Source organism: Pseudoalteromonas ardens (genome assembly GCF_030125445.1).
GTDB classification, from domain to species: domain Bacteria; phylum Pseudomonadota; class Gammaproteobacteria; order Enterobacterales; family Alteromonadaceae; genus Pseudoalteromonas; species Pseudoalteromonas ardens.
In genome coordinates this window covers 1,298,988-1,356,658 of record NZ_JASJUV010000001.1, presented here as the reverse complement: position 1 = coordinate 1,356,658, position 57,671 = coordinate 1,298,988, and the positions used below count along the sequence as shown (strand labels likewise).

35 protein-coding genes and 1 pseudogene (1 of these 36 only partly in view) are annotated in these 57,671 nt (G+C 47.3%); 17 read left to right on the top strand and 19 right to left on the bottom strand.

What is annotated here, in order from left to right; translation table 11 throughout:
- Positions 1–15 carry the beginning of an alkaline phosphatase family protein gene (locus QNM19_RS04960; protein ID WP_284026415.1) on the bottom strand. The gene continues 1,200 nt to the left of window position 1, outside the view, so 15 of the gene's 1,215 nt are visible here — the first part of the coding sequence; its start codon is at positions 13–15; the stop codon falls past the left edge of the window.
- Between the two features lie 155 nt (positions 16–170).
- Entirely contained in the window at positions 171–1,211 is a 1,041-nt protein-coding gene (locus QNM19_RS04955) for a S66 family peptidase (RefSeq protein WP_049863721.1), read from the bottom strand.
- Positions 1,212–1,380: 169 nt separating this feature from the next.
- Here QNM19_RS04955 and QNM19_RS04950 point away from each other — a divergent pair, with 169 nt between their 5' ends.
- Positions 1,381–3,567, top strand: coding sequence for a carbohydrate binding family 9 domain-containing protein (locus QNM19_RS04950; protein ID WP_049863744.1), 2,187 nt, complete (start codon positions 1,381–1,383; stop codon positions 3,565–3,567).
- A 49-nt stretch (positions 3,568–3,616) separates the two neighbouring features.
- Here QNM19_RS04950 and QNM19_RS04945 read toward each other — a convergent pair whose 3' ends face one another.
- Positions 3,617–5,665 carry a winged helix-turn-helix domain-containing protein gene (locus tag QNM19_RS04945; protein ID WP_049863720.1) on the bottom strand — a complete coding sequence of 683 codons (2,049 nt, stop codon included), beginning with the start codon at positions 5,663–5,665 and terminating at the stop codon, positions 3,617–3,619.
- Positions 5,666–6,061: 396 nt separating this feature from the next.
- Here QNM19_RS04945 and QNM19_RS04940 point away from each other — a divergent pair, with 396 nt between their 5' ends.
- Positions 6,062–9,556: a PKD domain-containing protein gene (locus tag QNM19_RS04940; RefSeq protein ID WP_284026414.1), complete on the top strand. Its 3,495-nt coding sequence runs from the start codon at positions 6,062–6,064 to the stop codon at positions 9,554–9,556.
- A gap of 50 nt (positions 9,557–9,606) precedes the next feature.
- Here the strand turns inward: QNM19_RS04940 and QNM19_RS04935 are convergent, their stop codons facing one another.
- On the bottom strand, positions 9,607–10,986 hold the full coding sequence (locus QNM19_RS04935; RefSeq protein ID WP_284026413.1) for a pyridoxal phosphate-dependent decarboxylase family protein: 1,380 nt from the start codon (positions 10,984–10,986) through the stop codon (positions 9,607–9,609).
- A gap of 86 nt (positions 10,987–11,072) precedes the next feature.
- On the opposite strand from QNM19_RS04935, the gene QNM19_RS04930 reads away from it, so the two are divergent.
- Entirely contained in the window at positions 11,073–12,503 is a 1,431-nt protein-coding gene (locus tag QNM19_RS04930) for an aminotransferase-like domain-containing protein (protein ID WP_049863715.1), read from the top strand.
- Positions 12,504–12,537: 34 nt separating this feature from the next.
- Positions 12,538–13,191: a hypothetical protein gene (locus QNM19_RS04925; protein ID WP_049863714.1), complete on the top strand. Its 654-nt coding sequence runs from the start codon at positions 12,538–12,540 to the stop codon at positions 13,189–13,191.
- A 3-nt stretch (positions 13,192–13,194) separates the two neighbouring features.
- On the opposite strand, the gene QNM19_RS04920 is transcribed toward QNM19_RS04925, so the two are convergent.
- On the bottom strand, positions 13,195–13,815 hold the full coding sequence (locus QNM19_RS04920; protein ID WP_049863713.1) for a LysE family translocator: 621 nt from the start codon (positions 13,813–13,815) through the stop codon (positions 13,195–13,197).
- A gap of 132 nt (positions 13,816–13,947) precedes the next feature.
- Positions 13,948–14,079 carry a hypothetical protein gene (locus tag QNM19_RS04915; RefSeq protein WP_284026412.1) on the bottom strand — a complete coding sequence of 44 codons (132 nt, stop codon included), beginning with the start codon at positions 14,077–14,079 and terminating at the stop codon, positions 13,948–13,950.
- Between the two features lie 212 nt (positions 14,080–14,291).
- On the opposite strand from QNM19_RS04915, the pseudogene QNM19_RS04910 reads away from it, so the two are divergent.
- Positions 14,292–14,793: pseudogene (locus QNM19_RS04910) on the top strand (transposase); the annotation flags it as partial.
- A gap of 50 nt (positions 14,794–14,843) precedes the next feature.
- On the opposite strand, the gene QNM19_RS04905 reads toward QNM19_RS04910, so the two are convergent.
- On the bottom strand, positions 14,844–15,323 hold the full coding sequence (locus tag QNM19_RS04905; RefSeq protein ID WP_049863710.1) for a DUF1203 domain-containing protein: 480 nt from the start codon (positions 15,321–15,323) through the stop codon (positions 14,844–14,846).
- Between the two features lie 694 nt (positions 15,324–16,017).
- Here QNM19_RS04905 and QNM19_RS04900 point away from each other — a divergent pair.
- The 6 genes from QNM19_RS04900 to QNM19_RS04875 all read left to right on the top strand — a co-directional run bounded on the left by QNM19_RS04900 (position 16,018) and on the right by QNM19_RS04875 (position 22,254).
- Positions 16,018–16,335 (top strand): hypothetical protein, encoded by a 318-nt coding sequence (locus tag QNM19_RS04900; protein ID WP_049863709.1) that lies wholly within the window; start codon positions 16,018–16,020, stop codon positions 16,333–16,335.
- 57 nt (positions 16,336–16,392) lie between these two features.
- Complete coding sequence (locus QNM19_RS04895; protein ID WP_049863708.1) at positions 16,393–17,103, top strand: helix-turn-helix transcriptional regulator; 711 nt, start codon at positions 16,393–16,395, stop codon at positions 17,101–17,103.
- A 259-nt stretch (positions 17,104–17,362) separates the two neighbouring features.
- Positions 17,363–19,798, top strand: a complete 2,436-nt coding sequence (locus QNM19_RS04890) for a TonB-dependent receptor (RefSeq protein WP_284026411.1) — start codon at positions 17,363–17,365, stop codon at positions 19,796–19,798.
- Positions 19,799–19,955: 157 nt separating this feature from the next.
- Positions 19,956–20,573 (top strand): hypothetical protein, encoded by a 618-nt coding sequence (locus QNM19_RS04885; protein WP_049863707.1) that lies wholly within the window; start codon positions 19,956–19,958, stop codon positions 20,571–20,573.
- A gap of 142 nt (positions 20,574–20,715) precedes the next feature.
- Complete coding sequence (locus QNM19_RS04880; protein WP_049863706.1) at positions 20,716–21,453, top strand: substrate-binding periplasmic protein; 738 nt, start codon at positions 20,716–20,718, stop codon at positions 21,451–21,453.
- An 18-nt stretch (positions 21,454–21,471) separates the two neighbouring features.
- Positions 21,472–22,254 (top strand): substrate-binding periplasmic protein, encoded by a 783-nt coding sequence (locus tag QNM19_RS04875; protein ID WP_284026410.1) that lies wholly within the window; start codon positions 21,472–21,474, stop codon positions 22,252–22,254.
- A gap of 19 nt (positions 22,255–22,273) precedes the next feature.
- Here QNM19_RS04875 and QNM19_RS04870 read toward each other — a convergent pair whose 3' ends face one another.
- Positions 22,274–22,768, bottom strand: a complete 495-nt coding sequence (locus QNM19_RS04870; protein ID WP_284026409.1) for a GAF domain-containing protein — start codon at positions 22,766–22,768, stop codon at positions 22,274–22,276.
- Between the two features lie 141 nt (positions 22,769–22,909).
- Between QNM19_RS04870 and QNM19_RS04865 the strand changes: the two genes are divergently transcribed.
- The 3 genes from QNM19_RS04865 (at position 22,910) to QNM19_RS04855 (ending at position 26,889) form a co-directional block, all read left to right on the top strand.
- Positions 22,910–24,130: a response regulator gene (locus QNM19_RS04865; RefSeq protein ID WP_049864493.1), complete on the top strand. Its 1,221-nt coding sequence runs from the start codon at positions 22,910–22,912 to the stop codon at positions 24,128–24,130.
- 62 nt (positions 24,131–24,192) lie between these two features.
- The gene (locus tag QNM19_RS04860) at positions 24,193–26,367 is read left to right on the top strand and encodes a DUF6351 family protein (RefSeq protein ID WP_284026408.1); all 2,175 of its coding nucleotides are present in this window, start codon (positions 24,193–24,195) and stop codon (positions 26,365–26,367) included.
- 165 nt (positions 26,368–26,532) lie between these two features.
- Positions 26,533–26,889, top strand: coding sequence for a gamma-glutamylcyclotransferase family protein (locus QNM19_RS04855; protein ID WP_049864492.1), 357 nt, complete (start codon positions 26,533–26,535; stop codon positions 26,887–26,889).
- Positions 26,890–26,919: 30 nt separating this feature from the next.
- Here the strand turns inward: QNM19_RS04855 and QNM19_RS04850 are convergent, their stop codons facing one another.
- The 6 genes from QNM19_RS04850 to QNM19_RS04825 form a co-directional block, all read right to left on the bottom strand.
- Positions 26,920–27,978: a hypothetical protein gene (locus QNM19_RS04850; RefSeq protein WP_049864491.1), complete on the bottom strand. Its 1,059-nt coding sequence runs from the start codon at positions 27,976–27,978 to the stop codon at positions 26,920–26,922.
- Positions 27,979–28,337: 359 nt separating this feature from the next.
- Positions 28,338–30,566 (bottom strand): M14 family zinc carboxypeptidase, encoded by a 2,229-nt coding sequence (locus tag QNM19_RS04845; protein ID WP_284026407.1) that lies wholly within the window; start codon positions 30,564–30,566, stop codon positions 28,338–28,340.
- A gap of 340 nt (positions 30,567–30,906) precedes the next feature.
- Entirely contained in the window at positions 30,907–32,922 is a 2,016-nt protein-coding gene (locus QNM19_RS04840; protein WP_049864488.1) for a tetratricopeptide repeat-containing sensor histidine kinase, read from the bottom strand.
- Positions 32,923–33,218: 296 nt separating this feature from the next.
- Positions 33,219–33,443 carry a DNA polymerase beta superfamily protein gene (locus tag QNM19_RS04835; protein ID WP_049864487.1) on the bottom strand — a complete coding sequence of 75 codons (225 nt, stop codon included), beginning with the start codon at positions 33,441–33,443 and terminating at the stop codon, positions 33,219–33,221.
- 3 nt (positions 33,444–33,446) lie between these two features.
- Positions 33,447–34,493, bottom strand: coding sequence for an RNA 3'-terminal phosphate cyclase (rtcA, locus tag QNM19_RS04830; protein ID WP_049864486.1), 1,047 nt, complete (start codon positions 34,491–34,493; stop codon positions 33,447–33,449).
- Positions 34,494–34,505: 12 nt separating this feature from the next.
- On the bottom strand, positions 34,506–35,732 hold the full coding sequence (locus tag QNM19_RS04825; RefSeq protein WP_049864485.1) for an RtcB family protein: 1,227 nt from the start codon (positions 35,730–35,732) through the stop codon (positions 34,506–34,508).
- 315 nt (positions 35,733–36,047) lie between these two features.
- Between QNM19_RS04825 and rtcR the strand changes: the two genes are divergently transcribed.
- The 3 genes from rtcR (at position 36,048) to QNM19_RS04810 (ending at position 39,471) form a co-directional block, all read left to right on the top strand.
- On the top strand, positions 36,048–37,643 hold the full coding sequence (gene rtcR, locus QNM19_RS04820; protein ID WP_284026406.1) for an RNA repair transcriptional activator RtcR: 1,596 nt from the start codon (positions 36,048–36,050) through the stop codon (positions 37,641–37,643).
- Positions 37,644–37,820: 177 nt separating this feature from the next.
- A complete protein-coding gene (locus tag QNM19_RS04815) occupies positions 37,821–38,582 on the top strand; it encodes a hypothetical protein (protein WP_049864484.1) in 762 nt (253 codons plus the stop codon).
- Positions 38,583–38,727: 145 nt separating this feature from the next.
- Positions 38,728–39,471 carry a substrate-binding periplasmic protein gene (locus QNM19_RS04810; protein WP_082225430.1) on the top strand — a complete coding sequence of 248 codons (744 nt, stop codon included), beginning with the start codon at positions 38,728–38,730 and terminating at the stop codon, positions 39,469–39,471.
- Here the strand turns inward: QNM19_RS04810 and QNM19_RS04805 are convergent.
- The 5 genes from QNM19_RS04805 to QNM19_RS04785 all read right to left on the bottom strand — a co-directional run bounded on the left by QNM19_RS04805 (position 39,468) and on the right by QNM19_RS04785 (position 57,615).
- Positions 39,468–40,403, bottom strand: a complete 936-nt coding sequence (locus QNM19_RS04805) for a class I SAM-dependent methyltransferase (protein ID WP_284026405.1) — start codon at positions 40,401–40,403, stop codon at positions 39,468–39,470. The two genes, QNM19_RS04810 and QNM19_RS04805, sit on opposite strands and share 4 nt — an antisense overlap.
- A 119-nt stretch (positions 40,404–40,522) precedes the next feature.
- Positions 40,523–44,974, bottom strand: a complete 4,452-nt coding sequence (locus QNM19_RS04800; protein WP_284026404.1) for a hypothetical protein — start codon at positions 44,972–44,974, stop codon at positions 40,523–40,525.
- Positions 44,975–44,989: 15 nt separating this feature from the next.
- On the bottom strand, positions 44,990–45,301 hold the full coding sequence (locus QNM19_RS04795; protein ID WP_049864482.1) for a hypothetical protein: 312 nt from the start codon (positions 45,299–45,301) through the stop codon (positions 44,990–44,992).
- Positions 45,302–45,457: 156 nt separating this feature from the next.
- Positions 45,458–47,116, bottom strand: a complete 1,659-nt coding sequence (locus tag QNM19_RS04790) for an O-antigen ligase family protein (RefSeq protein WP_284026403.1) — start codon at positions 47,114–47,116, stop codon at positions 45,458–45,460.
- 263 nt (positions 47,117–47,379) lie between these two features.
- Positions 47,380–57,615: an Ig-like domain-containing protein gene (locus tag QNM19_RS04785; RefSeq protein WP_465250995.1), complete on the bottom strand. Its 10,236-nt coding sequence runs from the start codon at positions 57,613–57,615 to the stop codon at positions 47,380–47,382.
- Between the last annotated feature and the right edge of the window lie 56 nt (positions 57,616–57,671).

The following is a 57,671-nucleotide window of genomic DNA, read 5'->3' as shown; positions in this document are numbered from 1 at the left end:
CGCGTGTTTAATCATGATACCCTTTTGTTCCTGAAACAATAAATCAGCGTGGGCACCATAAAACTAAAATATGAATGAAATGAAGGACCTTTTACCGAAAAAAGAGGGATTTACGACCAGCAACATATTTTCGGGACGAGCCACACTCGCCCCGGACTGACACTGTCTGTTTAACGCAAATGCTGAACCAGGGTCCACTGTTCATCATCACGACTCACCTCTGCCAGTGCCCCATTGATCAGCACCATGTTAGGCGCAACATGGGAGACATCAACACCCGTAATAACAGGCACAGACAGGTCTCCCAAGGCCATTTTCACCGCAGTATCCCCATCAAATGCCTTACCAGCATTGTCCGTTACCGCATTGCGACCAATGAGGATACCCGCAGCATGATCAAATGCACCGCGCAACTTCAGGCTCTGCAAAGCCCGATAGTAGGCTGTAGGAGACTGTTCGGCGTTTTCAAAGTAAAAGATCAGTTTGTCATCAGGATGCCTCTCGAGCAGCGCCTGAGGATCAAAATACTCTGATCCAAACATCAACATATGTGTATCCAGGCATCCTCCGATCAGACGCCCCTGAAACGACACAGGCCCGGTATGATGCGCTTTATCATTCAGTACTTGCCAACGGCTTGGCTCAGCCAGATTAAAAACCGCCTCACTGTCTTGCGCATAGTTGCTGTAACCTAATTCATAGAAAGGCGCGCTACGCTGTGTAAATGTCCCACCCGTTGACGTTTGCAGATGCGTGAAAGTATCTGCCGTCAATGCATCCGTTTGTGCCAAAGACAACTGCATCAGGTTAGTGCAATGACAAGTTGCCCAACCCAGTTTGCTGGAAAACGCGCTGAGCACAGTGCTGATATCTGAAAACCCCATCAACCATTTAGGTCGAGCCGGTTGCAGGGCCTGCCAGTCCAGCAAAGGCAAGAGGTCCATCGCAATCTCTCCGCCCCAGGGTGCCATAATCGCATCCACCTGGTCGTCCAGTAAAAACCGCATCAGCTCATCCACACGTCTCTCCACCGGCGCGCTCACATGTAACTTATCTTCACGTAAGCAGTGCCCTTCGAGTACCTTGAAACCACGCAGTGCCAGATCACTTAAGACAAGGTCAAGTCGGGGATGCAAAGGTGTCGCAACACCGCTGGAAAATGCGGTAACCGCAATGGTACTTCCTGAGATAAGAGGAGCTGGATAGTGCATAAGCTGTCCTTTTTACATACTTAAAATTTAAAACCATTTAATTCATAACGTTAGGCAGGTATTTGTCACATAATTTCCTCACTTTGTCACCTTATTTCGCGCCTTTCTCACGCTTTTTGTTTTCGCCTCAACAACAATGGAGCCAGCTTTTTACGAAACGGATAAAACAATGAACAAGTTGAACGCACTAAGCTTAGCCCTTTGCTCTCTATACGCAGCTTGCAGTAACGCACAACAATCGCCCCAGACTATTCGTCCCTGGCAGCAATTTACGCAAAACGACACCACAATCCCACGCCTCAGTGTGGCACCTGATATAGACGGTGAACTGACTGCCACAGAATGGCAAAATGCGCGAGTAGTCACAGATTTTGTTGAATTCCGTCCCACGGTTGGCGGCACCCCAAGGTACCCGATCACGGCATATGTGGCTTATGATGAACACTTCTTTTACGTTGCCGCTAAAATTACGCAGCCCTTTGACACGATCACGGACAGAGTGCTTACCCAGGGGGAGCGAGTCTGGAACGAAGACTATTTTGGCCTGATCCTCGACACCAACCATGATAAATCCGATGGCTATTTGTTTCATGTTACCCCTTCGGGCGTACGAGAAGATGGCCTGGTTAATGGCACTGAATATATCGCAGAATGGAAAACTCTGTGGTACGCCAAAACCCAACAGCAGGACGATGGCTGGACGGTAGAAATTGCCATTCCCATGCAGTCATTGTCTTTCGACCCGGATGCTCCAAACTGGGGGTTACAATTGCGCCATAAACTCTCCAGTCCCTATGTGCAATCATACTGGAACCTAAATAACCCCAATTCATCAGGCTGGCATGCATCACAAACCGCGCCGATTTCCGGACTGCGCGAACTAGATCAGGGCAAAGGCATTGAAGTAAAACCCGGCCTTGCATACAAAGACTCACTGGAGGAGAGCAGTTTTGAGCCTTCGCTGGATGCCACTTACCGGTTTACCCCCAGCCTGACCGGTCAGTTAACACTCAATACCGACTTCTCCGGCACAGATGTCGACGAAATAGAAATGAACATGACCCGCTTTGGCCAGTACTACAGTGAAAAGCGCGACTTCTTTTTACAGGACAGTCAGATATTTCGTTTTGGTGGAATGGACGATAACGATTTTAACGGTATGCCATTTTATTCTCGCCGTATTGGTCAGGGCCCACAGTCGGGTGTACTGGATATTAACTGGGGCACAAAACTCACAGGCCGAATTGGCAATACCGATCTGGGCGTATTGAGCGTCAACCAGGAACGCGACGGTAACATAGCAGAAACCACTCAACTCAGTGTCGCCAGAGCCAAACAACACATTGGCGAACGCCATCAACTGGGTGCCATTTTCACCCATGGCACTGCCGATGACAGCGCCGGTCAAACACTCAGTGGGATGGATTATCGCTTTGAAGATATCATATTTGGTGAAGAGCAATTGATTGCCAACGCCTTTTACCAGTCTATTGATCTGCCAAATGACCTCCCCGACAGTGACAGTAAAGCGTATGGTTTGGCGTTCAAAATGCCGAATGACCGATTTTATCTGGACGCCAAGTATCGTTATATCGGTAAGGACTTTAACCCGGCACTGGGATTTGTGAATCGCACAGACCTGAAATACTATCACCTTACCAGTCACTACCGGGTGCGCCCGCAAACAGGCTGGCTGGGTGACAACCTCAACCTTTATCAGTTCAGAACCTATTATAAACGCTGGGAAAATACTGATGGCGAAAAGAAAGGTCAGCAGTTGTTTTTACAACCTTTGATAATACAAACCAAATCTCATGATTATTTTCACATCAGCTACGACATGTACAACAAAGTGCTCAAAGACCCGTTCAAGTTTCGTGACAACATTCAGTTTGCCCAGGGTGAGTATGATTACAATCAATGGACAGTGTTTTATGAAACAGCAAGCGATCGGCCGGTCTTTGCCAGTGGTCGAATTGTCAAAGGCGACTTTTTTGATGCGGACCTGACACGCTATAGCATGACACTGAACGCCCGGCCGAATAAACACTTATATGTGCAACTTGGCCGCCATATGTACTACTACGAACGCGCTGGCGAGAAGAGCAACATGTACAATACTCGGCTAAAAGTGAATATTGCCTTTAACAGCGAGTGGTCCTGGAACTCACTATTACAGCATAATACTCAGTCGGACAGTTTCTCACTCTTTAGCCGACTACGCTATGAACCAGCGCCAGATGAGTTGTATCAGTTGAGTATTAACAAAGGCTATGACTTAGAAGATGGCTGGCACGATAAAAAGGCCGTATTTTCTGAAACGGCCGTGAAACTGAACTACACCTATAGATGGTAAACATAAGTCGCAAAGCGCGTTGCACAGCTTCTGGCAACGCGCTTTGCTGTTAACGTGCTACCGTCTTGTAAACATCACTTCTGAAAGCCGCTTTACGACCATAGATCACTTGCCCGTCACGCACATCAAACCCCATATAGGAGCCGATGTCCTGGCGAGACAAAGGGTGTAACCCTTCATCGCTCAGTTTATATCGGGCCAGCTCGTGCCACTCTTTGGTCATCAAATACACTATGCCATTTTCTATTTCCAAATTTGAGAAAGGCTCCAGTTCCCCTATTTTTTCTCCCTGCGCCTGATCAATGCCATTCAAAATACTGGCAAACGCAAAGCGATACAGGACATGTTCCATGTCTGTCAGATACACATACTCGGGCGTTGCAGGATCGGTAAATGCCGTTATCCAACCCTGTGGCAGCTGCGCAACTTGCTGCATCTGGCGATTGTAAATTTGCACGCGTTTTAGCTCATTTTGCTTCACAGACAACGCAAACAAGCTATTACTCAGCCAGCTTTGCTGATAAATATAGCCATCAAAAAATAAGGTATTACCTTGCTGTGCCTCATTGGTGGGTATCAGCCACATAGCATGGTTGTCGTGATTGATCAGCAAAAACTCATCATCAGGTGACAAAGCCATATCCCTCAGACGCGCGTGATCGGGTAGTCTGGGAAGCGGTCTGGCCTGCTCCTGTGGCTTCTGATAATACACCTGTGAGCTGCCAGAACGGTCAGAAATAAAATACACACCGGTGTCGGTATGCGCTAAACGAGGCGAACGGTCCAGCCCGTTACTATTATCCAGCACAAAGCCCGTTTCCAGCCACTGGAGCTCAATGTCTTTGTCATAAGTTGTGAAGATATAGTCTTTACCATTACTGTGACGAGCAATATTACAGCAGATTTTATCGCTGAGGCTACTGAGCAAAGTCGGCTGGCTATCTGTGAAAGACTGATGATACATCTGAGTTCGCGGACTAGACGAGGAGAATACAATCCCACTGTGGTTGTGGTCCCAAATCGCGCCGTGCATCAGACCGGTTCGGGCAATCTGTAGGGCTTGCTCTGCCGTTCCTGGATCATAAGTGATCACTCTGCTGTTTCCGTCATTGGTGTGTGCTGTCAGCAACAGCTCACTTGTGTCCGGGTGGGCATCCAGGTAGGCCAGTCGCCATGTCGATTCCAGCTCGGTTGGCAATTTACTGATATCCCCGGAGAAATTAAAGGTATATAAATCGTTTTTATGCTCGAAACGACGTTCATGAGCCAGTGAATATATGCGGTCTTCGCCTGCAACATAAATGCTGTCATGATAAATAAGATCACAGTTATACAAAGCTTCTGACGGGGGAACAAGTTGCTGTGCTGCCAGGTCCAGCCTGGCTTTAAACCAACCACACTGCTGCTGATAGTAGCCTTTAAAAACCAAATACTCACCCTGACTACCGAGCAATTGTTGGAAATGATAACCCGGGGCATCAACAGACCGTGGTAAAGCTCGATTGTCACGCTCGTAATCGGCCACCCACAAACTACGCCCTTGATCCGCCGTGACATTTAAAAAAGCAACATGAGACTGGGATGCCAGCACAATAGGAAACATCTTGCCGCCACTAACCCGGCTCAGCGCCTGACTCTCCCCATATTGTAATGACGGTGAACGACCATAAATCCAGGCAAGACTACTCAGCAATCCAGCCAGCACCACTATGCCTAACAACAGATAACGCGATAAAGCAGGTTTTTGCGCTACGGAGTGTACCGACGAAGCTGAAATGTCCTCCACACCTGAATTGATGGGCGCAATAAAGCGATAACCTTGTTTAGGCACGGTTTGGATGTATTGAGGCGCCTTAGGGTCATCACAAAACACTTTTCTCAGATTGGCGACTAACTTGTTGATGGCATTATCCGTTACGATAGAGCCTTGCCAGATTGCGTTTTGCAATTCATCCCGCCCGATAATTCGATTGGGATTGTTGATAAAAAAGGTCAGTAATGAGAGCTGCCGCGGATCCAGTGTAATGCGGCGCTCATCATTAATCAGCTCATTGGTGTGTTGGTAGAGGCGAAACTCGCCAATTTGTATAAAATCCATGGATTTCTCATCAATCCTCTGCCATGTCACTACCCGGTAGGTAGCTCAAAGCTGGCAAATTTGGGCTCGTTATTATTCTTTTGCTATTACGTCTTTGTACTCGCCGACAGCGAGGGAAACCATGACGAAACACGTTAGGGTTTAGTCTATGATCATCTCATTGCTTTGCAACCCGCCAGTGAAAAATCATTGCAAAAACCCACCTCATCTGAACAAAATTCGGTCAAAGCTCAATCCCTTTGAAGAAAATTGCATACAATAGCCTGTATCACTGGTATTGCTGAGATTTCCGGCCATTTAAAGTTCACTTTTTCGACTTATAAACTATGCTTACCCTGCTCACTAAATAACCAAAGGAAAGGCGAGTTCATTTCGCTAAATAAAACAGGTGTGTTTATGAAAAGTCTCAAATTATTACTAATAGCCTCTGGCCTGACAGCCATATTGGCTGGGTGCGGTGGCTCATCAGATAGCGGCCCATCACCCAACCCTAACCCGGATCCTAACCCAGACCCTGGTGTACAAAACCAAGCGCCCTCGGTCAGTATTACTGGCGATAGCGAAGCACTTGAGCGAACGGCAGTGTCGCTTAAAGCCAATGCGACAGACAGCGATGGCGAAATCGCCAGCTACAGCTGGAGTATCACATCAGGCCCGACAACGACATTAAACAACAGCACCACCAGCGATGTCAGCTTCACTACGCCCGAAGTAACCACAGATACCGCCATGACTATTGCGGTGACCGTAACAGATGACGATGGTGCAACTTCCACAGCCACGAAAAGCTTCACCGTTAAACGTTTGGTGAGATCAGTCACACTTAACGGTATCGTGACCGATGCACCGGTCGCGAATGCCTCTTTGATGGTCTACGTAGGCGATGAATCCTTCCCGGCGACCGCAGGTAACGATGGTACTTACACCATCCAACTTGATGTTGATGATTCCGCCGTTAACCGACTCATCCGCATTCAGGCCAATGGTGGAACCAACCAGGAGAATGTCGAGTTCTATTCACAACTGGAGAGTTTTGCAACTGTCGCGACTCAGGCCGGAGATGACGGCATAGTTAATAGCAGCGAAAACTTTGGTGTGAACATCACCAATGTCACAACCGCAGAGTATGCGCTGGTTACACGCTCAGTAGGCGGTGTACCGCAAACCACGGACGAGCTGAACAATGCCCTGGTCGGTGTTGATGCCAACGAAAAACTGACCTTATCAGCACTGATAAAATTGGTTGTCGATGGCAGCGGCGATACCAAATTCTCATTGCCCACGGGGGTAAACAATACCTTCGAACTGGTTTCAAACCAAGGTGCTATTGATGAGCTAACGAATACAATCAATGACTCCGATCCAACGTTAATTGAGACAACCAAAGAGTCGATCAAAAACGACGACAAGCTCGTTGATAATGGTGAAGGATCCATCGTTGGTTCCTACCTGATTGGTTCAACACGATACTTCCGCAGCCACTTTACGGAAATGACCTTGAACGAAGACGGGACTGGTACTTTCACCGACCATACAAGCGGAGCCATCACCTGGACACAGGCGACTGACGGAGCAGTGAGTATTGTTTTTGGTGACGGTATTTTCTCACCCAGGCACAGTTGTAAAAATGCCGAAGGCATGAACTATACCTGCTACTCACGGTACAAAACGGCAACTTTTAGCATTTACGATGACAATGACTTTGCCAAAGCAATCAGCCTGACTGGCGTGCGAGATGAGATCAAAGCCGATGATGATACTGTTTTAAATGCGGATGTATCTGACACTGAAGACTTTACTATGGTTGTGCGTGGCAACACTATTACCCCCACTGCTGGGCAAATGCAGGGAGTGTGGCACTTTGACCAAATGTACTACCTGATGGCGGGTGAAACCGGCAACGAGTACTATCTACCGCAAACAGGCAAGATGATGTTCAACCAGGATGGCACCGGTAAATCAACCTTACCAGATGGCACCGAGCGTGATTTCAGCTGGCAAGTGAGTGCCAATAACCTGGTTGTGATGCTTGCCAAAACTGACACTATGGAAGCACAAACGCTCACCTACTGGTTATTAAAGTCACTGCAAAGTGGTTTTCAGTTCTGGGCAATCACCGATGATGCTGTGGCCACCGAGCCAGACAAAATGGCGTCAATGACGCACCGTCATCGCACTGGCATCATGATGCCTGAGCAAAATGTCACCCTGAACGATGCGATGGCACAAGGACGCTTTGTTCCTTACTTTGGGGCAAACCTGCCGCAAAACTATTTCTTCGACAACTTTGTCAATGGTGTCAGCTATACACAGCTGAACAAGTACACTCAGGTTTGGGAAATTGATGGCCGCACCTTGTCGCTCAATACCTACTATGACAGCATGAATCAGCGTAATGTCCATCAGTGCCCTGAGGGCGCAACACCCGAGAGCTGCTCAGTCAATGCCAGTAATCACTATGAGGTTATCTCTATGGATAACACTAGCTGGTACGTACGCCATAGCTTTACTAATTCATTTGACCCAGGCCCTGGTTCCAGCTACATGCTCAAGTACATGAAAACCGGTACGACCTTTACCCAATTTGACTATATGTGGATGGATAACCGTATTTTCCACATCCTGAACGGCGGTTTTCAGGCCGAGCTAAAATACTACTTCCTGAATTACAGCGACGATGACACCTTTACCCGGGTGATTCGTGACAGCAACTTTAGTGAAATTGGCACTTACTCCGTTAAATCAGGCAAGCTACATTCTGATGAGTCTGGGTCGGTCACAGTGAGTGACCTGAAGGGCTTTGATCGCGACTATATTAAGGTCTGCAATTACCCATTAGATACCAACTGCGACCAGGGTGAGGAAATGACCTACTACCTTAATGGTCAGGCAGCAAGTAAAGCCAATATGATAACTTCCCCAGTGCCGGTTTACTCAACCGATCCGCTGAACGGCGCCTGGTATGACCCTAACGAGCCCGATTTTGTAGTGGTTATCCGGGACGGTAAATGGGTGCATATGGAACTTAAATCGGATGATACACCTGATGCGATGGCAGGTCTGGAAGTCGGTTATGCCAGCTGGAATGACAGCACAGGTGAGTTCATGGTCGATAAAGTATTTGACGCGAATGGCTCGTATGGCTTTGATTCTGCACTCAAACACACCATGATGATCGATGGTAATACTCTGACGGTCGATGTTGAGGGTGAGCCCTCGTTCACTTTCACTCGACTGGTAGACGCAAATAACCCCTTAGTGGGTGCCTACGTGGAGTATCCGCTCGATCAGAACCGGATCTGGGTGTCGGTATTTATGCCTGGTAACAAGTTCTTTGAAGCGGACTTCGAAAGTGAAAATCCAGCCATGGCAGGAATCAACTATGGCAGTTTTAGCTATGATGCCAGCACCGGCCAAACTGAGCTAACGTTTGAACTGAACCAGCTCGCAGACAGCGATAATCGGTTTGCTATGTTCCTGAACGGCGATGTGATCCAATGGAAAGACGGTAATGACCTGGGCATAGTACAGCGTGTTAAACCTATGTCTGGTCAACCTATGTTTGATAGCCACACTCTGATGTATGAGCGCTATGCACTTATTAATGGCGATCAGACTATGTATGTGGAGTTCCATAGCGGGAACTTAGCAGAGATGGTCACTGAGGGTAAAACACGCGCCTTTACCTGGTCTGTGAATCAGGGGCAACTGATGCTGATGGCAAACACCCCAACTTCCGGGCTTGGTGCTGAAGGTTATGTCATTTCGCCAAGCTCAATGCTCGATGATGGCTGGAAAGTATCAGTACTGAAAATGATGGAACCGGACCCAGCCACTGAAAACGACCCAACCAGCTCATATATGCGATTTGATGCAGATATGCGCCGCTAAGTAGTAATCATGCGCGATCCCTTCACACCTGAAGGGGTCGCCATTTCCCCTTAGTTTGCTAACCTGGATAGCTCAGAGATTGCTAACTCGACATCCCGTTGTTCAGTACGCCAGTTACTAAATGCGCACCGTATCACAGGGCTCCCCTGCCACCTGCCCGGCGTCATAAACACCTGACCTGACTCGTTTAACTGTGCCAACAAAGCCTCCGTATCATGGGCATGTGCTGCGCTGGCCGAGAACACAACCACATTCAGCTCACAGGCTTTTACCAGTTCATATGCTGGTGAGGCGTCAATCCAGTTAGCCAAAGTCGCGGCCTGTGTCACATTACGTTGGATCTGCGCCTTGATACCTTGTTTGCCATACGCGAGCAAAGTAGCCCAGACAGGCAACGCTCTGAAGCGTCTTGAGTTTTCAATCCCCAAAGACATAAAAGGAAACGCCTCTTCACTGTTTGCCAAATAAGGTGCATCCACATTGCAGGTTGCAAACAAAGTATGCGGATGGCGAGTTAAAAAGACGCCACAGTCATAGGGCACATTTAACCATTTGTGGCAGTCCAGTGTTATGCTGTCAGCCAGTTCAATCCCCTGTGTTTTGCCATTTGGGCCCGTAAGCAGTCGCTCGAAAATACCAAATGCGCCATCCACATGTAACCAGGCCTTATGCTGGCGGCATAATTGCGCTACCAAGACAAGGTCGTCATAATCTGTTCCGGTCACCGTTGCGGCGCTGGCGATCACGATTTTTCCCGGACTATAACACTCACTCAGCTTTCGGGCTAGATCGCGCGTGTCCATGGCTTCGGTGCCGGGTTCTCGGGCAATCTGGACCCAGGTTTCCTGGCCTAACCCTGCCAGCCCGAGTGCTTTAACCATACTGGCATGAGGCGTCGCGGCAAACACTGTACAGTCCAAATCTTTGCACCCGACTTTCGCAACATCTATCCCTTGCCTTAGTCCAGCCTCCTGCCTGGCTGTCATTGCGCCCAACACATTGGCGGCTGTCGCACCTGTGGTCATCACCCCCTCAAACATCGCGGGAAGCTCAAATAGCTCAGTTAACCACTTGATAGCCTGACGTTCTACCTGGCTTGCAACCGAATCTCCCCCTTTCGATACATTTTGGTTATACAAGGTGACCAGCCAGTCGGCATAAGTCGCAACAGGATTGGCACCCCCAGTGACAAAGCCCCAGTAACGCCCGCCGTTACTTGCTGAAAGCTGTGGTGCGATTTCATCGTTAAAAATCTGGCTGAATGCCTCGAATCCCGCAGGCTGATCGCCGAGCGTTCGAGCTTCCAGACAAACGTTTGGATTGCTTACCCTGCGGGTATCAAGCGAGTCCCTAAACTCATTGCATGCTTGCTCCAGCGCAGCAAGCAACTGCGTATAGGTTGGTAACGGCTGAGAAAATAATGAATGCATGATGGCTCCTTTTAACTTTACGCTCTCACTGTAACGTGATAGAAAAAAGGTAACAGATACAAAAAATATGATTTTTTAGATAACAGATGAGCAAGCAGGCAAAATACAAAGTGTTAGCAGCGCAGTTTATCTGCGCCATGAACGATGGGGAATACCCACAAGATCAGCCATTACCTTCATTACGTCAGCTAAGTGCCCTGCATCAGGTCAGTATGACCACGGCACTGGCGTGTTATAGGTATCTTGAGTCTCTCGGCTACATTCGCGCAGATCCCAAACGCGGCTTTTTTCCCTGCTCAGAACATACTCCAGTACCACTCACTGAACACGCACAATTTGATGCCCAAATCAGTACGTTACCGAAAAGCCCACCACGACGACTCAGGTCGGGGTTTGCCACCGCACAACTCGACGCCAACCTGATAGATACGCAACAACTACGTGCCTCACTGAACCGGACGATGCGGGGCAACCTCAGCATGTTTAACTATGGCGACCCACTCGGTGAGCCAACATTGAGACGAGCCCTGTCAGAGCACCTCCAAATGCAAGGCTTTATGTTGCAGGAACAGGCGTTGATCATCACACAGGGCTGTCTGGATGCGGTCAAAACAGCGCTGGAGATCACGACCAAAGAACAAGATGTGATAGCAGTACCCTCACCATGCTACACGGGCTTGCTGGATACACTGAGCGCAATGGGCAGACAAGTGCTGGAAGTCCCAAGTAACCACAATGGCATAGATCTGGTCCAGTTAGAAAACGCCATGGCCGGACAAAAAATTGCGGCCTGTCTGATCAGCGCTAACTTTCAAAACCCAACTGGCCACAGCCTCAGCACACAGCAAAAACAGTCTCTCGCATGGATGGCAAAGCAATACCAAATCCCGGTGATCGAAGACGATGTCTATCGGGAACTCAGCCACACGGGCACAACGCCGTTGCCTGTTAAGCATTTTGATGAAGACGGCTGGGTAATATGGTGCAGCAGTATTTCCAAGACACTGGCGCCGGGATTCAGGCTTGGCTGGTGTGCACCCGGACGTTTTCACCAAACCTATAGCGACCTGATCCGGGTTCGCTCTTTGGGGTGTAATCGACCGCTCCAGCTGGCACTGGCAGATTATATCAACCGGGGACATTACGCCCGCTATCTGAAAAAGCTCAACCAGGCGCTTGCCTTACAATGCAACCGATACATCCAGATTTTGGCACAATTGCTGCCGGCTAACATCAGACTAAGCCGTCCGCAGGGTGGGCTGGTATTGTGGTTTGAGTTGCCGCAGGTCGATACTCAGCAACTTCAGGCACAACTGCGTGATGAGCAGATTTATATCCTCTGTGGCGATGCGTTTTCGACAACCGACCTCTACCACAACTATGTCCGGCTTAACTTTGGTCAATGCCTGAGCTCAGAAATTGAATCACAGCTTGTTCGTTTTACTCAGCTCGCCATCCAGATTAGGTGTCAAAAATCAGTCAAAGATGAAACTAAAACTGGTACAAAACCTGCTTAATTTTTAAACTACGAATTATGCGGTAATGACTATCATGGATCTGACACAGGATGAGCTGGACTATATTCACCTGGTGGTGGAAACCTCTCAGCTCGATTTATTTCAGGCACACGCCAATTTGTGTAATGAGCTAAAGGCTTTTACCAGTGACCTGCTTGAAGAACTGGCCCAGCATGAGGCCAGTTACGCCCAAACTGAGCGTCTGCTCGATTCACATCTGCAAACAGCCAATATCGTTGACTTTCCAACTCAGCCAATGAGCCCTGCGTTTAGCCAAAATAGCAGTCAGTGGCATCCGGATCACCAAACGCTGCTGTCCATTATTGATGACCTGCCGCATATCGTAGAAGGGCATGGCATGCCGCGCAGCTGGCGATTCACCCCCTATCCGTCTGTACGGTTATTGCTGAACTTCCCCCGGGCATCTTTTCATGTCGATTCTTTGTCACTCACTGGTGCCCGCATCTGTACTTTCCCGCTCAACGCTTCCCAGTATGAAGACATGTTTACTGTGCGCGGCGCAAGTCTGATGCTACCAAACGGACAATGTATCCATGTGGATATCGCATCAGTGGCCAGCCGGGGGTCACATCAACTGGCACTGAAATTCGATCATTACACCGTGGCAAGCCCAACGTTAAAAGTCTTTGTGGTCAGTAATTATGTCCGGTTGCATGACTGGCACTAAGCGCTAGATGGTTTGATAAACAACCCGGGCAGCCAGCAACAAAAACGTACAGCCGAGTACCTTATCGATGACAGCCTGCTTTGCCGTCAAGTCAAATCGGTCTCGGGCTGATGCTGTCACAACGGAAACAAAGAAATACCACAGCGCGTCAATCACCAACACAGTCATACACATAATCACTGCGGTCTTAAGAGTGAGCGCTTCGGGATCGATAAATTGTGAAAACAACGCCAGGAAAAAAATTGCCAATTTAGGATTTAAGAAGGCAATGGCGAAGCCATCTTTTGCCGCTGCAACATAGCTCTTTGCATCATGCTCAGTAGCGACCTCAATACCACTACTTTTGCTGGTAAGGATCTTATAACCCATATAGGCGAGATAGGCAGCACCGGCATATACTAGGCCCTGATACACCAACGGAAATTGCTCAATCAAACTAGCTAAACCCAGTAGAGATAAACTCGCATAGATGCCCACTCCCAAACCATGAGACAAACTCGCGACAATACCATGTTGAGCGCTATGATACAGGCTGTAACGCAACACAACGGCCAAACTTGGCCCCGGAGACATAGCTCCCACACAACATATAAACGCCAGACTCAACCAAGCCGTTAATTCCATCACATTATCCCGTACATCAAAAAGCGCATAGTCTAACCGAGCTCATAGTCTGGGCCAATGTTTTAATGCTCCTAAACAACGAAACTCTACACTTGTCTATTCTTTCGTGCAGTGCGTATGTCCAATCCTGGGTCAATCATCACCGCCTGTAACCAAAATATAGACCAGCCAAATGATGCCACTAAAGGCAAATAGTGTAGCAACTGCAATAGCGACCCACTTTACCAGCACATCAACGGGGTTATTGTTCTTATCAGTTTTCATGTCCTCTCTCCCTGACTGAATATATTTCAGTACTTTAGCGACATCACATTCCCTAAATCCACCCCAAAAGTGTGACCGAGAGTTCATACCAATCATTTTATGCAGAGAAATAAATGCTTGTGAACACGACAACTGCCAACCACCGTGTAGTGGTCTAAATTTATCTGCTCATTTTTGCCAAAATGAAACTGACAAAGAAAAGTGAACCACACGCTATCAAGCTGCCTCCATCGAAGCTAAAGCCCGAATCTATGCGGTTTGTCAGCGATTTAACCGCAAGAAAAAACCAACAGCGTGTGATGCATATCATGGAGAAAAACAGGCTACATATTTTGCCCAAAGAATTGGCGATGACAATAAAACCGATCCTAACCGCCGTCAAAATCAGATCCAAAAAATTGAAAAAAGAATCATCAATCTGATCGAGTCATGCCCTGAATATCAGGCAAAAAACTCTCTATTACAAAGTATGAAAGGGATCGGGGAAATCGCCACAGCCTCTATCATCAGTAACTTGCCTGAACTCGGTTACATGACCAACAAACAAGCCTCTGTACTGGTTGGTGTCGCGCCTGTTAATCGCAAAAGCGTCCGCTTCAAAGCACAACATGAAAGGCTGAACACCTCAGGAAAACCGAAAAAATTGCCCTAATTGCCAGTGATAGAAAGATGGTCGTTAGCTTGAGCTCGATGCTTAGAGACGGAACATTGTGAGAAGCGCCAAATGCTAAAATTTAGTTATTGACGCCATAGTCTCCTGTTAGCTACGCCGCACGTTCAACTCTGAAACTGTAACAACCATAAGCAGCATATCTTGCAATTACAAAGCTTACCTTTTCATTGGTTAAAAACTCTTGAAGGTCTGACTCTGCTTGTTCTGGTGATGTCAATTTCGCGTCTAATATATGCTCGTTTTCACAGTATGCTCTTAATACAAATGTGTGACCCAAATAATCGGTTGCTGATCCATCTGGCAATGGCAGTTTGTTAACATCAAATTCCTGACTCTTTGAGTTAGCCAACACAAAAATGGGACCATACTCTTTATACGGGCCTGCTTTAGTGAAAGGACAATAACTGGCCAATATTATTTCTTCACCCGCCTTTGCGCCACGAAGTACATCTCGACATGGTTCACCACCTTTAGCTTGCAATACTTCTACAGGTTGGTTTTGATCGTCTATACCTACATTTCTAACTTTATCTAAGAAATCCGATCTCAAAGGTACTATTTTATATTTCATATGACTCCCTCAATAGCTAACAGATTATTGGTAAGACATTGCAAGGTCCGCTACCTTGTAAGGTGCTGATACGCTGCCTAGTAAGGTGAGATGTGACCTCTGTATAGACAAACCAATAAAGCTCCAAAAATTATCGTAAATCATACACTAATAAAAATAATGTTACATCTCAACCGACGATAACTTGGTAAAGACTCTGGTTATACCTGATTTAAGAAGAATGCTCGAAATTACTGATTACGACAATGGACAACCAATTACTCATAAGCTTGAACTGCATAAAACTGACCGCATTGGGTAGAGCAATATTTTGGCGAGAATCAGAAAAGCACTTCCCAGATTTGCTCGTCTGTTGCTCACTCATCACGGCCAGTCAAGTCTAAACCTTTCCAGCTTGCAGATATGGGCTACTACACATTAAGGGCAACCACCTCACCACAACCATAAGAACAATCCAAAAAAAGTCCGCCACACTATACAGTACTATTTTTCAGGGGTGACTTATTAATCGATTGGTTTATTTATACTCTTACTAATGTGATTTTGCTTTTTCCAGCCATTTGCAGGACTACCCATGCTAAATATGAAATTCAACAGATTGATAGCAAAGTAGTTAGTCCAAAAAGAACCTACTGACACTCCCTGACAAAGCTGCGTGTTTTACTGTCACCAACTTAAACAAGGAGACAAAAACATGAGCACAAATATCGTAGAAATCGCCACCTTCAAATTGGCTAACGGCGTCACTGAAGCAGACTTTCTGATTCAAAATGAACACTTTATGGCTTACGTTAAAACACAACCGGGACTGCTGTACCGCTCTGTGTCAAAGCATGCTGAAACCGGTGTCTACACTGACATTGTATACTGGAATACCCTTGAAGATGCCAAACGCGTGCAGGAAGCATTTGAGCACGAGCAGGTATGCCAGCAATTTGCGGCAGTAATTGACAAAGAGAGCCTGTCACTCACATTAACTGAGGTGGTTGCGCAAACCCCTTGCAGTGAGTAACCTGACTCAGCCTATCAATGCCGGGATAAATTCCCGGCTTTTCCACGGAGTAACATAGTGCATAAATCTGAGCGCTTATTTCAGCTGGTTAACCTGCTTAAAGGACGACGCCTGGCCATTACGGCTAAGCAACTGGCCGAACGGCTGAACGTGTCTGAGCGCACTATCTACCGCGACATCCAACATCTTCAAAGCTCTGGCGTGCCTATCGAAGGCGAAGCTGGCATTGGTTACCTGATAGCACAGTGTGACTTACCACCCATGATGTTTACCGTTGCGGAGTTACAGTCTTTATTGTTAGGCACCCGCATGGCCAGCGCCTGGACTGATCCTGTGTTGTCGGAACATGCCAGCAGTGCAATGGCTAAAATTGAAGCGGCGCTTCCTGACCACCTTAAACAACAACTGGACGACTTTCCCTATGTTGCCGCCAGCTTTGGTCACACCGAAGATCATCAGAGGTTCAGTAGTACATTACGTGAAGCCGTGGTTCAGAAACGCCAGGTCAGATTACACTACAAAGATGCCAAAGAGGCATATAGCGAACGCGACATAGAGCCACTCGGGCTGGTCTACTGGGGTGGTAAATGGACCATTATCGGTCATTGTCTTCTTCGCAATGATTACCGTGAGTTTCGACTCGACCGGGTCTGTGACATCTCCCTGCTGACGCACCCGTTTGAACTCACTAAAGAAAAGAACCTGCAGCACTATATCGCCCTAGTTAAGGCCAAATATGCTCATGACCCGGTTCAGACGGACCTCTAACCCCAGATGACCATCCAATCCAGTTTAAGTAGCAAACAAGTGTAAATACTCATCTGATCTGTGTGCTTTTTTTACTCGATTGTTTTTATTTAATAAATTATCAATAATTCATTCTCAGCCAGTCAACCAGATCAAATAATTCGCCACACAAGCAACATTTATTAAACGCAAATGAGAGTTGTTATCATTTAAAATCGCTGTTAGTATGCGCTCCCTCTGCAGTCCCGAAGCCGGGTTCCTTAGTTGTATGGAGTGTAAAATGCAATTCTCTCGCTCAAAGAAGTCACCAAATCTATTGGCCAATGCCGTTAAAGTCGCCCTGTTAGGTGCCGCGGTTAACAGCACAATCGTTGTTGCTCAAAACGATGACGAAAACATCGAAAAAATTAGTGTGTACGGCAAACACAACAAACTAATTCTAGAATCAGGCACAGCCACCAAATCTAACATGGCGTTAATGCAAACGCCGGCGGCCATTGTGGTTGTTGATAAAGAGTTGCTCAAAGCACAAAATGCAACGACTTTGCAAGAAGCACTACGCAACGTCAGTGGTCTGGGACAGGCAGGCAACAACTACGGCATTGGTGATAATCTAACTGTCCGTGGTCTGGGTGTGAATTACACTTATGATGGCATGTACGGCGGTGCTGATTTGGGTAACAGCTTTAACCCAACCCGCTCAATGACCAATGTTGAAAGTATTGAAGTATTAAAGGGTCCGGCAACCGGCTTATATGGCATAGGTGCAGCCGGTGGTGTAATCAACTTAGTTGAGAAAAAGCCACAACAACAAGACGCGTTAGAGATCAGCGCCAAAGCTGGCAGCTGGAACAGCTATGGCATTGGTTTTGATGCAACTGGTGGCCTGAATGATCAATGGGCGTACCGCCTTGTCACTAATCATGAGCGCAGCGACGGCTATCGCGACCTGCAATCAGACAGAGACGAAATTTATGCCAGCCTGAGCTTCGACGTAAATGACAGTCACAAACTACTACTTTCAACTGCTTATATTGATGATGCTTTGCAAATTGATTCGATTGGTGACCCTGTTCGCATCATGAACTGGGACAGCACCTCTGGTACACCAGGTATGATCAGTGCAGCAGACTTACCAAACGATGCTCAAATGGACGAAGAAGGCAAAAACTACTTAGGCGTTCAACTGACTGCACAGCAACGCGAACAGCTTGCAACTTCAATCCTGGCTACCGATGGCCTAAGACCTTACGATTTGGGCGATGGTAACTTGATCTCTCCACTTTCTAAACCTAATGAAGGTGAAGAGCTGAGAGTCAAGCTTCGCCACGACTGGCATATCAATAACGATTCAACCCTGACGCAACAAGTTTTATGGCGCAGCTATGATTCAGAGTTTGCCCGTCAGACAGGCGCATATAACTATGTTTACTGGGATCGCCGTGGTGTTATTAACGCCGACCCTCGCGCACCTTTAGTCGTTGATGGTGAGCTACACCCCTTCGCCGCGCGTCGTCAGGAATATCGTCGTCAGGTTGCAGAGGAACAAACCTGGCAATACTTTGCCGACCTGCAACTGGGCTGGAGCCTGGGTGGCATTATGGGTGAACACCTGGTCAGCGTTAACTATGAAAACCGTGAAATGGCACTAAAGAGCTGGTCGGTTTATGATGCCGACAGCGCCAAAGGCGACAATGCAATCCCGTATATTTTGGATATTCGCAACCCGAACTGGGCAACCGGCGATATCATGGATTATGACCCGTCATTGCGCAGCAACTATGACAAGTCTTTGGATGCTTATGGGATCAGCTTCCAGGAAGTCTTGTATCTGACGGAGCAATTAACTGTACGTGCAGGCCTTGCCTACTCTGCCATTGAGCAGGCGTATCAGCATAAGGGCAGCGACCGTGCGCCAGAAGCCAGTAAAGAGCTGGACTCAGATGACTCAGGCATGACTTATAACTTTGGCGTTAACTACCAGGTGCACCCTCAACTATCAGCATTTGTAAATGTTGCTAAAGGTCGCACAGCCTACAGTATTCTTGGCGCTTTGTCTGATGAAACTGCTTCACCAAATCGCCCGGATTCTGAGTCGGAATCACTGGACTTAGGTATCCGTTTCACCGCGCTGGACGAAGACTTACTGGGTTCAATTGTGTGGTTTGAAACCAGTCGTACTAACCTGCGTTACACCAACCCGTTATATAACGATGATCCGAAAGATCCTGAGTATAACGTCAGTGTCGCACAATACTTCTATGACGACGAAGACGAATCAGAAGGCGTAGAAATCGATCTGAACCTGGCGCTGGCAGAGTCGGTTGACTTAAACCTGAATGCTACCTGGCAGGATGCAATCGAGATCCGTGCGCAAGAGCGCTCTGAGCAGAAAAAAGGTGTACCTGAGAAAATGGCCAGTGCGTGGGTGAACTATCAACTACCTGCAACTGTGATTAATAACCTGACTGTCAGCCTGGGTGTCAACTATGTGGATGAGCGTACTGTAAACTCAGCATCATTCGGTCTGCCTACCGCTATTATTGACAGCTATACACGCTGGGATGCTGCGGCACGCTATCAGGGTGACAAGTATCAGATCCAGCTGAATATTGAAAACCTGACAGACGAGCGCTATTACAGCAAAGCCCTGTTCCTGGGTGGCTTACCAGGTAACGAGCGTAACGTTAAGTTATCTGTCAACTACCAGTTCTAACACTCCGGGCCATGTGCCCGATACACAGTAAGATCACAAAGCGAAATGGGCCTGCTCATTTCGCTTTTTCAATTTCAACTTTGATAATCCCGTTAGAAAAACAAATTTAGGTACAGTCTTTGCTTTGTTATTCTCACCATTGCAAAGGAATAACTGAATGAAGATTAACCCTCAAACTGCCTTCTCGGCCAATCAGTACACATCACAGCATGAGGCACAGTTAAACAAACAGGCGCACTTCACACAGCAACTGAACAGTGCCCTGAATGCAACCGAGCGAACACAGCCGGACAACGATATTGCGGCTTCCGTTGGGGTTGATTATGAAGGTATTTCTGAACAGGCAAGAAACTACTATCAGACTGCCAAAGACAACGCCTACAAACGCGTTGATTTAAGCCAGCCAGAAAAGCAGCAGCAAATCCAGTTCTATCAGGAAACCATGAACGAAATCATGGCGATGCCAATCGAGGTCACAGTCGAACCCCACGAAGTCAACGAAGCCTTGCTGTTCAATAACCTCGGCATTGACTTTCTGGCCTACAAAGAACTCACAGTCCGTATTGACATGCTTAACCTGACAGAGCAAGAAATACACGACAACAAAGCACTTCCGGACTATGAAAAAGACAAACTGAAAGACAAAATCGATGAGCTCAAAGCCAAACTGGAAGCGGCTATCGACAACCTGCTTGGAGACAGTCAGAACAAGCCATTGGAAACCGACCCAAGCGGAAGCGCCAGTGATGTGTTTTCACTATATCAACCAACTTAAATCATGCGTGGCATTGCAGTCAATTTGTACAACACAAGGCCAACAAGCCATGCAATTGCGCTCAACGTACTATACTGAAATCATGTAGATTTGCAGATCTCTGCTGAAATTCAGCATCAGCCTGACAATGAGGTGAGTTGCAATGCATCAGTTAGTACTTTTACTGGCTCTATTTCCACTGCTAAGCTTCGGCGCAACCTATGATACGCCCGATCTGGACTGGGTAACTGAAGATTACCCACCTTTTAATTATCATATCAATGGTGAAATAGAAGGCTTATCAATACGCATTCTGGATGGCATTTACCGGGAACTAGGCTGGACTCTGGACAAAAGAGACATCATGCTGGTGCCCTGGCCAAGAGCCTACCGCATGACCATGACCTCACCTAAAACCTGTATTTTTTCTATTACTTACACTCAGGAGCGGGCCAAAATATTCCAGTTTATCGGCCCATCGATCGACAATCAGGTGGCCATGATTGGTCACAAAGAAAGCGACTACGAGGTGTCAAATCTCTCAGATCTAAAAAGCTATAAAATTGGCGTCGTAAAGAACGACATTGGCCACCAGCTACTGCGCCAGTCTGGTGTCAATAACGATAACCTTGTTTTTCTGGCCTCAGGCTTTGAATTGGTGCAAATGCTCAAGCTTAAACGAATTGACTTAATTGCTTATGGCGATATTATCGCCCGCTTTCAGTTTAAACGGGCTGGTATCGATCCGTCACACTACAGAGTCGTCCTCCCATTAGCTCGTTCCTACCTGGGGTTTGCCTGTAACAAGCAAGTAAATGCTCAGTGGGTTCAAAGTATGAATCAGGCACTGCGACGTTTACGTCGGGATGCACCTTCACTGTTTTTGCCGCAATCATATTAACGCTTTCCAGAGGAGCCAATGACACGCTTTAAATCAATACTGATTACGTCTTTTATGATCACCCTATTTGGGTTATCAATGAGTAGTACCGCCAGGACATTACAACCTGAACGTGACATTCACCCGATACCAATCACCGTCTGCTTTGAACGCTGGCGCCCCTTTAGTTTTATCGATCAAAATGGTGTTGCCCGTGGTATGGAAGTTGACCTGCTCAAAGCTGCGGCTAAATCCATAAACCGTAGCGTCGAATTCACTGAGCTTCCATTCAAACGCTGTATCGCCAATGTTAAATTTGGCAGTACCGACTTTTCGCTGCATGTTGACAAAACCGACGGGCTGGAAACGTTTTCAGACTCAGCAACATCATGGCAACTGAGTCTGGCTGTATCCGCTGACAGATTAAAAAATACAAATGATTTCAATCGTATTGATACACCCAGGATCATGCTGGCAACAGAATACCCTTATCCCAAAGCCGTATATCGAAAATTAGAAGCACTCAATGCCCGGTTAGTCAGACGTTCCTACTATGAAGAAAACGACGAGCATGCAAAAACCTTTTTTAGCATACTGGCAACAGCACGCGTCGACGCCATATTGGTCGATAAGCAATGGGCGCAGCATATGATTAAGAAGTTTAACTTGCCAGTACTGATACTGGCGCAGGACTTTCACTCAGAACCCCAGTACATAGGTTATCGGCATAGTAATGCTCGTCTTGCCAGTCAGCTTGAGGCAGCCATGGCTGCACTGCCCGATACCCTGATCCAGTCTATTAAGGGTCAATATCAATATTAATAACACATCCTTTTATGCGCTATTCGCGGCTTAATTTGATCAGTCGCTCAACCACATCAGCAGCAACCTGAGCCAAAATTGAGGCATCATGCTCGTTAAATTCCCGAGGCTCAAAATCTATCAGACACAAAGTTCCTACCTGACAGCCATTGGGATGCTTGAGTGGACAGCCTACGTAAAAGCGAATACTCAGCTCTCCTGCTACCAAAGGGTTATCAAAAAAACGCTCATCCTGCAGTGCATTATCAGCAACGAACACACCATCCTGACAGATTGCGTGGCCACAAAATGAAATATCTCGGTGTGTTTGCTCGGCATCCAGCCCAACTCTGGATTTAAACCACTGCCTGTCGCTATCCACCAGACTGATCAAAGCAATTGGTACATTGAATACGTGTGCAACAAATTCGGTGAGTCTGTCCAGCTCTGCATCGGGAAGGGTATCAAGCGCCTTTAGGTCATACAGGGTTTGCAGTCGCAGAGTTTCGTTTTCCTGAAGTGGTGGATTTTTCATCCAATTTACCAATTAACATGTGGTTTCTAAACTATAATCAAACTGCATTAAGCACACGTGCAATAGCAACTACGAACACTTGTCAGCCCAACAACAGATTAAACTCAGAGTAGCCCGAATGTGCCTAGGATGCCGAACACAATGACAGCTAATAGCCCCAACCACGCCCAGCGTCGACCTCAGGTCGTTGTTATGTGCGACAAAACAGATGAGCTGACAGGCGTAATTGAAATTGTTGAGGCGCATACGGAAGCCTACCGAATTGTGTTTCACTGGGAAGAAACAGCAGAACTCATTGTGGAAGCCAACCCTGCCATCATCATCATGGCAAAAAATGATGTCACCAGTAGTATAGAAACCTATACCGAGTTATCAAAACAAGGCTTACTCAATTATCCTCATAAAAATATACTACTGTGCGAAAACAAAGAGTCAGGCATAGCCTTTAAATGTTGTATGAAGGACATCTTTAGCGACTACTTTGTGCATAAACCTATGTATGAGAATTATCGCTTCAGAATGATTTTGCATAACGCATTGAATGAAGTGTCAGGCAGTAATAAAAATGCCCAGTTGCAGGAAGCACATTTTGGCAAAATTGATGATAAATTGCGGGGGCTTATCGATGAGGTGGCACAACATCGGGCTACATCCGCAGAAAACTTTGCCCAAACTCGCGATCAAATTGCCCAACAACAGGGACATAATGACGTGCAAAAACAAATGTTTGACCAGCTCAAAGAGCAACATATTAATCCGCTAATGGAACAGCTGGAGCATCAGCTTACCGCCAGTGTCGAGCTCCTTAAATCTCAACTAAAAGACAAGCAAGTGTCTCTCGCAGAACTATCGGCCTTGCTGACTGAAAAGCGAGTCCCTCGCAGTGTAGTGGCAGCTCAGACACAATCGGATAAACCCACTTTGGACGCGCATGAGCCCGCGTCACCCCTTTCGCAGCCCCCTGAACAGGAAACAACCAGAAAAATGCGCATTCTGGTGGTCGAAGACAATGAAATTTACCGAGAAATGCTGCTAAAAATACTTCGCGAGGAAGACCACGTTACCGAATACGCAACAACCGGCCTTGAGGCCATTAAACTTCTGAGGAAAAAGAAATTTGATATGGTGTTTATGGACCTGTTTATGCCTGAACTGGACGGCTACAACACCACCAGAAACATACGCACTTTTAAGCATTGCAAAAAACTACCGATTATTGCTTTGTCTACCAACCGCAACAAAGAGCTCATTCGTAAATGGGCAAGTCTGGGCTTAACAGGGTATATCACCAAACCCTCAACCAAGTTGGCCATTCTTAAAGCCATCGATAAAGTTCAGAGCAGTAACAACCCTGTCCACTGAAATAACAAATAAACAACAATGCCTCTGGTGCTTTCGCCCTACACTTAATACTATGAGCAGCAATGATCACAGCAGAGGTAGTTATGGGCAAAAAAACGGGCTTCATTTTTCTGATCACCTTGATCCTTGGCGCAATCCTTGTTGCAGTCTTTCGATATTATCCACACCATGATGAAGCAAGCACCCGACAAATTAACGCTATCGCGCAGCCGAATGCAAATACGCTGCTAAACTTTACGCCCCATGTGTCTAATGTGCCCAGGCCTGCAGAGTCATTTGAGTTTCCTATAGCGCTGGGCGAAACGGGCCCCATGACCAACCTCTACTCAGGTCCCAATCAATACCCTTTTTTTTGTATGACGCAAGAGTCAGAACTTGGCCAACCTCTGGTAGACAATCAGCAGGGCCTGGGGATCCCAGTCTATAGTGGCGAGCAGGTTATCGGGTACAGCAAAGACTGTTCCCTGCCGTCTCAGTTGTTTTATTTCACCCTCATTGAACAAGGTGGCAGCTTCTCTGCCGTCAGGCTTAATGAAGAGACAGCCCGCTCTCACCACTCGTCGCCTCTGTTCAGAGTAGAACAAGGCACTATCAATCGTTTTATTTACACGCTGGTCATGCCCATTTCCCGTCAGGAAGTTGGCAACAGGCAAGGTCAGTCTCAGTGGAACAAAAAATTAATTTATCAATTTAATGGCGGCTCAGGCATAGGTTATCGACAAGGCCGGCAAAAGGCCACCCGAGTGATGACCCGTCAGGCACAGCAATTACTGGATGGCTATGCAGTGATCAGCTCCAGTGGCAATAAAACCAGTTATACCTACAACATGCTGCTGGCAGAAGACACCGCCAGGCGCGTTAAACGGCAGTTTGTCAGCCTCTACGGCGAGCCACTTTATACCGTGGGCATTGGAGGCTCAGGAGGTGGGTTAGCACAATACCTGATTGGTCAAAATAGCCAGGGTATTTTAGATGGGCTAATCCCTCTTTATAGCTACCCAGACATGATCACTCAGACCACCTATGCGTTGGATTGCGATCTGCTCAATAACTACTTTACCTTTCGCGCAGACAACCCGAAAGCCTGGCGAGACTGGGAGCGAAGAAGACTAATAGAAGGTCTTAACGCGATAAATGAGTTCCCGCAAAAAGCCGGTTTTTTACAACCCCTCAATCAGCTGATGGCGGGCTTTGCGCCCTCATTCCCGGATGGTAATAGTGAATGCATCAATGGCTACTTTGGCCTGTCTGCATTTATCAATAATCCCAGACAAGGCTTTTTACGCCCTTTTTTCTCTGACGAAGTGATTGCACAAACACGCTGGAGTTACTGGCAGGATCTTAAACACATTTTTGGTACCGACGAACAAGGGTTTGGTAAAAGTACCTGGGACAATGTCGGCGTACAGTATGGACTAAATGCTTTGCGCGAGGGCCATATCAGCTTTGACGAATTTATCCACATCAACCACCACATTGGTGGCTGGAAGCCTCAGTCAGAAATGCGCCAGGAAGAAATTGCCCTGCCGCTGGGCACTCGCATACCGATATGGCTCACTTTATGGGGCAATCATAATATCACCAAGGCATCAGACGGCCCGGCATCAAGGCATAGTGGTTCAATTCCCGCTATGGAACAAGCCTATCGCTCCGGGCAAGTCTTCATCGGTAAAGTCGACTTACCGATTATTGATGCCCGCCACTATCTGGAAAACGAGCTGGACATGCATCACATGTCGGCTTCATTTTACAGCCGCGTTCGAATCGCTCAGCACAAGGGACACAGCGACAATCATGTTATCTGGGTTGCACATAAAGATCATAACCCAACAACGGCAGCCTTTGCCGCCATGGATACCTGGTTGCTCACAATGAAGCAAAATCCGCAGCTCAGTGCTGCCGCAGCCAAACCAGTGTCTTTACAGGATACCTGCTTCAACGAGGACGGCAGTATCTATGCCGCAGGCTCAAGCGTATTTGACGGACAGTGGAATAACAAACCTCAAGGTCAGTGCCAGAGCCGCTTTCCCATGTTTAGCACAAGCCGCATTCAGGCCGGTGGAGGCTGGGCAGGCGACCTATTCAAATGCGCCCTCGTAAGTGTTGAGACCGCCATCGAGAAAGGCTGGTACTTGCCTTTTAATGCGCGTGCACACCTAGATATACTTAAAAAGACTTTTCCTGAAGGGGTGTGTGACTATACCGGCCGAGACGTTGGCAGACCCAGTGATCTGTAATCGGTAAATTGATCTGCTCATCACCACACAGCGATGGTGCTATAAAGCGATGGTGCTATAAAATACGGGCCCTCATTTGGGCCTTTCCACCACGCCAGAGTACTCAGGTACTTTACAGTACCAATGGATTTAATTAAGGTACAAACAAAAACGCAAGGACTCCTAATGGAAGCACTTTTTTCATACGGGACATTACAACAGTCTCAGGTTCAGTTAGATAATTTTGGCCGGCTACTCGATGGTGAGGCAGATTATCTGGTTGGTTACCGGCTGGGGCAAGTCAGAATTACAGATCCTGAGGTGCTGAAAAGTAGCGGTAAAGCCCTCCATCCAATCTTGATCTATACTGCCAATCCTGACGACCAGGTAGCTGGTTCCGTCTTTTTTATTACCCAGCAGGAGCTGGCACGCGCTGACAGCTATGAAGTTGCAGATTATGTCAGGCAGGAAGCTAAGCTAAAGTCTGGAAAAACCTGTTGGATCTATACCGCCAGTGACAGTGCTAATATACTCAAAGAGTAACAGGCTCAGCCTGTTACTCCATACATAACATTACTCGCAAGCCTTACCACAGTTGCCAATTGTCACCTGTTTCTGGGCAAGGTAACTTGGCACACCATAGACTCGGTTGTAAGCAATAGCACCGATAAACTGATTGTTATACAACACACCCGGTGTCCAGCTGCTGCTGCTCCACGTTCCGCTAAGTGCATATTTGCTGATACGGTTCGCACCTGGTGCACTGGCATTAAATTGTCCACCCCAGCTGGGTGTAATTGTCGGTGCACTCTGGTACACGCCGATGTGCGCCTGGTGCTTGTTATAACCGTTAGCGTCTCTGTTTAGGCTAACATTCAGGTTCATACCAGTTACAAGATTGCCAATGATATTGTTGATATCAATACCCAGATAACGCTCTGCTGCGTCAACGTTACCGCGTACCCGACTATCCGCTAGAATTTCCTGCATACCAAATAGCGCACCAGGTCTTTCCAGTGAAGCGAATTGTCTTAGATTTGCCTTAATCAAATCATCCGCCTTAGCGGTTGCATAATTAGAAGCAAAGTAATTAACAAACTGGCTAACACCAGGTAAAGACAATATGCCACCAGAACAACTGACATCTACATCGCGGCCATAGCTAACATCAATGTTTTCCAACGCACCGGTATAGTAGTTGTAAGTAACTGTAGGTCTCAGATTTTCAAGACGAACGGCAACTTTGACACTTGGGCAAAATACGCCAACACCATCAAACTTCACTTTTGTATAAAAACCCAGGTTACCTACTGTCAGGCGGATCTTATAGTTATCTGTACCCGTGAAGGTTGCTGAGATATTTTTTGCATCAAGATCGACACTATAAATGTATTTTACAGCGCTCATGTTATTCAGATCGCGACGAATATCCGCTTCAGTTTCTAATTCAAGCTGTCTCATGTCTGAGAACAAGCTATCTGCCACTGAGCCCAGATTCACAGTGCGCACTTTTTGAGGTGAATTAGGGTTACCTGAAGGTTTAGTCAGTTTAAGCGTTGTTTCGCCCGCATTGGCCGATTGAGCAGCCAGGCCAGCGGCCACGCAAAGTGCTAATTTATAGTTTTGTTTCATCTACTTTTTCCTTGTTTTTTTGGTTATTAGCGCAGGCAAAAGTAGTATATGAAAACAACAATCTAACGACACTTTTGTTAAGTTTATGTTTAATTTAAAACTATAACTTTATACCGAGTAATTAAATGATAGGTCAATTTAAACTGTCTCTGCCCAATGGAGTGCCTCTGGGTAAGTAAAATAGACGGGACAGTTCAATGATAATATTTACCTTGTTTAGCAATACCATCACCAATACCGTCAAATGAAACCTTGCTGGACAGAACCGCATGAACTGGTGTTTTCCTCAGCGCAATAGGCACTTTGGCGCTAACACGGAATGTTAAAGAGCGCGCTGGCGCGCGCTCTTAGTATTTCAGTTATTCATTGCTGGTTACCTGAATAGTCTGCGCTACCTGACTGAATTGACCATCATTGTCTATCGCGACAAACACCACAATGTATTCACCCGCTGCAGGGAAAGTATGCACAGCCGTCTCGGCGCCCGATATGTAAGGCTCATTCCCCATACGCCACAAACGCTCTACGATTTCGCCATCAGGATCGTATGAAGCAGAGGAATTAAACTCACAGGTCAAACCCGTACACTGATAGTCAAATTGGACAACAGGCGGCGTCACTCCATCCAGTTCAAGCTGAACGACTTTCACATCACGATTACCATGGCTATCATCAACCTGCAGCGTCAGTTGGTAATCGCCAGCCAGGGTGTACTCAATCTCAACCTGCTCGCCATGAAATACCCTAAAGAACTGGCCGCCTTGCAACACCCAGGTGTATGTCAGTGAATCGCGATCGTCCTGCGTTGCAGAGCCATCAAAACCACAAATACCTTTTCGACAATCAGCAATAAAATCAGCCACAGGCGACTGAGTACCTGGCATAGCCTCGTTGTCTATTGTCAGGAATTTCGCATATTTAGGCCCCCACTGACCAGACGCATCCTGGGCTCGAAGGGTCAATGTATAGCGACCTTTGCGCCAACGATGTGTGTCCAGCGTATAATTGAGTGATTCACTCACAGTATCAAATGCCCCATCGGCTGCAGGCAATAGAATGCGTTTCCTGCCACGTTTGCCCTTTTTCTTGATGGTCAATTCGACTTTGCTGATTGCCTGGCTGGGTGGTAGCTGACCTGTCAGCGAAGGACCAAAAAGATCATCTGCAACAGTGGCAATTATCTCCACAGGCGTACCAGCAGGCACCGCTTCTTCTCCAGCCCCCTGCAAGCGCAAATCAAAAAATTGCGGGCCGGCAGGTAGTTTATAAGGTCGTTTTGCAACTTTAGCCGCGTAAATCAGTGCATTCAGGTTGTTTGGAAAGATCTCTCCTTCAAAGTTGGCGCAACTTTCAAAGAACTCATTGCCTAATTCAAAAGTAAAGGATGCAATACCAAGCTGCCCATATGCATATCCATCAGCACTGCCTCCGGCTTTAAATACCTCCTGAGTCTGAAACGCCCAGTATCCGTTATAAGCCGCCATTCTATGACCCATCATAGACAATTGATCCGCGTTAGGGCTCGGCGTTAGCTCACTCGACCAGGGCCACATCACAAAACGGCTGAAGCTATGCAGATCCAAAAAGACTCCCTGAGTATTGAGTGGTGCAGGATCGGTCAATTGATCGCCGCGGCGGTCTTTAAACAGCTCATGGATATAGGCTTGAATTGCCTGTGTTTCAGGCTCAGATGCGGGACTCGGCCCATGAAAGGTAGCTGCACATTGGTCATCTGTCGAGCCGCCAATGGGGGAAGCCCAGGCAAAATCGAAGTTACGATTAAGGTCAACACCACGTAATGTCTCATCCAGTGCGCAATATGCTGTATTGGTGTTCTTGCGCCAGAATTGCCCTTGCTCCGCAAGCACCCGACCGTCTGGATTTGCAATGAGCAGGATGTGGATTTCGCGTTGATCCAGGATCCAGTTAACGTCGGCATTAGTCTCACGGTTTTCAAGTAAGTACTGGGCGAATTTCAATGTGGTTGCCCCGGGTGTGTATTCACGGGCATGCAAAGCGCCCTGCATGTACAACGCCGGACGCTTACGCCACTTGTTTTTCTTTTTGTTTTTCAATACCAGGACGGTCAAGTCATGACCTCCAAGCCCCTGACTTTTCTCCCAGGATGGTCCGATATGCTTCAATTCGACAAAATCGGGATAAGTTTGCGCCAGTGTCTGTGCCATTTGTTGTGTTTCAGCCAAAGTGGGGTAACACGAGAAGTTCGGAATCCCGGACTCCTGCACGGCGCTTTGCGCACGGCTTATCGCCCCCTGCACTGCGGCTTCTGGCAGATTGCTTTCGCCTGGCTTTGAAAAAATAAGTGCACCTGCACTATGTAACTCAGCAAACTCCTGCTGAGTGAGAGAAAGCACCAGATAATTATTTGCCACCTGCAGAACAGCAGTATGAAACCGGGATAGATATTCCGCTTTTTGGGCTTCGCTGGAAAAGGCGAGCTGATAAGTTGATAAAGTGTGATTATCGGCCGGAGATGCCTGGAATTTTGCTACGTGTGGGTCGCTATGTGCCGTGGCCGCTACGCTTATTGTGCTCAGCAGAAGCATACCCAATAAGTTCTTTTTCATAGTGTTTCCTTCAGTTGTTTATGAGTGTTTAAAATCTCGCTCAAACATTTATTCCTTGTTAATTAATTTGAGGCAACTCCCCAAGTGTAAACATACAGAAATATAAAAATGCTCATTTATTATTCTTGTAGACTTAAACTAATAATCCAGATGGGTTTGTGTGAACACTAAAGATCGTTGTGGTATCGAATTAAGCCACTGGCAAACTTCGACAACCCTGCGGAGATGAATTAGCCGGACATCACCATCGTCCGGATGAAGAATGACTGCCCGACGAGGAAGCGCATGGGCGTGTTTTTTGGCAATACATGCAGCTAAACGCCGTCGCCTGACTGATCATTTAAGCATGCGCTTTTGGGATTAAAATGACAAATTTGGCACCACCACTTTGGTGTACATAGCTTATTTCGCCTTTTAGCACCTGTACCACGGAGTTATACACAATATTCAACCCAAGGCCCAGCTTACCTTGCCCAAGCTGGCTGGTATAAAATGGGTCGAACATTTGCTGCTGATCAGTTTCACTGATCCCCACCCCATTATCCTGATAAACCAATTTAATGACTTCACCTTCGTCTATAATTTCTATCGAAATGTTACCACTGGCCTGGTTAATAAACCCATGTGAGCAGGAATTATTTACTAGCTGAGACACCACTTTGAGCAGAGTTTCAGGATGAGAATATAACTGAACAGACTCACCAAATACATCCAACTCTGTTGGCTTGTCAAGGCTCTGAACTATCAACTCAGCGCGCTGCTTAAGGTATTCCAGCACGTCGAAGTGTACCGCTTCACTCGCATCGAGCGTTGCAGCAACCATTTTAAAACGCGCTATCAGTTCCGCTGCCCGACTGGAGTTGTTTGCCGTCAAAGTGAGCATCTCAGAGGCTTCTTCCAGAAATGCTTTCAACTGCCCGGCACTGAGCTTTTGATCGCTCAGTAAAGAACTGATTTCTTTTAGCTTATCTTCAAGGCAAGATGCAGAAGTAACCACCAGCCCCAGTGGCGTATTCAACTGATGCGCCATCCCGGACACCAGTGTTGTCATCGCTGACATTTTTTCGGATTCCAGTAACTGCTTTTGGGTTGCTTTCAGATTTTGCAGGGTTTCTGTTAATGCCTGATTTTTAGCCTTTATTCTGCGCATAAAGTACAAGATCAACACAACAATGATTATCGCGGCTATCAGTACTAAAACCAGTTGGTCTTTCGCCGCCTGAGTATGAAGCTGATACACCGCATTTTCTTGCGTCAGCTTTGCAATATCTCGCTCTTTCATCGCCAGGTTCATTTGAGCTGCGTAAAATGCCACACCGGTTTCAGCCTGTCTTTGCAGGAAATCAAATTTGCTCTGCATGTATAAATCCGCTGCCTGTAACGCGTTTTTCCAATCCTGAATCTGCTGATAGTAGTCAACCAGCAGCTGGTATGCGTCGACTTTTTCCTGAAATCGCTCATACTTATCACTCAATGCGATGACGTCATTAAGCAAAGGAACCAGATCTTCTTTTGCACCTTGCGCAATTTTCAATCTGACAAGTTCAATCTGAGGACCAATGCTGTCTGCCTCAGCGTTGCTCTGTTTACGCAGTTCAACCGCTGCAATCAGGTGCTGCTTTGCCAGCTCCGGTTTATCCAACGCCAAGTACGTTTTGCCTAAATTATGATGAGACCAGGAGCTGTGATAAGTCAGGTTGTGTTCTTCCCTGAGAGCCAGGCTTTTGGTATGCAATTCAAGAGCTTTATCAAACTCTCCCAGACCAAAGTAAGCCTCTCCGAGGTTATTTAGTCCGACGCCCATTTGTTGCGGTAACTCTCTGTCTCTGGCGTCCTCATAAAAACGCTCGAAGTAGACCCTGGCATCCGTAAAACGGCCCAGCTTTAGATACACATTGCCAATGTTGTTTTCGGTTTGTCTGAGATACAGTTCGGTGTCCATCAGGCCGGCCAGCCGGTAACTTTCAAGGTAGTTTTCCAGCGCCCGCTCATACATGCTCATCCGAGTAAGCGCACCGGCTGTCAAACTGTAATAACTAAACAAAATGGTGGGGTCTGACACTTCTGCGCTCATTTTTTTGCACTGAGACAGCGTCACAATGGCTTCTTCTATGTTGTCGGTTTGGATCTGAAACCAAGCTTTGCCATACAGTAGCCTGATTTTTTGTCTGGTTGAAAGTTGCTTATCGTGCCTGGTAAGCATTTCATCTGTAACTTTGATCGCAACCAACGGTGACTGCGCTGATGTGGTGCGGATCTCAGCTCTTATCTGTTCAAACTCCGCTTCTGTAAATGATGCAGCCAATACCGCATTGCTAACCAATAACCCTACCCAGATCACACACCGTATCAGCATCAAACATCCGCTCCCGCAACTGCCCTAACTTTCAAAGCATAGCAGGAAAACCCGGTGCAACACCCCACATGCTACACACGACACCCAGTCTCAAGTAAAAAATACCAGCTGAAGTTATCAGAACTAAATATGGGTTCACTATACGTCATCGGTATTCGAGCCTGTTAAAAGTTGCGCGCAACAACTCGTTCAACGCATCGGAATTCACTTCACGCTTTCTATTTTCGCCGAAAAGGTTTCGTGACGAGCCAACTCCGATTCGATGAACCTGTTGATTACAGGTATTGCCGGCCCCATCACTTTTTCTTATGCGCGTATATAAAGCGTACGTCATAATCACTGTTTGGGCTCGCAACCACCCATGCCCGGCTCCCGGATTCAACGGAGAATAACACTTTGACATCGTGTTCTAGTTCCGCTGCGGCAATACAGCGCATGATCTCGGCGTTGATATCCGCATTTATTGCTGTTGTAACCAGATGTTGTTCACTGCTGTTTTTATCGATTCTGCTTACTGTCATTCATCAAAGGGATTTGGCCCCAACCACAATCTTCCAGCGAGTCTCTGTCTCTTGTTGTACATCTATATCAATGTCCAGAAATTGCCTGATCACAGTAATATTGGTTCTGGTGTGCAAACTTGGCTCTGTGGTGGTAAATTCTCCTCCACCCGCTAACGCCATTGGCACTAAGAGCTGATCCGCCAGATAGGCATCAACTGCCGCACCGGATCTTAAAAACTGCTTAACTCTGCCTGCACAACGCTTGGCTACCCGCTCTGCTGAAACCCCCAGTTCACCTGTTTGCTCGAACACACAAGTATTGCGGTCACCTTTGATTTTGATCTGAAAGCTATTACCCCGACCATTTGTTTGATGTTGCTCAACGTTACTTTCAGCATCTTGCCAACCCAGCGCTTTTCGTGCCGCCGCAATTTCCTTCTGACCGATAGAGTCTGGTAAATCACTCATAAGTGCCTTAAAGCCACAGCGCTCCTGACGCAACTCAACCTGGCCGTCCACGCTCGTTAATGCCATAGGCTTAAAAGCCGCTGCAGGCTCAATCGTCAATTGCCAGTGGCCACCACCAGCTGGGTAAAAGCCAAGAGTGCGGGTTTGCGTCTGAGTGGTTACCCCCATCTCCCTCAAGACCGGCAGGTAAGACTCTTTAAAAAAACACAAAGAGGGTGACATACCATTGTGCGTTCCTCCTTCAAAGGTGACACTTGAGGGCTTATCCGCCAGGGCCAATACTGGTAAAATGGTCTGGCATACCAACACCGTACTGCCAGCGGTCCCTATCGCAAAATGATAAACTCCTGCTTTTACTTTTCCTGGTGTAAATCGGATCCGGCTCGCCCCTAGTTCAACCCCTTCTGTCGTAGCATCACAAATTTGCTGTGCAGCCTTCACAGAAGTAAGATGCTGACGCAACAGCCCCGGCCTGTTTCTATTTGCTCTGATGTTGTTGAGCTCAATTGGTGTATTAGTCAGTATCGACAAAGAAAGCGCGGTTCGTAACACTTGCCCACCGCCCTCTCCCTGTGCGCCATCAATCTCTAAAAATTGCATTTTCTCTCCTGCTTACCCTTTCACACAAACGACTTGCTTCAGGGTATAAACCACTTCAACCAGATCTTTTTGCGCGTCCATTACTTTTTCTATATCTTTATAGGCGTGCGGTATCTCATCAATGACCGCTTCGTCCTTACGACACTCTACGCCCTGAGTCGCTTCAATTTGATCTTTTACGCTGTACACTTTTTTTGCTTTAGTTCGGGACATTACTCTGCCGGCACCATGACTACAGCTATTAAAACTCTCTGGATTACCCAGTCCTCTGACAATAAAAGAACGTGCCCCCATACTTCCCGGTATAATACCCATCTCTCCTTTTTCAGCCCTCACAGCCCCTTTGCGAGTCACGAAACACGCTTTACCAAAATGTTCTTCTCGAGAGATGTAGTTGTGGTGGCAATTAACGGCCAACTCAGCGGTAGAAAACTCAACCGGAATTGCTTTGCGCAGCGCGGCAATCGCATTAAGCATCATGATCTCGCGATTTTTCCTGGCAAAATCCTGCGCCCATTCCACTGCTTCCACATAATCATCAAAATATTCGCTACCTTCGGATAAGTAAGCTAAATCCATATCTGGCAGATTGACCTGATGCCGTTCCATCTCTTTTTTAGCCAGTTCGATGAAATAAGTGCCGATACGGTTTCCTACTCCACGACTTCCTGAGTGGAGCATAATCCACACGGCGTTGTTTTCATCCAGACACAACTCCAGGAAGTGATTGCCAGTGCCCATTGTACCTAAGTGATTTACATGATTACTCCGACGTATAGCCGGATGCTTTTCACAGATCCGCTCAAACCTTGCTTCAAGCGTTTTCCATTGCGCAGCAACGACTTCAGGGATTGCATGCCAGGCTCCCCTATCTCTTTGCCTGCGCTTGTTGCCCGTTCTACCATGGGGTATTGCGGCCTCAAAGGCATGACGAATACCTGATAAATTATCCGGAAGTTGACTGGCTGTCAGTGTGGTTTTTGTTGCCACCATGCCGCACCCAATATCCACGCCAACCGCAGCCGGGATCACGGCATCAACCGACGGTATCACACTCCCTATTGTTGCTCCCTTGCCCATATGCACATCGGGCATCACCGCAATGTGCGAATGCACCATTGGCATACTGGCTATATTTTTTAATTGTTGTTGTGCTTGCTCTTCAAACGGCACCCCTTTAGTCCATGCCTTAATGGTGGCCATGCCCTCATTTTCTATTACGTTGTAATTTCTACTCATGTTATTTTCCTGATATCTGTCATACGTTTTAGCGTCAGTGCACTAGAGCATCAACGACATAAGCGAGTTTGTCGTCCGGATATATCTCTTCGAAGCTCAGCGACCAGTGTGATATGTAAATCACCGCCATTAAACATTGAACCTATACATATCAAGCTATGTGCCAATGCATCGCATCGCAAAGAAAAAATCATAAACCATTGTTTTTAAATCACTTAAAACTCAACTAACGACTCAACCCATTATCACAGTGGTACTTATTGAGAATAAAAAGTAGAATTTAAGATATAAAAATATCTATATAGATACATCAATATGAGCAAAAAGACGATTGCTGTTAGCCTGATTGGTTCACAACTGGACTTTGTTGGTAAGCGAGTTGACCGATGGTCCAAGTGGCGACCCAACATAAGCTTGTGTAGCCAGGAACATCTCGTTATCGATGAACTACACCTGTTACATGACAACCACTCTGAGCGTTTAGCAATTAATGTTGCGGTAGACATAGAAAGTATCTCTCCGGAAACCCAGGTCCAGTTGTATAACATTAACTTTATTGACCCCTGGGACTTTGAAGAGGTCTATGCCAAACTATATGACTGGTGCCAGCAACAGACGTACGATACAGACAATAACGAGTATCTGTTCCACATCACAACAGGTACGCACGTTGTGCAGATCTGTAGTTTCCTGCTAACCGAAAGCCGTCACTTTCCGGGCCGCTTGATCCAGACTTCGCCGGACAAGGCGAATCACAACAAGTCAATCGGGCGTATTCAGATCATTGACTTAGATCTCTCCAAATATGATCAGCTTGCTACCCGGTTCGACCATGAACACCTTGAAGGTAAAGAATTTCTCAAAGGGGGCATTCAGACTAAGAACAAGGGCTTCAACCAACTCATTACGCAAATAGAGAAAGTTGCTATTCGTTCCTGTGACCCCATGTTATTGACCGGGCCAACCGGAGCAGGTAAAAGCCAGCTGGCCACTCGGATCTTTCAGCTCAAGAAGCGAAGGTCGAAATTAAAAGGCGATTTGATCTCAGTAAACTGCGCGACATTGAAAGGTGAAAATGCCATGGCTGCCCTATTTGGCCACACCAAGGGGGCATTTACAGGTGCGCAAAAAGAACGCAGCGGCTATCTGCTCAGTGCCGATCAGGGCATGTTGTTTTTAGACGAAATTGGCGAGCTGGGTTTAGAAGAGCAAGCCATGTTGCTTCATGCGATTGAAAATAAGTCCTTTCACCCTGTTGGCAGTGACAGCACAGTCAACAGTGACTTCCAGTTAATCGCGGGCACCAACAAAGATTTGAGGCTTGAAGTCGCGAAAGGCCGCTTCAGGGAAGATCTGCTGGCACGTATCAACCTTTGGACCTTTAAGTTGCCGGCACTGCGCGAGCGCCTGGAGGATATTCCGGCTAATATTGATTATGAACTTGACATATATGCTCAGAAAAACACACAACGAGTACAATTTAACAAAGAAGCCAGACTGGCATTTGAACAGTTTGCAATGTCACATGAAGCACTTTGGTCTGCTAATTTTCGGGATCTGAGCTCTGCAATTACCCGCTTGTGTACCCTGGCCGATTCTTCCCGTATTTCAATCAATGATGTGAATGGAGAAATTCACAGGCTCGCAAGTGCATGGCAAAACACCGAAGAGAGAGCTGGCCCGAACTTACTATCCAACTACCTCTCTGAGGAACAAATCTCATCACTTGATAACTTTGATATTCAACAACTTAATCACGTACTTTCGGTTTGCAAACGTCACGCTAGTATGGCGTCTGCCGGTCGAGAACTGTTTAATGTAAGCCGAACTAAAAAATCACAGGCGAATGATTCGACCCGATTACAGAAATACTTAATCAAGTTTGGGTTAACCTGGTCTCAGTTACACTAAATTAGAGCATTACGCTGGTGTGGAGCATAATATTGCGCCATTCAATGGCACGAGTCCACACCCAGCAATGTGTTCAAAAATTCACGTTGTTTGTTTTAAAATGTAAAACACCATGTTTTCTTTTGCAGTTCGTGATTAGAATGAAGCCAGTAATGACTCAAACCTGTAAGGGACAACATGAATTCTTTTAAATTTTCTATCCTGGCGTTGGCGTGCTCGACACTGCTGGCGTGCTCAACAGAAACGACCAACTCAGAGAACGTAAAAACAGAGGCCATCTGGTCTAAAATTTATGTCACAACAACAGGTGAAACGTCTCGGGTTATCGCAGAGCTTAATATTGATGGTCCAAACGGTAACAATATCAGACTGACTGCAAATGATAAGCTGGTAGCAAGAGCGGCCAATATCAGTCAGGTTATGAGCGAAGAAGACGAGCTCTTTGACGTGGACTACCGCGCAATTTTTGATGTGACGTCAGGTGGCACTCAGTTTACAGTCGACTTTACCAGAGGGTCAGAAAACAAAACGCTGACCACAACCATGAACTTACCTCGCCCGTTTAACATCATTACCCCGCAAAAAAACCAGTCTTTTTCGCTGAATGACGAACTCACACTGACCTGGACGCCAGGTACAGAAGATGACACAAAATTTGAAAGTAAACTCACAATTGAATGTAAGAAAAACGATGGCGACAGTATTTTTGTTTACGTCAATAACGAGCAGCTCACTGACGATGGTACGCTGGTGATTGACCTCAATGCAATCGAAGAGTTAAAGGATACCGCTATCAATACCCGCCAGGAATGCAGTGCAGAGTTTTACCTTGCCCGCACCCGGGCAGGTACAGTGGACTCAAGCTATGCCAGCGGCAGTTCTGCGAAAGCCGTTCAGGAACGTTACTCTGATAAATTTGAAATTCGCCTGAGAAACTAAACCTCGCAGGGCTGACCACTGAAAGCCGTGCCCTGCTCTACTCAGCATTTCGAGCGTACCCTTATCAGGTGGTCTGAGGTGCTGAGCTAGATTTTTGCTCAGAAACACGGCAAACTGCTGGTTTTAGGCTGTATGTAGTGTGTCTATGCGTTTTACGTTTTTATTCGTTTTTATTGTTGCTCTGATACCCTTATCCGGCCATACCACAACCATTCGTTTTGTCGCAGAGGACCTCCCTCCATATCATTATCTGGACCCAACAGGTAAGCCCACAGGTGCCTTAGTTGAGGTTGCCAGACAATTGCTCGCACATACCGGATTGCAAGGCCAAATAGAGATCATGCCAATGGCACGTGCGCTGCATGAAATGCGGGCAAAAGACAATACCCTGCTGTTGTCCTGGTTAAAGACCCCGGAACGTGCTCAAAACTATCGATTTCTGGGTGTCATGTGCCACGCTCAGGCCTACTTAATTGGCCTCAAAGACCGCTCCTTTTCTCTTCAGGATTTAAACAGTGCCAGGCAGCATCGCGTTAGCACCATTCGCGGGTATTACAGTGAACGATTTTTACGCGCTGCTGGCTACTCAGAAGATCACGAGTTAGTCCTGGTCTCACACTACCAGACCTTGTGGCACATGCTGTTCAAAGGGCGCACTGATTTGGTACTGACCAACGCACAAACCATCAACAAAGAGCTCAGTGCACTGGGGTTGCCAGCTGAGCAGGTTGAACGAAAGTTGGCTGTGCCTGCTTTTCCTTCGGAGCTACACCTGGCAACCAGTCTGGACTTTAACCAGCAACAGGCCGACCAGCTGATGAGCGCACTGGCAAGCCTGAAAGACTCCGGAAAATATCAACAAATTCTTTCCCAGTGGCAGCTCAATTAAACGCTTTTGGCATTAAAAACCAGGCATTTTAGACTGCTGTCCTCATTGATGTCTGGAAATTCTGGCGGATTTGGCAACCTTGATTCAAATTGCATCTGTGGTGCTTCCCTGGCCATTTCGTCTATTAAAAACTGAGCACTCACATCAGGAGAATTGACGCATGCCAGCACACTCCCCTGCTCAGTCAGTAAATCACCCAGACGTCTTAAAATCCGTTGATAATCTTTTGTCAGCGCAAAACTGCCCTTCTGAAAGCTAGGAGGATCAATGATGATTAAATCATAGGGGCCCAGTTTTTTCACTTTGCCCCAGGATTTAAACAATTCGTGACCAAGAAACGACACCTTACTTATATCATGACCATTTAGCTGGTGGTTTACTTTGCCCTGTTTCAGTGCAGCTTTCGACATGTCGAGATTCACAACATGCTCAGCATTTCCTTCCAACGCGGCAACTGAGAAGCCACAAGTGTAAGAAAACAAATTCAGCACTCGCTTGCCGTCAGACTGTTCTTTCACCCACTGGCGTCCCAGTCGCATGTCTAAGAACAACCCCATATTTTGCTTGGCCCCCAGAGACAAGCCAAACTTCAGGCCTTGTTCGTTTACAACAGGCATGGCTAAAAGCTCACCATATACCAGATCAACAGGCGCACCACTGGCATACCGGTGTTGCAGTATCACGGCTGACACCCGCTCAGCCCATGGCTGAGACTCAACCAGCTTCAGTAATTCAGATCTAAGCGCATCAAGCCATTGCTGATCATGTTGTTTAAATAATGAGATCAGGAGTTGCCCCTGAAGCCAATCTACCGTGATTTGTTCCAGCCCTGGATAACAACGACCGCGGCCATGAAAAAGACGACACACTTCATTGGGTAATGTCTGTTGAGAAAGGTGGTGCAATAAGGTGGAAAGTGGTGTGGCTGTCATTTACTTTGCGTATTTTTCAATATTGACCCTTATTTTACTTGGGTTTCTTTGCCTGATGCAAATAACAAAAAAGCCCGGCTCAAATCGGCCGGGCTTTTACTACTAAAGTTGTTCAAATACTACTGTTTAACACAATATAGACGCGCTTTAGATGAGCAACTCATGTTACTTTGCGATACCCAGTCAGAAGAGAGTGAGCCAGCAATGCCTGTCATAGCGCCCTCAAATGAGTAGAGATCAAAAGACGACTCACTAGTCCAGCCATTGCATACATCCCAATGCACTGTAGTGCCCAGAGCAGTCATATTGGTCCATACGCGTGATCCGGATACATCGTTGCCTTTTTCATCATAGACAATTCCAGACAGCAATGGCACCGAACGGGTATTCCATAAATCTGCACCGGAGTTTGCAATTAAATCTCCATTAATGCTATAGACACTAAGAGAGCTGTTAACTTTGGAACTTGCAGAACTCAATAGCGCTTTGTATGTTCCCGCTGGCACCTTAGAATCAACCCCATTGGCCAAATTGTTACAGATGTTATCTGCCCCTGTGACGCCTCCCATAGCTGCTGTGTGCTCTGTACTTGTTACAAACATAACATTTTTAACACTCGGTGCATCGCCTTTGAGTAATAAGGACCAACGCTGTGTATCCAGAATTGGCGATTTAGCAGAGCTTGTTGCTGCAATGCTCTGAGTTGCAACATAAAGGCTGTTGTTAAATTCTACACGTGCAACCTCTCCGGTTTGGTAAGCATGCTCAGAAGACCAAGCTAGCTTGGTTGGTGTGAACTTAAGCGTCGATGCAAGAGCCGTCAACATATCAGCCTGATTTGCCTTAGCGGCCATTGCTGTATCAACATCAGTTTGGTTCGCCTTCGCAGCCAGTGCAGTATCCACATCGCTCTGATTTGCCTTCGCAGCCAGTGCTGTGTTTACATCACTCAGGTTTGCCTTCGCAGCCAGTGCAGTATCCACATCGCTCTGGTTTGCCTTCGCAGCCAGTGCTGTGTTTACATCACTCTGGTTTGCTTTCGCAGCCAATGCAGTATCTACATCGCCCTGATTCGCCTTTGCAGCCAATGCTGTATTTACATCACTTTGATTCGCCTTAGCCGCCAGTGCTGTGTCTACATCACTTTTATTCGCTTTGCTTGCCAGCGCTGTGTTTACATCGCTTTGGTTCGCTTTGCTCGCCAGTGCTGTGTCTACATCACTTTGATTCGCTTTGCTCGCCAGCGCGGTATCTACATCACTTTGGTTCGCCTTAGCCGCCAATGCTGTGTTTACATCACTTTGATTCGCTTTGCTCGCCAGCGCGGTATCTACATCACTTTGGTTCGCCTTAGCCGCCAATGCTGTGTTTACATCACTTTGGTTCGCTTTGCTCGCCAGCGCGGTATCTACATCACTTTGATTTGCCTTTGTAGTCAAGGCCTGAGTTAGTTGAGTTGCGGTCGCATAGCTGGACAGCATTTGCGTTACGTCAGAGTTTAGCGCAAAGGTCTCGAAATTTGGTAGTTCAGCACGTTTAACCAGCTGTTCTTCGTCATAATCTACGCCTTTAGCCAGAATAGACCACGGCTGCTGAATATTACCTTGAGAATCCATAGGCGGAACACCTATGACTTCCTGAGTCGCTATGAATGCACTGCCCATGTAGCTGATCACGTCTCCCGCTACATACTCTGTGGTTAGCAAGTACCCAGACGCAATAAAGTTAATGCCCGTTGACCCCTTAGCAACTAACAGATGCCAGCTTTGTACATCCTCAACAGGTGACATATTAGTACCATCGGTCGCTGCCACTGCGACAGACGCTATATACGCACTGCCCTGGAATGTAACGACATCATCAATGTCATAGCCAGACTGAGCACTCCATACGCCTTTTACTTGCAACCCTTTCTCGCCAGGAGCACCATCCTTACCAGGGGCACCATCTTCACCGTCTTTACCTGGGGCACCATCTTCACCGTCTTTACCTGGAGCGCCATCTTCACCGTCTTTACCCGGGGCGCCGTCAACACCATCTTTACCTGGTGCACCGTCTTTACCAGGAGCACCATCTGCGCCCGGCGCACCATCGCTGCCATCAACGCCATCTTTACCCGGCGCACCGTCTTTACCATCTAAACCGTCTTTACCCGGCATGCCAGAGCCAATGCCAGCAAACAGAGACAGCCAGTCATTAGAAAGTGCTGGGGCAGGGTTAACCGTACCAGATTCTTCGGTTGCTAATATATCGACTCGCGCAATATAGGCTTGTCCTTCGTGTACAACCACGTCATCCGTACTGTAGGCCGATTCTGCTGACCAATCACCTTTGATAGTCAGACCTCGATCACCTTTTTCACCTTTTTCACCCTGGTCACCTTTTTCACCTTGGTCACCTTTCTCACCGCGTTCGCCCTGTTCACCCTGGTCACCTTTATCACCCTTATCTCCTTTATCGCCCGGGTCACCTTTTTCGCCACGCTCACCTTGCTCGCCACGGTCACCTTTGTCGCCCTGCTCTCCTTTATCTCCCGGGTCACCTTTTTCGCCGCGTTCACCTTGTTCGCCCTGCTCTCCTTTGTCGCCCTTATCTCCTTTATCACCAGGGTCGCCTTTTTCGCCGCGCTCACCATTCTGACCATTTACGCCATCCTGACCAGGTAGACCATCTTTACCGTCTTGGCCATCCAGGCCATCTTTACCTGGCATGCCAGAACCGACTCCCGCGAATAGAGATAACCAGTTATTAGAAGTTGCAGGCGCCTCGTTAATTGAACCCGATTCCTGCGTCGCGATGATATCTACCCGAGCGATATATGCTTGTCCTTCATGAACAACAACATCATTTGCGCTATACCCGGATTCCGAAGACCAATCGCCTTTAACAGTCAGGCCACGATCACCTTTTTCGCCTTTCTCACCTTGCTCGCCTCGGTCTCCCTTCTCGCCTTGATCGCCTTTTTCACCCTGATCGCCTTTCTCACCGCGATCGCCTTTTTCACCTTGATCACCTTTAGCACCCTGGTCACCTTTCGCGCCCGGGTCACCTTTCTCACCGCGGTCGCCTTTTTCGCCTTGTTCACCTTTGGCACCCTGGTCGCCTTTCGCACCCGGGTCACCTTTCTCACCGCGTTCACCCTGCTCGCCTTGGTCACCTTTGGCACCTGGCTCACCTTTTTCGCCCGGGTCACCTTTTTCACCGCGTTCGCCTTGCTCCCCTTTAGCACCCGGGTCGCCTTGTTCACCATTGGCACCCTGTTCACCTTTCGCGACGAGTAACAACCAGCTATCTGTTGCTATTTCCGGAGACAAGTTAATACTGCCAGCCTCTTCTGCTGACGGGATATTCGCTATCGCAACGTATGCGCTGCCATTGTAAAGCGCAACATCATCAGTGGCATAAGCATCCTGTTGCGACCAAACGCCGCGGATCTGAAGCCCTTTATCACCTTTTTCACCCGGGTCACCTTTTTCACCAGGCTCACCCTTTTGACCCGGTTCACCTTGGTCACCTTGGTCACCTTGCTCACCTTTCTCGCCCTGCTCTCCTTTCAGACCAGGCTCACCTTGCTCACCTTTTTCACCCGGGTCACCTTTCTCACCTTGTTCGCCTTTTTCACCCGGGTCACCTTTTTCACCCTGGTCACCTTTCTCTCCATTGGCGCCATCAATGCCATCTTTTCCATCAACGCCAGCTTCGCCTTGCTCACCTTTAGCAACCAACTGTAACCATTGAGCTGCAACATCCGGCGAAGGGTTTGCTTCACCGCCTTCTTCTACTGCTGCAACATCAGCAATGGCAATATAAGCACTTCCATTAAAGCTAACTAAATCGTCCACAACGTAGGCAGCAAGCTCTGTCCAGGCACCTTTAACCTGAAGGCCTTTGTCACCTTTTTCGCCCTGCTCCCCTTGTTCACCTTGGTCGCCCTTCTCGCCCTGGACGCCTTGCTCACCCTTTTCACCTTGATCACCTTTCTCACCTTTGGCTCCATCAAGACCGTTGGCACCCGGCGCACCATCCTGGCCATCAGCACCATCTTTACCGTCAGCGCCATCTGCACCATCAATACCGTCACGACCATCGGCACCAGGTTCACCTTTTAAACCAACGGTAGAACCAACCCACTCGCCGTTCTCATTAATCACAGGGATCCCTGCAACTGAAACTTGCGTCGCATCAACAGAACCTTTTACTGATCCAGATACATCGGCGTAGTATGCGCTAGGCACAGCATCAATTCGCAAACGAGGAGACATTTCAATATCGTCTCCAACCTTAATGCCCAGCTCGAGTTCTGTATTTTGGAAAATAGCAGCATCAATGTCATTGTTCTCACCGAGGCGAACACTGTATTGGCCATCTACAACCTGAACTTCCCTGACTTCCTGCCAGAGATTTTGATCGTTTGCATAAAGCGTAAATGTGATGGTCAGTGTATCGTTAACTACTTCTTGAGTATTTGAGTTGGTCAACGTACCCTGGTGGTTTAATTGAGCTGAAATTGCAGGCATAGAAATAGCACTGGCAGCAGCAATCATCGCGGCTAACGCGTTAACTTTAAACATAATATCCCTTAAAAGTTAGTCTAGAGCAGTTTGAGCATTGTCTAATTGGAAATTGTTGGAACTCGCTTTCTGAATCACGATAACCGTTGAAGCTTTTAAATCATGACGTCCTGATGAAGCGTTTTGAATAACAGGCTGGGCTTGTGCCGTTTGGGATACAGTATGTATCGCCTTTCCTGGAGTAGGGTTTGGTTTGGGATCAGGTTTTACAACACCAGTGTCTTTTCCATCTAGCGGTGCCGTATCTTTACTGTCTCCTGACCCACAAGCTGAAAGCGATGCAACCATTATCACCGCCAACAACAATGAAGGTAAATCCTTAGTCATTTTCTTCTTCCTGAAATTAGTATTATTTTTAAATTTGGAACTATTGTCGGTCCATAGATCAAACGCAGTCTATCAATACACTTTATAACAAACAACATTTTTTTCTTTTTTTACAGAACCTTAATGGGAATAAAACTCCCCATAGAGAAAAGCCTGTCAAAGTGAAGCTGGCTGCCCCAACTGTTTTTGTGCAATAGCTTTCATTTCGTGAGCACGCGTTAGATCAGGATAAAATGTTAAAAGAAAATCCAGTTTGTTCATTGCTCCTGCATAGTCATGACGCTGTATCATAAGTTCAGCGCTCGCAAGAAGCCCACCTGTATGATAAGGATACAATGGCAAAAAACGTTCTAGTGCGCTTAGCGCTTTCTCATTATCTTTGTAAAAATGTCTCTGAAGAACATAGTAGTCAAATAACGCTTTGCTATCGTAAGGGTTTAGTTCAAAGCTTCGTTGCATGTATACTTGATTGCCCGACACATACCCAGTGTGGGCATAGTAATTTGCCAAATGATTGGTTGAAAAAAAGCCTGCATATATAATCAATAAAACAGGTAAAAAGTTAAAGCTAATAAACTGCATGCTAGCAGTCTTTTCACCAACTAATGCCTTATTTCTATACAGCACAAATGAGAACAAGAGTGTTGCGAAAAACAGGCTTCCGGGCGTCAAAAAGAGTGCAGTAAACAGTGAGTGAAACAAAGTTGATACCACGGCAACAAGTAGCCACCTATCACTTTGATTACCATAATAGGCATTAACCATAGATTTAAACAATATCAATGCGAGTATCGCGGAGAACACCACCCCTCCGAGCCAACCGGTTTCACTATAAAACTTCAGAAGTATATTATGTGGCGTTTTTAGTACCATTTTTTCACCAACCATAGGCGATTTTTCTTCAGTACCTAGCTTCGCGTATTTCGGGTGAATATATTCAAAATTATTGACCCCAACCCCAAGCGGTTTATCCAGGATCATATCAAACGTATTGGCAAATAACTCTGTTCGCCCTGTTTCAAGGTTTTTAATACTTTGTAATTTCTCATTCATCCCGTCACTTAAATGACTGTATGCAACACCTCCGACAATTAAGCTGGCAGTGATAACAAGATAGGTAAATGCCTGGCGTTTTAACTTATTTAGTACCAGTAAAAATAAAATTGCTTCCCCTAAGAACAAGCCTAGAATAGTACCGCGAGTACCTGACTCAAGTAACGCAGAAATACAGACAATAAAAGATAAGGTGCCCAAGACTGAGCGCGCATTTAATTTCCCCTGGTACAATATCGCTGCAACAAGAACGGGCAACCAAATATTGAGGACCTGACCCAGATTATTAACGAAACCGAATGAAGAAAATGCAGTTACATGAATCAATTCGTAGTGATTTATTCGGGATTCAATGTAGAACAACGAGAAGATTATTGATGAAAAAATGACGATATCGAAAAGCAATTCTACGCCATATCTATGCCATACATTTTTTAGCAAATAATAAGAGAGCAACACGCTTCCTACATATCTAAGGATGAACGCGGCCCCTTCATAGTGGTTAACGGCATGCAATAACGACACAAACATCAGGAGCAATAAAGCAATACACAGCCAACCTAAGCGGCTTATTTCAATATCAACCTTTTTAATATAGGCGTAAGCCAGAGAGGCGCAGATAAATAAATCGAACACTATCCATTTTGGTACATCAAACTTGTAAAAAAAGGCATCCGAGGAAACTATGGATATCAACACCGAAACAAGAATAATCAGTACACCAGTCCAGGGGACGCCAGCGCTCATTCCGTTACTACGCAAAATTACTCTCCATTACTACAACTGACTACACCCTGAAAACCCTAATTGCTTGCTTAATCGTAGGCTATACAGGTACTTGCTATGCGGACTCTAGCATACTCGCTGCATGAAATGTATGTATATGTACGCTGGAATCAAATTTTTTGATGGCGTGGGGTGGGTATTTTAATATTTACCACAGCGCAAAAAATCGCTGTCGTATTTTTATGCAGGAAAAACAACCCAGGATTGTTATAAACAACCCCGGGTTAGATAAAACGCAATCAGAATTTCAGACTAACGCCAGCAGATATCTCACTGACGGCATTTTCACTGATATTGTAGTAACTATAACTCACATTGATTGCCGTATTTTCCAAGACATCATAGCCCAGAGTGATACCACCATAGGCGCTGGTCCCTTCTTTCTCATATTGCAGCAGATGCTTATTGTTACGTGTACTATCAAGCTGATATTTCCAGTCGAAAGCACCCAGGAACAATGCAGCACTGAAGCGTTCATGACGAAGCAGCTCATACCCGGTTTGCAATGCAAAACCCTCAGGCAATACCGGCGTAGCTCGTGCCACCAACTCATGTGCAGTATCCGGAGTTAAAGACTGGCCAGTTAAGGCAAGACGCCCCTGGCCCAAATCTATATAACGGATCCCAACTTCCCATTTTGGCATTAGCTCATAATAAGCTCCAGCTGACCAGGACTCACTACTATCATCAACCGTACCTACGGTTAATCCGCCAACAGACGTCGGGGCGTGATAGTCCGCTTCAGCCTTTCCAATCATGGCTTCTGCGCGCCATTGCTCTGCCAACGCGGGATCTGCCAGTAAGCAGCTCGTTGTAAGCAGGGTATAAGCTGGCAGCTTGCTATTTCTGCGACGACGTAAAATTAATGCCGACATCATTATCACTAATAGTCCTCCCAGACCACCTGAAGATTTATTTTCTACATTCACAGTTTGATATCCAGAGACTGTCACTTTAACTATCCCCTTACTCACTGCATCTTTGCTATCTCTCACCTGATACACAATGATGTCTTCCCCTGAGAAGCCCACTTTAGGCTCATAGGTCAGTGTACCATCGATATTGATTGTTGCCTTGCCATGCGTTGCAACCGCACTAATCAGGAATAACTCATCCCCATCTGCATCACTATCATTGGCAAGTACATCGATAACCAGGCTTGTTCTGTCATCTGTTGACGCGACATCCAGCATTGCGGTCGGCGCGCTGTTAACGGTCAGATTAACAATAGCCTGACTGTTAGACGTACCACCCTGTCCATCAGAAATGCTGTACTCGATCGTTGCAACGCCAACAAAAGTTGCCGGAGGCGTATAGACCAGTTTGTTATCCACGATACTAACTGCACCAAAATCGACCGTAGCTCCCGTTATGGTTAAGGTGTTGCCATCTGCATCAGTGTCATTTTCCAATACATCAATCGTAATTTGTTGACCTGAAGCAATGGTGACTTCATCAGCCGTGGCGACAGGTAAGGTATTGTTGGTTTTTGGTACAGCGATACCACCCGGATCAACTACGCTGCGGTTGGCCATCCCATCATCATCATTTGGACCACCATCAACAATTTGTAGTTGCACACACCAGTCACCTTCTGCTAATCCCTCAGTCCACTCATTGCTGCCTGGAGGCGGACAGTATCCAGGTTCGCCAGCCGCGGACAAGATAGCGTTGCCACCGGAAACAACAAAGTCCACCCACTCATCATTTTTGAGTTTACGATAGACTGCATTCGCCGGAATAGGTCTGCGCTGAGGAATTACAATGGTGTATGTATCGCCAGCCTGTGGTAAACCTGTTGCAATGAAGTCAAACAATCCGCCAATGTTAATCGCATCCCCATCTCCCGGTAGCTCATCTTCAAGCAACTGAACACCACCCGTAGAGTTTTGCGCGACGGTAGCACCTTTACGCAGACAGACACCCGGTTCACCTTCAACCAGATACTGAGCCGACTCAGCAGCTTGTTCCTGCATAACGTTACACTCTGTAATGGCATCCTGGAAGTCAGGGATACCATCTCCATCCGAATCCGCATAGCCTTCCTCATCATCAGGGATGAGGTCACCATCGGTGTCAACCTGAGTTAATACCTGAAGTTCAGCAACAACCTCCAGATAAATGTCGCTTACCGATGAAAGACTAGGCTGAGCATCATCCGTTGCAGTTACGGTCAGTTGATAAATGCCTTCCGCTAGCCCTGAAGTACTAAAGACAAACGTATTTTCCTCTGTGCCCAGGTTAATTAGCGCATCATCAATAGAATTCCAGGTCAGCGTTACATTGTCTTGCGGATTTGCATCTCTGGCAGTGGCTGTTACCATCACCAATTCGTCGTTAACTGTCAACAGAGAACGCGTTTCACCCGCCTGAGTGACGCTGGTAGAGATAGTTGGCGCTACGTTCTCTTCTACTATGGTTACGGTTGAGGATGATTTTGCCCCTCTATTGAGTGAGTCAGCCAAAGTAATAACGATACTTTCATTACCTTCCACGACTCCATCCCCAAACACATTGAAGCTAATTTGCGCAGAAGTGCCTGATTCAATCACCACCTGACCATCGACCAAATCATGATCCGCAGCGTCTGCAGTGCCCGAAATTGTATATGGAATAGTCACAGGGTAGCTCGGTGCAGGGCCATTCAGGAATACGTTTACTGTATGGCTTTGCTCCTCTGCCACCGTGGTGTCTTTTTCCAATGAAATAAGTGGATTAACAAACACATTTTGCGTCGCGATGGATTGCAGCCCCTGGCTATCTGTAGCCTGCCAATACACAAAGTGCGTGCCTGGCGCAAACAGGGTTGTACCATCAACCAAAGATACTGCGATGGTGTTCCCATTACCATCAACAGCCGTAGCCGTACCCAATGACACTTTAGTAAATAATCCCGTCGCATTGGTGGTTATGTCTGTTGGCACAGTGATAACTGGTAGCGTATTCGCCGGCGCTGAGTTAATTTGCAGCTGAGCGGTCGCTTTACTGCGCGCTTTTTGACTATCCTCTATCAGATAATCAATGACAATTAAGCCCTGAGTGTCTGCCTGTGCCTGATAAGACAATGCACCATCAGCAATGGATACACTTCCTACAGATGCTTTGGCACCGACAATACTGAGTACATCTCCTGCATCAGCGTCCGTATCGTTAGCCAGCACATCGAGCGTATAAGTATTGTTAGCCTGCGGCTCAAAAACAAAGCTGTCGTTAACAGCCAACGGCAAATCATTCACTGAGTTAATGGTGATCTTCACTTCACCGGCAGCTGAATCCAGGCTACCGTCGTTAGCAATGTAACTGAAACTGTCCAGTCCATTGAAGTTTCCAAACGGTGTATAGGTGAAGGTATTGCCCTGGAGTACCAGAAGGCCACTCACTGGCTGACGATCAATGGATACTGTAACGGTATCGCCATCTTCATCAGATGTGTCGGCCACAAAGCTGGTCGTGCCATCCTCATTCACCGCAATATCCATGTTGTTGGCAATCGGCTGATTATTGACAAACTGAACATCAATCTCAAATGCACTCAAGGCAACCTGCTCAGTACCATCGGTCACACTGATCACAATATTACTGTAAACACCTTCGTCATCCCTGCTCGGCGTACCCGACAGAGTACCGGTTGCAGTATCAAATTGAGCCCACACTGGCTGATTGGTTATCGCAAATGTCAGTGCGTCTCCATCGACATCTGACGCCTGTGGTGTAAAGCTGTATGGTGTGTTGTGCACAACCGAAGTATCAGGTGTGCCTGAAATAACCGGAGCATCGTTCACAGAATTAACAGTAAGCGTCACCGTCGCCGTATTCGAATCTAGTGCCCCGTCATTAGCCATAAAGCTAAAGCTGTCAGAGCCATTAAAGTCTGCATTCGGTGTGTACAGCCAGGTTGTGTCAGATTGCTGTTGCAATACGCCCGACGACACGCCTGAAACAATGCTGTATATCAACGTATCTGCGTCCGGATCAGTACCACTTAGCGTAACTAGCAACGTTTCATCTTCATTGAGCGACAACGCTTGCCCTTCAACAACTGGCGCATCATTTATCGGCGTAACACTCAGAGAAACGGTGGCCTCATTTGATACCGCGCCGGCCTCATCTCTCACCGTGTAGGTAAAGCTATCATCCCCAAAGTAGTTGGTGTTCGCAGTATAAATAATAGTGCCTTGTGCTGTGACTGTTGTCTGGCCATTTTGCGGCGCATTTACCACAGTAACACTGCTTAAATCGAAGCTATCGCCCTCATCTACATCAAAGTCATTGCCCAGCACGTTAACTTCGAAAGCACCTTCTTCCTGGAGTTCAACACTGTTGTCAACGGCTACTGGCGCATCGTTAACCGGTGTTAAAGTAACAGTTACCGTCGCAGGTAATGAAGCAAGGCCTTCGCTGTCAGTAAGTGTATAGGTGAAGCTGAATGTGCCCGTTTCGTCTTGCTTAGGTGCAATTTCCAGGGTGCCATCGGCCAAAATGGTGACATCGGCTTTGGCATAACTGCCGGCACCATTACCCTGATCTTCCAGGGTGACATTGGCACCGTTAAAGCCCTGATCTTCAACATCTGAATCGTTGGCAAGAATATCCAGAACAACCGTTACATCTTCGTCTGTGGTTACCGCATCGTCACCGACCACAGGACGGTCATTGATAGCACCAATATTGACTGTAATGTTTGCCGATGAAGACACCAAGCCTTCGCTGTCCGCAATGGTATAAGTAAAGGTCTCTTCACCCACCTCATTGGTGTTAGGTGTATACACCAAAGTACCGGCATCCTGGTCAAGCGACACAACACCCAGACTCGGCGTGCTGGTCAGTGTCACAACACCTGAAGGTACGCCATCTTCAATATCTGTTGCTGCTGCACGCACAGCTAGCGCAGCAGAAGGGGTATCCTCATCTGTGCTGAGCGTTAAATTAGCTGCGACAGGCATATCATTCACTGGTGTAATTGTCACCACCACCGTAGCCTGTTCAGACGTATTGAGAGCAGTATCTGCGACCGTGTAAGTAAAGCTATCCTGACCGTTTTCGTTACTCGCTGGCGTATAAGTGGCAATACCATTAACAATGGAGACCGCTCCTTTGCTCGGCGCAGTTACAACAACAGCTGAAGCTGCATTCATATTGCCCTCTGGGTCACTGTCGTTGTCCAACAGAGCAATTTGTACCGCTGTGTCTTCATCTGTAGTTGCACTGTCGTCAACTGCTGTCGGTGCTTCATCAACTGGATTAATTGTTAACGACACAGTATGCGTTGCAGAGGCTGCGTTTTGCGCATCCGTTACCTGGAAGGTAAAGCTATCGCTGGTGCTCTCTGAGCCGTCATGTTGATAGTTAAAGCTACCATCAGCGTTTAAGGTGAGCACACCATGCTGAGGCTGTGACAGTGCACTAACTGACAGGCTGTCTCCACTATCTAAATCATCATCACTTGCTGTGCTGAGCAAGCCAAGTGTCGAAGTAACAGTCAGTAACTGCCCTTCGTCAAGGCCAAAGCTAAAGTCTTGTGCCGTCGGTGCATCGTTAGTATTGATTACTTCAATATCAAAGGCACTGAGTGACTGCTGAGCCATACCATCTGAAACCGTAATCACGATCTGAGTATCTGTACCAACGTCGGCATCTGTCGGTGTACCAGATAGAGTACCTGTTGCAGTGTTGAAACTTGCCCAGCTTGGTTTATTGCTGACAGAAAAGGTCAGCACGTCGCCTGCATCCACATCCGATGCGGATGGCGTGAAGCTGTATGCTGCATCTTCATTTACACTGGTCGCAGGTGTACCGCTAATTTCAGGTCCATCATTAGTATTCACAACCGTGAGGGAGAAAGCTGCAAGCGACACAGATACAGTACCATCACTGACCGAGATAACGATATCACTGCTGGTGCCCACATCACCATTTTCCGGAGTACCCGACAAGGTGCCTGTGCTCGTATCAAAAGTTGCCCAGTCTGGTTTATTAGCAATGCTAAACGTCAGGCTGTCCCCATCAATGTCAGATGCCACAGGCGTGAAGCTGTATGCACTGTCTTCATTCACAGAGGTACCCGGAGTACCTGTAATAACTGGCGCGTCGTTAACATTAACAACGGTAATGGCAAAGGCATCAAGACTCACAGTCTCAGTGCCATCGCTCACGCTGACCACAATACCCTGATAGACACCAACATCAGAATTACCAGGTGTACCACTGATCGCGCCCGTCGATGTAGAGAAACTTGCCCATGAAGGCAGATTAGCCACACTAAACGTTAGCGTATCACCCGCATCCACGTCCGATGCACTGGGCACAAAACTATAGCCACTATCTTCATTAACACTGGTTGCCGGAGTGCCTGATATGACTGGCGCATCATTGGTATTGACAACCGTGATTGAGAATCCAGTTAGTGCGACCGTTTCTGAACCATCACTCACACTGATCACGATGTCGGACGTAGTACCAACATGTTCATTAGCAGGTGTACCAGAAAGTGTGCCTGTTTGTGTATCGAAGCTTGCCCAATCAGGTTGATTTGCAATGCTGAATGTCAACGTATCGCCCGAATCTACATCACTTGCGCTCGGCGTAAAGCTATACGCGGAGTCTTCATTCACACTGGTCGCAGGTGTGCCTGAAATAGTTGGCGCATCATTGGTATTAGATACCGTAATATCAAAGGAGGTCAGGCTAACTGTTTCAGTACCATCTGTCACACTGATCACAATACCCTGATAGCTACCTACATCATCATTTGACGGTGTACCAGACAAGGTGCCTGTGCTCGTATCAAAAGTTGCCCATTGAGGCGCATTTTGAATGCTAAACGTCAGCGTATCACCATCAACGTCGCTGGACGTCGGCGTAAAGCTGTAACTGCTATCTTCGTTAACCTCTGTAGCAGGTGTACCGGAAATCACCGGTGCATCGTTCACCGGGGTTACTGTCATGGTGACAGTTGCCTCATTAGAAACAGCTCCGGCTGCATCAGCGACCGTATAGGTAAATGTATCCTCGCCAGAGAAGTTTTCATTTGGTGTATAAACAATTGCTCCGGCTGCGTTGACCTGCGCCTGACCACTAGCAGGTGCTTGCACAACTGTCACACTGGATAGATTGAAACTGTCATTCTCGTCTACATCGGTATCATTACCCAGCACGTTGACTTCAAATGACCCTTCTTCTGCCACTTCAGCGATGTTATCCACTGCTACAGGCGCATCATTAACGGGTGTCAAAGTAACTGTAACCGTTGCGGCATCTGAGGTTAATCCCTCACTATCAGTTAGCGTGTAGGTGAAGCTAAAGGTGCCATTTTCATCCTGCTTAGGTGAAATTTGCAAGCTACCATCGGCCAGAATACTTACATCAGCCTTAGCATAGCTTCCGGCCCCGCTACCCTGATCTTCAAGCGTAACATTCGCTCCGTTAAAGCCTTCATCTTCCACATCGGAGTCATTATCCAATATAGCCAGGGTCACGCCCACATCTTCATTGGTGGTCACACTATCGTCTGCAACAATTGGCTTATCATTCACCGCGCCAATTGTTACTGACACAGTTGCAGGTTCTGAAGTACTGCCTTCACTATCGGTAATAGTGTAAGTAAAGCTATCCGTACCGGTTTCGTTGGCACTTGGGGTATAAACTAATGTGCCAGCATTTTGGTCTATCGCAACACTACCTTTGGTCGGTTGCGTTGCAACAGCAATGTCACCAGTCGGGTTGCCATCTTCTACGTCGCTCGCCCCTGCACGCACAGCTAATGCATCACTGGCATTGTCTTCATCAATATTAACCGCAAAGTTCTGCACAGTGGGCGTATCGTTAACCGCTGTAATAGTCACTGTCGCAGTCGCTTCACTCGATGTATTCAGCGCAGCATCTTTTACAGTATAGGTGAAGGTGTCCTGACCATTTTCGTTGGCATTTGGTGTATAAGTGACCACCCCATTTTCAATAGACACTGACCCCTTCGTTGGCTGAGTAACTATCGCAGCTGAAGAAGCAACCATATCACCTTCTGGGTCACTGTCGTTGCTTAACAGGTTAAAGGTGACAGCTTCATCTTCATTTGTTGTCGCAGTGTCATTGACCGCTGTTGGCGCATCTGCGACTGCATTGATAGTCAGTGTAACTGTCCGGGTCGCCGATGTTGCATTGCTACTGTCAACGACCTGGAAGGTAAAGCTATCGCTGTGATTTTCACTACCATCATGCTGGTAGCTAAAGCTACCATCTGTATTTAGGGACAGCTGGCCAAATTGTGGCTGGCTTACTGCACTTACCGTTAACGTGTCACCACTGTCCGTATCATCGTCTGTAGCAGTGCTTAACAAACCATTGGCTGCAGTGACTGTCAAAGTAGCTTCTTCATCCAGCGTGAAGGTAAAGTCCTGCCCAACCGGGGCATCATTGGTATTGACCACTTCAATGCTGAACGCTGTCAGCGTTGCTTGCTCAGTGCCATCCGATACCGATATTTGGATATTGGAATGCGTGCCAACATCACTGTCCGTAGGCGTCCCGGTAAGCGCACCCGTTGTCGTATTGAATTCTGCCCAGCCAGGCTTATTCACAATGCTAAAGGTGTGTGTATCATCGTCATCTGAATCAGTCAGTGTCGGAGTAAAGCTGTAAGCTTCATCTTCATTTACTGTGGCAGCTGGTGTGCCTGACAACACAGGAGCAACATTATACTGTTTAGTCACCGTCGCCGTGATCCCTTCTGCAGCATTGCCTGCTGCATCGGATACAATTACAGTCAGTGTCAAGGTTCCCTCATTGAGCGTACTAACATTGATGCCCGTTACTTGCTGGCTACTTGCCGTGACTGTTGTAGCGCTGTCGCTTGATACCGTATTGGTGCCATCACTGACTTGATAGGTAAATGTGCCGCTCCCTTCCAGACCAGATAAGGTAAAGCTAAGCGCCGATTCGTTATCTCGATTGATCAATGTTTGATCTATCGCTACCGATTGGCCAGATGGTGTTGCGTTATCCAGGGTAATGCTCTGCGTCGCTGCGGTAGAGGTATTACCCGCCGTATCCGTCTGTGTGGCCGACACGGTTAACGTGCCATTGTTTAAACCACTGATGTCCAGCTCACTACCACTCAGCGTCCAATTACCTGAGCTGTCTGCGGTCACAGTGCGGCTGACTGTTGAATTGTTATCCGTGATGGTCACGGTGACGCTGTTGCCGGACTCCGCGCCTGAACCGGCGATCAGCACATCGTTGTCTTCTGCGGCGTTAACGATGCCATCGGTTTCAATCGGTGTGGTGATGGTCAGTGCCGAAGGCGCTGCGTTATCCAGCGTAATGCTTTGCGTCGCTGCGGTAGAGCTGTTGCCTGCCGTATCCGTCTGTGTGGCCGACACGGTTAACGTGCCATTGTTCAGGCCACTGACGTCCAGCTCACTGCCGCTCAGCGTCCAGTTGCCTGAGCTGTCTGCAGTCACAGTGCGGCTAACTGTTGAATTGTTATCTGTGATGGTCACGGTGACGCTGTTGCCGGACTCTGCACCAGAACCAGCGATCAGCACGTCATTATCTTCTGCTGCGTTAACGATCCCATCCGTTTCAATCGGTGTGGTGATGGTCAGTGCCGAAGGCGCTGCGTTATCCAGCGTAATGCTTTGCGTCGCTGCGGTTGAGCTGTTGCCTGCCGTATCCGTCTGTGTGGCCGACACGGTTAGCGTGCCATTGTTCAGGCCACTGACGTCCAGCTCACTGCCGCTCAGCGTCCAGTTTCCTGAACTGTCTGCGGTCACGGTGCGGCTGACTGTTGAATTGTTATCCGTAATGGTTACCGTCACGCTGTTGCCCGACTCAGCGCCAGAACCGGCGATCAGCACATCGTTGTCTTCTGCGGCGTTAACGATCCCATCGGTTTCAATCGGTGTGGTGATGGTCAGTGCCGACGGCGCTGCGTTATCCAGCGTTATGCTTTGAGTCGCTGCGGTCGAGCTGTTGCCTGCCGTATCTGTCTGCGTGGCCGACACGGTTAACGTGCCATTGTTCAGGCCACTGACGTCCAGCTCACTGCCGCTCAGCGTCCAGTTGCCTGAGCTGTCTGCGGTCACAGTACGACTGACCGTTGAATTGTTATCTGTGATAGTCACGGTGACGCTGTTGCCCGATTCGGCACCAGAACCAGCGATCAGCACATCGTTGTCTTCTGCGGCATTGACGATCCCATCGGTTTCTATCGGTGTGGTAATGGTCAGTGCCGAAGGCGCTGCATTATCTAATGTAACCGTCTGAGTCGCAGCAGTCGAAGTGTTGCCCGCCGTATCCGTTTGTGTGGCCGACACGGTTAACGTGCCATTGTTCAGGCCACTGACGTCCAGCTCACTGCCGCTCAGTGTCCAATTGCCTGAGCTGTCTGCGGTCACAGTACGACTGACCGTTGAATTGTTATCCGTAATGGTTACCGTCACGCTGTTGCCGGACTCAGCGCCTGAGCCGGCGATCAGCACGTCGTTGTCTTCTGCGGCATTAACGATACCATCCGTTTCAATCGGGGTGGTGATGG

Excerpts from the sequence above, each read along its gene's own strand:
- QNM19_RS04920 (WP_049863713.1), bottom strand. The coding sequence starts at position 13,815 with ATGGAATTAACGGCTTGGTTGAGTCTGGCGTTTATATGTTGTGTGGGA.
- QNM19_RS04930 (WP_049863715.1), top strand. The coding sequence starts at position 11,073 with ATGAGCAAGCAGGCAAAATACAAAGTGTTAGCAGCGCAGTTTATCTGC.
- QNM19_RS04905 (WP_049863710.1), bottom strand. The coding sequence starts at position 15,323 with ATGAAATATAAAATAGTACCTTTGAGATCGGATTTCTTAGATAAAGTT.
- QNM19_RS04950 (WP_049863744.1), top strand. The coding sequence starts at position 1,381 with ATGAACAAGTTGAACGCACTAAGCTTAGCCCTTTGCTCTCTATACGCA.
- QNM19_RS04795 (WP_049864482.1), bottom strand. The coding sequence starts at position 45,301 with ATGACTAAGGATTTACCTTCATTGTTGTTGGCGGTGATAATGGTTGCA.
- QNM19_RS04825 (WP_049864485.1), bottom strand. The coding sequence starts at position 35,732 with ATGAGTAGAAATTACAACGTAATAGAAAATGAGGGCATGGCCACCATT.
- QNM19_RS04885 (WP_049863707.1), top strand. The coding sequence starts at position 19,956 with ATGAAGATTAACCCTCAAACTGCCTTCTCGGCCAATCAGTACACATCA.
- QNM19_RS04815 (WP_049864484.1), top strand. The coding sequence starts at position 37,821 with ATGAATTCTTTTAAATTTTCTATCCTGGCGTTGGCGTGCTCGACACTG.
- QNM19_RS04880 (WP_049863706.1), top strand. The coding sequence starts at position 20,716 with ATGCATCAGTTAGTACTTTTACTGGCTCTATTTCCACTGCTAAGCTTC.
- QNM19_RS04800 (WP_284026404.1), bottom strand. The coding sequence starts at position 44,974 with ATGTTTAAAGTTAACGCGTTAGCCGCGATGATTGCTGCTGCCAGTGCT.
- rtcA (WP_049864486.1), bottom strand. The coding sequence starts at position 34,493 with ATGCAATTTTTAGAGATTGATGGCGCACAGGGAGAGGGCGGTGGGCAA.
- QNM19_RS04940 (WP_284026414.1), top strand. The coding sequence starts at position 6,062 with ATGAAAAGTCTCAAATTATTACTAATAGCCTCTGGCCTGACAGCCATA.
- QNM19_RS04890 (WP_284026411.1), top strand. The coding sequence starts at position 17,363 with ATGCAATTCTCTCGCTCAAAGAAGTCACCAAATCTATTGGCCAATGCC.
- QNM19_RS04925 (WP_049863714.1), top strand. The coding sequence starts at position 12,538 with ATGGATCTGACACAGGATGAGCTGGACTATATTCACCTGGTGGTGGAA.
- QNM19_RS04805 (WP_284026405.1), bottom strand. The coding sequence starts at position 40,403 with ATGACAGCCACACCACTTTCCACCTTATTGCACCACCTTTCTCAACAG.
- QNM19_RS04875 (WP_284026410.1), top strand. The coding sequence starts at position 21,472 with ATGACACGCTTTAAATCAATACTGATTACGTCTTTTATGATCACCCTA.
- QNM19_RS04810 (WP_082225430.1), top strand. The coding sequence starts at position 38,728 with ATGCGTTTTACGTTTTTATTCGTTTTTATTGTTGCTCTGATACCCTTA.
- QNM19_RS04860 (WP_284026408.1), top strand. The coding sequence starts at position 24,193 with ATGATCACAGCAGAGGTAGTTATGGGCAAAAAAACGGGCTTCATTTTT.
- QNM19_RS04845 (WP_284026407.1), bottom strand. The coding sequence starts at position 30,566 with ATGAAAAAGAACTTATTGGGTATGCTTCTGCTGAGCACAATAAGCGTA.
- QNM19_RS04915 (WP_284026412.1), bottom strand. The coding sequence starts at position 14,079 with ATGAAAACTGATAAGAACAATAACCCCGTTGATGTGCTGGTAAAGTGG.
- QNM19_RS04955 (WP_049863721.1), bottom strand. The coding sequence starts at position 1,211 with ATGCACTATCCAGCTCCTCTTATCTCAGGAAGTACCATTGCGGTTACC.
- rtcR (WP_284026406.1), top strand. The coding sequence starts at position 36,048 with ATGAGCAAAAAGACGATTGCTGTTAGCCTGATTGGTTCACAACTGGAC.
- QNM19_RS04850 (WP_049864491.1), bottom strand. The coding sequence starts at position 27,978 with ATGAAACAAAACTATAAATTAGCACTTTGCGTGGCCGCTGGCCTGGCT.
- QNM19_RS04935 (WP_284026413.1), bottom strand. The coding sequence starts at position 10,986 with ATGCATTCATTATTTTCTCAGCCGTTACCAACCTATACGCAGTTGCTT.
- QNM19_RS04840 (WP_049864488.1), bottom strand. The coding sequence starts at position 32,922 with ATGCTGATACGGTGTGTGATCTGGGTAGGGTTATTGGTTAGCAATGCG.
- QNM19_RS04945 (WP_049863720.1), bottom strand. The coding sequence starts at position 5,665 with ATGGATTTTATACAAATTGGCGAGTTTCGCCTCTACCAACACACCAAT.
- QNM19_RS04835 (WP_049864487.1), bottom strand. The coding sequence starts at position 33,443 with ATGACAGTAAGCAGAATCGATAAAAACAGCAGTGAACAACATCTGGTT.
- QNM19_RS04865 (WP_049864493.1), top strand. The coding sequence starts at position 22,910 with ATGACAGCTAATAGCCCCAACCACGCCCAGCGTCGACCTCAGGTCGTT.
- QNM19_RS04900 (WP_049863709.1), top strand. The coding sequence starts at position 16,018 with ATGAGCACAAATATCGTAGAAATCGCCACCTTCAAATTGGCTAACGGC.
- QNM19_RS04870 (WP_284026409.1), bottom strand. The coding sequence starts at position 22,768 with ATGAAAAATCCACCACTTCAGGAAAACGAAACTCTGCGACTGCAAACC.
- QNM19_RS04855 (WP_049864492.1), top strand. The coding sequence starts at position 26,533 with ATGGAAGCACTTTTTTCATACGGGACATTACAACAGTCTCAGGTTCAG.